The sequence below is a fragment of the Brevibacillus thermoruber 423 genome, assembly GCF_000454065.1.
Lineage (GTDB): Bacteria > Bacillota > Bacilli > Brevibacillales > Brevibacillaceae > Brevibacillus > Brevibacillus thermoruber.
Genome location: NZ_ATNE01000001.1, coordinates 2,501 through 60,171, shown reverse-complemented (window position 1 = coordinate 60,171; position 57,671 = coordinate 2,501). Strand labels below are relative to the sequence as shown.

56 protein-coding genes and 1 pseudogene (2 of these 57 running past the window's edge) are annotated in these 57,671 nt (G+C 60.4%); 53 read left to right on the top strand and 4 right to left on the bottom strand.

Annotated features, from left to right (window positions below; translation table 11 throughout):
- The 18 genes from M516_RS0100295 to M516_RS0100210 all read left to right on the top strand — a co-directional run.
- Nucleotides 1-672 carry the 3' portion of an ABC transporter substrate-binding protein gene (locus M516_RS0100295; RefSeq protein ID WP_029097327.1) on the top strand. The gene continues 339 nt to the left of window position 1, outside the view, so 672 of the gene's 1,011 nt are visible here — the last part of the coding sequence; its start codon lies off the left edge, out of view; the stop codon is at nt 670-672.
- Between the two features lie 66 nt (nt 673-738).
- Nucleotides 739-1,821 carry a FecCD family ABC transporter permease gene (locus tag M516_RS0100290; protein WP_029097326.1) on the top strand — a complete coding sequence of 361 codons (1,083 nt, stop codon included), beginning with the start codon at nt 739-741 and terminating at the stop codon, nt 1,819-1,821.
- Entirely contained in the window at nt 1,818-2,621 is an 804-nt protein-coding gene (locus tag M516_RS22425; RefSeq protein WP_051188046.1) for a heme ABC transporter ATP-binding protein, read from the top strand. The genes M516_RS0100290 and M516_RS22425 overlap by 4 nt, the downstream gene beginning before the upstream one ends.
- A gap of 115 nt (nt 2,622-2,736) precedes the next feature.
- Nucleotides 2,737-3,285, top strand: coding sequence for a sigma-70 family RNA polymerase sigma factor (locus M516_RS0100280; protein ID WP_029097325.1), 549 nt, complete (start codon nt 2,737-2,739; stop codon nt 3,283-3,285).
- Nucleotides 3,255-4,268, top strand: a complete 1,014-nt coding sequence (locus tag M516_RS0100275) for a hypothetical protein (protein ID WP_029097324.1) — start codon at nt 3,255-3,257, stop codon at nt 4,266-4,268. Before M516_RS0100280 ends, M516_RS0100275 begins: the two co-directional genes overlap by 31 nt.
- 263 nt (nt 4,269-4,531) lie before the next feature.
- Nucleotides 4,532-6,349, top strand: a complete 1,818-nt coding sequence (gene lepA / locus M516_RS0100270) for a translation elongation factor 4 (RefSeq protein ID WP_029097323.1) — start codon at nt 4,532-4,534, stop codon at nt 6,347-6,349.
- 58 nt (nt 6,350-6,407) lie between these two features.
- Nucleotides 6,408-7,550 (top strand): radical SAM family heme chaperone HemW, encoded by a 1,143-nt coding sequence (gene hemW, locus M516_RS0100265; RefSeq protein WP_029097322.1) that lies wholly within the window; start codon nt 6,408-6,410, stop codon nt 7,548-7,550.
- 122 nt (nt 7,551-7,672) lie between these two features.
- Nucleotides 7,673-8,701 carry a heat-inducible transcriptional repressor HrcA gene (gene hrcA / locus M516_RS0100260; RefSeq protein WP_029097321.1) on the top strand — a complete coding sequence of 343 codons (1,029 nt, stop codon included), beginning with the start codon at nt 7,673-7,675 and terminating at the stop codon, nt 8,699-8,701.
- Nucleotides 8,702-8,762: 61 nt separating this feature from the next.
- Nucleotides 8,763-9,341, top strand: coding sequence for a nucleotide exchange factor GrpE (gene grpE / locus M516_RS0100255; RefSeq protein WP_029097320.1), 579 nt, complete (start codon nt 8,763-8,765; stop codon nt 9,339-9,341).
- A gap of 50 nt (nt 9,342-9,391) precedes the next feature.
- Nucleotides 9,392-11,230: a molecular chaperone DnaK gene (gene dnaK, locus M516_RS0100250; RefSeq protein WP_029097319.1), complete on the top strand. Its 1,839-nt coding sequence runs from the start codon at nt 9,392-9,394 to the stop codon at nt 11,228-11,230.
- A gap of 108 nt (nt 11,231-11,338) precedes the next feature.
- Nucleotides 11,339-12,469, top strand: a complete 1,131-nt coding sequence (dnaJ, locus tag M516_RS0100245) for a molecular chaperone DnaJ (protein ID WP_029097318.1) — start codon at nt 11,339-11,341, stop codon at nt 12,467-12,469.
- A gap of 64 nt (nt 12,470-12,533) precedes the next feature.
- On the top strand, nt 12,534-13,475 hold the full coding sequence (gene prmA / locus M516_RS0100240; RefSeq protein ID WP_029097317.1) for a 50S ribosomal protein L11 methyltransferase: 942 nt from the start codon (nt 12,534-12,536) through the stop codon (nt 13,473-13,475).
- An 18-nt stretch (nt 13,476-13,493) separates the two neighbouring features.
- Complete coding sequence (locus M516_RS0100235) at nt 13,494-14,237, top strand: 16S rRNA (uracil(1498)-N(3))-methyltransferase (RefSeq protein ID WP_029097316.1); 744 nt, start codon at nt 13,494-13,496, stop codon at nt 14,235-14,237.
- A gap of 48 nt (nt 14,238-14,285) precedes the next feature.
- Nucleotides 14,286-15,644 carry a tRNA (N(6)-L-threonylcarbamoyladenosine(37)-C(2))-methylthiotransferase MtaB gene (gene mtaB / locus M516_RS0100230; protein WP_029097315.1) on the top strand — a complete coding sequence of 453 codons (1,359 nt, stop codon included), beginning with the start codon at nt 14,286-14,288 and terminating at the stop codon, nt 15,642-15,644.
- Entirely contained in the window at nt 15,641-16,069 is a 429-nt protein-coding gene (locus M516_RS0100225) for an NUDIX hydrolase (protein WP_029097314.1), read from the top strand. The genes mtaB and M516_RS0100225 overlap by 4 nt, the downstream gene beginning before the upstream one ends.
- A gap of 4 nt (nt 16,070-16,073) precedes the next feature.
- The gene (gene deoC / locus M516_RS0100220; RefSeq protein WP_029097313.1) at nt 16,074-16,739 is read left to right on the top strand and encodes a deoxyribose-phosphate aldolase; all 666 of its coding nucleotides are present in this window, start codon (nt 16,074-16,076) and stop codon (nt 16,737-16,739) included.
- 175 nt (nt 16,740-16,914) lie between these two features.
- Nucleotides 16,915-17,307, top strand: coding sequence for a CidA/LrgA family protein (locus tag M516_RS0100215; RefSeq protein ID WP_029097312.1), 393 nt, complete (start codon nt 16,915-16,917; stop codon nt 17,305-17,307).
- Entirely contained in the window at nt 17,300-17,965 is a 666-nt protein-coding gene (locus tag M516_RS0100210) for an LrgB family protein (RefSeq protein WP_029097311.1), read from the top strand. Before M516_RS0100215 ends, M516_RS0100210 begins: the two co-directional genes overlap by 8 nt.
- 6 nt (nt 17,966-17,971) lie before the next feature.
- Here M516_RS0100210 and M516_RS0100205 read toward each other — a convergent pair whose 3' ends face one another.
- Entirely contained in the window at nt 17,972-18,910 is a 939-nt protein-coding gene (locus M516_RS0100205; protein ID WP_029097310.1) for a Na/Pi cotransporter family protein, read from the bottom strand.
- 153 nt (nt 18,911-19,063) lie between these two features.
- On the opposite strand from M516_RS0100205, the gene M516_RS0100200 reads away from it, so the two are divergent.
- A complete protein-coding gene (locus tag M516_RS0100200) occupies nt 19,064-20,359 on the top strand; it encodes a class I SAM-dependent rRNA methyltransferase (protein WP_029097309.1) in 1,296 nt (431 codons plus the stop codon).
- A 237-nt stretch (nt 20,360-20,596) separates the two neighbouring features.
- Complete coding sequence (locus M516_RS0100195; protein WP_420796310.1) at nt 20,597-22,090, top strand: alpha/beta hydrolase; 1,494 nt, start codon at nt 20,597-20,599, stop codon at nt 22,088-22,090.
- 85 nt (nt 22,091-22,175) lie between these two features.
- Here M516_RS0100195 and M516_RS0100190 read toward each other — a convergent pair whose 3' ends face one another.
- Nucleotides 22,176-22,667: a hypothetical protein gene (locus M516_RS0100190; protein WP_029097307.1), complete on the bottom strand. Its 492-nt coding sequence runs from the start codon at nt 22,665-22,667 to the stop codon at nt 22,176-22,178.
- Nucleotides 22,668-22,898: 231 nt separating this feature from the next.
- Here M516_RS0100190 and M516_RS0100185 point away from each other — a divergent pair, with 231 nt between their 5' ends.
- The 3 genes and pseudogenes from M516_RS0100185 to M516_RS0100175 all read left to right on the top strand — a co-directional run bounded on the left by M516_RS0100185 (nt 22,899) and on the right by M516_RS0100175 (nt 26,761).
- Nucleotides 22,899-24,017 (top strand): D-alanine--D-alanine ligase, encoded by a 1,119-nt coding sequence (locus M516_RS0100185; protein WP_029097306.1) that lies wholly within the window; start codon nt 22,899-22,901, stop codon nt 24,015-24,017.
- Between the two features lie 255 nt (nt 24,018-24,272).
- Nucleotides 24,273-25,240: pseudogene (locus M516_RS22420) on the top strand (NAD(P)/FAD-dependent oxidoreductase).
- A gap of 99 nt (nt 25,241-25,339) precedes the next feature.
- Nucleotides 25,340-26,761, top strand: a complete 1,422-nt coding sequence (locus M516_RS0100175) for an MBL fold metallo-hydrolase (RefSeq protein ID WP_029097305.1) — start codon at nt 25,340-25,342, stop codon at nt 26,759-26,761.
- A gap of 64 nt (nt 26,762-26,825) precedes the next feature.
- On the opposite strand, the gene M516_RS0100170 is transcribed toward M516_RS0100175, so the two are convergent.
- Nucleotides 26,826-28,205 carry a UDP-N-acetylmuramoyl-tripeptide--D-alanyl-D-alanine ligase gene (locus M516_RS0100170; protein WP_029097304.1) on the bottom strand — a complete coding sequence of 460 codons (1,380 nt, stop codon included), beginning with the start codon at nt 28,203-28,205 and terminating at the stop codon, nt 26,826-26,828.
- Between the two features lie 242 nt (nt 28,206-28,447).
- Between M516_RS0100170 and M516_RS0100165 the strand changes: the two genes are divergently transcribed.
- The 30 genes from M516_RS0100165 to M516_RS0100020 all read left to right on the top strand — a co-directional run bounded on the left by M516_RS0100165 (nt 28,448) and on the right by M516_RS0100020 (nt 57,291).
- Nucleotides 28,448-28,771 carry a histidine triad nucleotide-binding protein gene (locus M516_RS0100165; RefSeq protein ID WP_029097303.1) on the top strand — a complete coding sequence of 108 codons (324 nt, stop codon included), beginning with the start codon at nt 28,448-28,450 and terminating at the stop codon, nt 28,769-28,771.
- A 105-nt stretch (nt 28,772-28,876) separates the two neighbouring features.
- The gene (rpsU, locus tag M516_RS0100160) at nt 28,877-29,050 is read left to right on the top strand and encodes a 30S ribosomal protein S21 (protein WP_029097302.1); all 174 of its coding nucleotides are present in this window, start codon (nt 28,877-28,879) and stop codon (nt 29,048-29,050) included.
- Between the two features lie 17 nt (nt 29,051-29,067).
- A complete protein-coding gene (locus M516_RS0100155) occupies nt 29,068-29,514 on the top strand; it encodes a GatB/YqeY domain-containing protein (RefSeq protein ID WP_029097301.1) in 447 nt (148 codons plus the stop codon).
- Nucleotides 29,515-29,677: 163 nt separating this feature from the next.
- Nucleotides 29,678-31,021 (top strand): NfeD family protein, encoded by a 1,344-nt coding sequence (locus M516_RS0100150; protein WP_029097300.1) that lies wholly within the window; start codon nt 29,678-29,680, stop codon nt 31,019-31,021.
- A gap of 7 nt (nt 31,022-31,028) precedes the next feature.
- Nucleotides 31,029-32,036: a flotillin-like protein FloA gene (gene floA, locus M516_RS0100145; protein WP_029097299.1), complete on the top strand. Its 1,008-nt coding sequence runs from the start codon at nt 31,029-31,031 to the stop codon at nt 32,034-32,036.
- A 13-nt stretch (nt 32,037-32,049) separates the two neighbouring features.
- The gene (locus tag M516_RS0100140) at nt 32,050-32,556 is read left to right on the top strand and encodes a hypothetical protein (protein ID WP_029097298.1); all 507 of its coding nucleotides are present in this window, start codon (nt 32,050-32,052) and stop codon (nt 32,554-32,556) included.
- 223 nt (nt 32,557-32,779) lie between these two features.
- Entirely contained in the window at nt 32,780-32,977 is a 198-nt protein-coding gene (locus M516_RS22415) for a sigma-70 RNA polymerase sigma factor region 4 domain-containing protein (protein WP_035288527.1), read from the top strand.
- 166 nt (nt 32,978-33,143) lie between these two features.
- Nucleotides 33,144-33,431 carry a sporulation protein YqfC gene (gene yqfC / locus M516_RS0100130; RefSeq protein ID WP_029097297.1) on the top strand — a complete coding sequence of 96 codons (288 nt, stop codon included), beginning with the start codon at nt 33,144-33,146 and terminating at the stop codon, nt 33,429-33,431.
- Between the two features lie 40 nt (nt 33,432-33,471).
- Nucleotides 33,472-34,686 carry a sporulation protein YqfD gene (yqfD, locus tag M516_RS0100125; RefSeq protein ID WP_029097296.1) on the top strand — a complete coding sequence of 405 codons (1,215 nt, stop codon included), beginning with the start codon at nt 33,472-33,474 and terminating at the stop codon, nt 34,684-34,686.
- Nucleotides 34,687-34,724: 38 nt separating this feature from the next.
- Nucleotides 34,725-35,699 (top strand): PhoH family protein, encoded by a 975-nt coding sequence (locus M516_RS0100120; protein ID WP_029097295.1) that lies wholly within the window; start codon nt 34,725-34,727, stop codon nt 35,697-35,699.
- A 16-nt stretch (nt 35,700-35,715) separates the two neighbouring features.
- Nucleotides 35,716-36,195, top strand: a complete 480-nt coding sequence (ybeY, locus tag M516_RS0100115; protein ID WP_029097294.1) for an rRNA maturation RNase YbeY — start codon at nt 35,716-35,718, stop codon at nt 36,193-36,195.
- A 10-nt stretch (nt 36,196-36,205) separates the two neighbouring features.
- Nucleotides 36,206-36,589: a diacylglycerol kinase gene (locus M516_RS0100110; RefSeq protein ID WP_029097293.1), complete on the top strand. Its 384-nt coding sequence runs from the start codon at nt 36,206-36,208 to the stop codon at nt 36,587-36,589.
- A gap of 115 nt (nt 36,590-36,704) precedes the next feature.
- A complete protein-coding gene (locus tag M516_RS0100105; RefSeq protein ID WP_029097292.1) occupies nt 36,705-37,103 on the top strand; it encodes a cytidine deaminase in 399 nt (132 codons plus the stop codon).
- Nucleotides 37,096-38,010, top strand: coding sequence for a GTPase Era (era, locus tag M516_RS0100100; protein WP_029097291.1), 915 nt, complete (start codon nt 37,096-37,098; stop codon nt 38,008-38,010). Before M516_RS0100105 ends, era begins: the two co-directional genes overlap by 8 nt.
- Before the next feature lie 91 nt (nt 38,011-38,101).
- Nucleotides 38,102-38,254, top strand: a complete 153-nt coding sequence (locus M516_RS24515) for a YqzL family protein (RefSeq protein ID WP_081656408.1) — start codon at nt 38,102-38,104, stop codon at nt 38,252-38,254.
- Nucleotides 38,245-38,997: a DNA repair protein RecO gene (gene recO, locus M516_RS0100090; protein ID WP_029097290.1), complete on the top strand. Its 753-nt coding sequence runs from the start codon at nt 38,245-38,247 to the stop codon at nt 38,995-38,997. Before M516_RS24515 ends, recO begins: the two co-directional genes overlap by 10 nt.
- Nucleotides 38,998-39,692: 695 nt before the next feature.
- Nucleotides 39,693-40,640: a glycine--tRNA ligase subunit alpha gene (glyQ, locus tag M516_RS22410; RefSeq protein WP_051188045.1), complete on the top strand. Its 948-nt coding sequence runs from the start codon at nt 39,693-39,695 to the stop codon at nt 40,638-40,640.
- Nucleotides 40,633-42,705, top strand: a complete 2,073-nt coding sequence (gene glyS, locus M516_RS0100080; RefSeq protein WP_029097289.1) for a glycine--tRNA ligase subunit beta — start codon at nt 40,633-40,635, stop codon at nt 42,703-42,705. Before glyQ ends, glyS begins: the two co-directional genes overlap by 8 nt.
- A 120-nt stretch (nt 42,706-42,825) precedes the next feature.
- Complete coding sequence (gene ccpN / locus M516_RS0100075) at nt 42,826-43,473, top strand: transcriptional regulator CcpN (RefSeq protein ID WP_029097288.1); 648 nt, start codon at nt 42,826-42,828, stop codon at nt 43,471-43,473.
- 17 nt (nt 43,474-43,490) lie between these two features.
- Nucleotides 43,491-44,321: a pyruvate, water dikinase regulatory protein gene (locus tag M516_RS0100070; RefSeq protein WP_029097287.1), complete on the top strand. Its 831-nt coding sequence runs from the start codon at nt 43,491-43,493 to the stop codon at nt 44,319-44,321.
- 194 nt (nt 44,322-44,515) lie between these two features.
- Nucleotides 44,516-46,396: a DNA primase gene (gene dnaG / locus M516_RS0100065; RefSeq protein ID WP_029097286.1), complete on the top strand. Its 1,881-nt coding sequence runs from the start codon at nt 44,516-44,518 to the stop codon at nt 46,394-46,396.
- A gap of 34 nt (nt 46,397-46,430) precedes the next feature.
- Entirely contained in the window at nt 46,431-47,555 is a 1,125-nt protein-coding gene (gene rpoD, locus M516_RS0100060; protein ID WP_029097285.1) for an RNA polymerase sigma factor RpoD, read from the top strand.
- Between the two features lie 132 nt (nt 47,556-47,687).
- Nucleotides 47,688-48,593 (top strand): DUF2339 domain-containing protein, encoded by a 906-nt coding sequence (locus tag M516_RS0100055; protein WP_029097284.1) that lies wholly within the window; start codon nt 47,688-47,690, stop codon nt 48,591-48,593.
- A 67-nt stretch (nt 48,594-48,660) separates the two neighbouring features.
- Entirely contained in the window at nt 48,661-48,825 is a 165-nt protein-coding gene (locus tag M516_RS25360; RefSeq protein WP_162836746.1) for a hypothetical protein, read from the top strand.
- 170 nt (nt 48,826-48,995) lie between these two features.
- Nucleotides 48,996-50,135, top strand: a complete 1,140-nt coding sequence (locus M516_RS0100045; RefSeq protein ID WP_029097283.1) for an acyl-CoA dehydrogenase — start codon at nt 48,996-48,998, stop codon at nt 50,133-50,135.
- A gap of 116 nt (nt 50,136-50,251) precedes the next feature.
- A complete protein-coding gene (locus M516_RS0100040; protein ID WP_029097282.1) occupies nt 50,252-50,989 on the top strand; it encodes a tRNA (adenine(22)-N(1))-methyltransferase in 738 nt (245 codons plus the stop codon).
- Nucleotides 50,965-52,080 (top strand): Nif3-like dinuclear metal center hexameric protein, encoded by a 1,116-nt coding sequence (locus M516_RS0100035; RefSeq protein WP_029097281.1) that lies wholly within the window; start codon nt 50,965-50,967, stop codon nt 52,078-52,080. Before M516_RS0100040 ends, M516_RS0100035 begins: the two co-directional genes overlap by 25 nt.
- 112 nt (nt 52,081-52,192) lie before the next feature.
- A complete protein-coding gene (locus M516_RS0100030; protein ID WP_029097280.1) occupies nt 52,193-54,193 on the top strand; it encodes an S-layer homology domain-containing protein in 2,001 nt (666 codons plus the stop codon).
- Nucleotides 54,190-55,701 (top strand): S41 family peptidase, encoded by a 1,512-nt coding sequence (locus M516_RS0100025; protein WP_029097279.1) that lies wholly within the window; start codon nt 54,190-54,192, stop codon nt 55,699-55,701. Before M516_RS0100030 ends, M516_RS0100025 begins: the two co-directional genes overlap by 4 nt.
- 108 nt (nt 55,702-55,809) lie before the next feature.
- Nucleotides 55,810-57,291, top strand: a complete 1,482-nt coding sequence (locus tag M516_RS0100020; RefSeq protein WP_029097278.1) for an alkaline phosphatase family protein — start codon at nt 55,810-55,812, stop codon at nt 57,289-57,291.
- Here the strand turns inward: M516_RS0100020 and M516_RS0100015 are convergent.
- On the bottom strand, nt 57,248-57,671 hold the 3' portion of the coding sequence (locus M516_RS0100015) for an endonuclease/exonuclease/phosphatase family protein (protein WP_029097277.1). 254 nt of this gene lie beyond the right edge of the window; 424 of the gene's 678 nt are visible here — the last part of the coding sequence; its start codon lies beyond the right edge, outside the window; the stop codon is at nt 57,248-57,250. The genes M516_RS0100020 and M516_RS0100015 overlap by 44 nt on opposite strands.

Below are 57,671 nucleotides of genomic sequence, written 5' to 3'. Positions count from 1 at the left end.
AAGACATACCCGTCCAAGGAGGTGCTGTTGGCGGCGGAACCGGATTTCGTCTACGCCGGATGGAAAAGCGCCTTCACCGACAAAGCGGTGGGCACGGTGGAAGAGCTGGAGAAGCTGGGGATCAAGGCGTATCTGCATCAGTCCTCCAACATGACGTCGCCCACACTGGAAGACGTGTACACGGACATCCGCAACATCGGCCGCATTTTCCGCGTGGAAGCAAAGGCGGACGAGCTGATCGCCCGGATGAACGAACGGATGGAGCAGATCGCCAAGCGGATCGGACAGCCGGAAAAACCGCTGCGCGTGTTTGTCTACGACAGCGGGGAGGATCAGCCGTTGACGGCCGCCAACAACTACATGACCCGCTTGATCGCGATGGCGGGCGGCAAAAACATCTTCGACGACATCCCCAAGGGCTGGGCCACCGTCAACTGGGAAGAGGTTGTCAACCGGCAGCCGGACGTGATCGTCATCGTCGACTACGGCGACAAGACCGTCGAGCAAAAACGGGAGCTGCTGCTGTCGAAAAAAGAGCTGGCCGACCTGCCGGCCATTCGAAACCAGAAGCTGATCGTCCTCCCTCTCTCCGCGGCGGCAGAGGGGGTCCGGGCGCCAATGGCCCTGGAGGCGCTCGCCAAAGGATTCTATCCGGAGAAGTTTCAAGACTAAGGCCGTGCGGGCGGGACGGAGCCGTCCTCTCCCGCCGCCTCACCACATTCGATAGGAGGGATTGGTTTGCGGAAAGCAGCGTTTTTCATCGGGGAGAGAGGCCGGGGGTGGTTCTGCGCGGTTCTCGTCGGTCTGACGGCTCTCCTGCTGGCGTCCGTTACGTTTGCCGTCACGCTGGGCTCGGTTGACATCCATCCCCGTACGGTCTGGGGAATTGCCCTGTCCAGGCTGCCGTTTTTCGGCGAATGGGTACAGCCCGACTGGTCAAAGGCGGCAGAGACGATCATTTGGGAGATTCGGCTCCCCCGCGTCCTGCTTGGCGCCCTCGTCGGGGCCGGCCTCTCCGTAGTCGGGGCGGCCATCCAGGCGCTCGTCCGCAATTCCCTTGCCGATCCCTACATCCTGGGCGTCTCCTCGGGGGCGTCTGTCGGGGCCGCGTCGGTCATGCTGTTTGGCGCGTTCGGGCTGTATGGCCAGTACGCCCTGTCCGTCGGCGCGTTTACCGGATCGCTTGGCGCCCTCCTGCTGGTCTTTTTCCTCTCCCGGCTCGGCGGGCAAAACGCCACCGTTCGCCTGCTGATGGCGGGCATCGCCGTGTCTGCCGTCTTGTCCGCCGCGACCAGCCTGCTCGTCTTTTCCTCTCCCCAAGAACACGGCATTCAGGCCGTGCTGTTCTGGATGACGGGCAGCCTGGCCGGCGCCAAATGGGAGTTTCTCGCCCTCCCGGCTGCTGCCGTGACCGCCGGGCTTGCGTTTCTTCTGACCCGCTACCGGTCGTTGAACGCCATGCTGATGGGCGAGGAGACCGCCCGCACGCTGGGGGTGCATGTGGAACGGTTCCGCAAGGGGCTGCTCGTGATTACCGCGCTTTTGACCGGCGTGATGGTGGCCATCAGCGGCGCAATCGGATTCGTCGGGCTGATGATGCCTCACATCGTGCGGATCGTCGTCGGCTCCGACCATCGGCGGGTGCTGCCCGTCTGCGCCCTGCTGGGAGCGGTATTTCTCGTCTGGGCCGACGTGATCGCCAGACTGGCGTTCGCGCCGCAGGAACTTCCCATCGGGATCGTCACGGCCCTGTGCGGCGGACCGTTCTTTCTCTGGCTGATGCGCCGCAGTTCCTATTCGTTTGGAGGTGATGGACGGTGAACGTGACGGCCCAAGACCTTTCCGTGACGCTCGACAAAAAAGCAGTGCTCCACGATGTCGGCCTGCAGGTCCGGACAGGGGAGCTCGTCGGCCTGATCGGCCCGAACGGGAGCGGAAAGTCGACGCTGTTGAAGAGCATTTACCGCGTGTTGAAGCCGGACGCCGGGCTGATCTCGCTGGACGGCGATGATCTCTACCGGCTGTCGCCGCAGCAGGCGGCCCGGCGGATGGCCGTGGTGCGCCAGGAGTCTTCGATGGAAGTCGACTTCACCGTGGCCGAAATCGTCATGATGGGACGATTCCCGCACAAGCGGTGTTGGGAGGCGGATACCTCCGAGGATCAACGAATCTGTGAGGAGGCGCTGTCCCGGGTGGGGATGCAGGCGTTTGCGCAGAGAAGCTACCTGTCGCTGTCCGGCGGGGAAAAACAGCGGGTGCTGATCGCCAGGGCACTGGCGCAGCAGGCGAAGCTGCTCGTCCTGGACGAGCCGACGAACCATCTGGACATTCGCTGTCAACTGCACATGCTGGATTTGTTGAAAACGCTGCGGGTCACCGTCCTCGCCGCGCTGCACGACCTGAACCTGGCCGCGATGTACTGCGACCGTCTTTACGTGATCCGGGAGGGACGGATCGTCACCTCCGGCACGCCGGAGAAGGTCTTCACCCCGGAGCTGATCCGCGAAGTCTTCGGCGTGGAAGCGGACGTGATGATCCACCCCCGGACGGGTAAGCCGCACATTTTCTTCATGTCGGAGCGGACGGCGGACGGGCGGCAGTCAGGCAGCCGTCTGGCATAGGTGACGTAAGACGTACTTCCGCGCACCTGGACCCGTTTTTCGCCATAAACGTTGTAACATTTCGTCGGCCGGCCGCATCTAAACAGGTGAACGCACACGAAGGGAGGCGCGCCGCGTGGAGAAACTGCAGCCGACGGCGGAAGCGGTGCTGGAACAGATCATGCGGGAATACGGGACGCGCGTGCTTCGCCTGGTCACCTTGATGGTGAAAGACCGCAGCCTGGCGGAAGACATCACGCAGGACGTCTTTTTGAAAGCGTACCGTCACCTGCCCCGTTTTCGCGGCGAGAGCAGCATCCGCACCTGGCTCTACCGGATCGCCGTGAACGAGTGCAAAGGGTGCCTGCGCTCCTGGGCGTTTCGCAACCTGCTGCCTTGTTCCTGGATCAGCCGGGAGAGCGACGTGTCCGCGGAGCGGCAGGTCATGGAGCGGGCGCAACGGGACGAGCTGGTTCGCCTGGTGCTGGAGCTGCCGCCGCTGTACCGCCAGGTGATCGCGCTGCACTACTACGCCGATCTGTCCATCGCGGAAACGGCCGAAGTGCTTGGCGTGACGGAGGGAACGGTCCGGACACGGCTGCACCGCGCCCGGCAGCAGTTGAGACAGCGGATGGCGTCAAGGGAGGAATGGGAATGGAACGGGACCAATGGCTGCGAGAGCTGAAGGAGCGGGCCGACGAAACGGTGTGCAAGGACGTGACGTTTACCCCCGGAATGGAAGAAGCCGTGCGAAAGCGCATCAGACAGCGGTCGCAGCGGCAGAGGCGCGGACCGCTTCTGGCGTCGGCGTCCGCCGCGGTGACGCTGCTGGCCCTGTGGATGTGGTGGCCCGATGCGCTGCAGCCCAAGCAGCCGACCGCCCCCGGCCCCGCGCCGGAGACAACCGTACCCCCGCTGTTCGGCCTCGTCTCCTCTCCTCCCGTGCTGTGGAACCCGTCGCCGCAGACGGAGACGGTCCATGACGGCAAACCGTTCCGCTACGTCGGCGAGAAGCCGGTGCGCATCATCACGGATGAGCTGTACGAAGGACAGATGCAAAACGTGTTCTGGCTGCTGAATGGTCCGTTTGCCCCGGAAGTGAATCTGGTCGGGTGGAGCACCGAGGGGGAGCGCGTGGAGCTGGGCAGCTACCGGGTGGCGGGACCGCAGTATGACGCGGACGGCCATTTTCCTTCCGGAATCGTTTTGCCGCATGCGGGTATCTGGAAGCTGCAGGTCGTCTCCGGCGGCAAGCATTTCGGACAGGTGTTCGTCGAGGTGAAGGAGGGCGTGTCGCCGGCCAACCGGGAACTGGTCACGCCGCTGATTACCCGCTACCTGCAGAGCGTCCGGGGCGATCTGGACTGGCTCGGCGGTGAGCGGGACGTCAAACTGGACGTGATCGGCGTGGAAGCCCCCAATGCGGAGAACCGGCGCGTGTACGCATGGGTGCAGATTACCGGCAGGGGCGGGGACCATCAGCAGCCCGCGCTCAGCGCCCCGATGGTCTTTGACATCGCGTACAGGGTCTCTCGCGGCGGCAGCGCCGGGTACCAGGTCACAAGCCACCGCATGCCGGAGGACGGCAGCCGTTACCAGAGCAGTCTCGAGTCGATGTTTCCGCCGCAGATCGTGCAGAAACTGAAAAGGTACGGCTCTGCACACTGACAGGGCCGTACCCGGCTGCTCCCCTAATTCCCCCGCCGCCCTCTCCTCCAGAAGGGGTGCGCCCCGTCATGCCCCTTCCATCTCCCATCTTCCTTCTCCTTCCGCTCCGCCGCGCTGCAGAAGCGCGCGGCATTTCGTCATGTCCGCTCCGTTCCTGCTTATTGCTCCGCTATCCCGCCTTTGTTATAATTGACGTTAGTGTATTTTTTCGGAACGCGATCTGAAAGCGACTTTTGGATGGCGTGGGAGGGAACAAACAACAGATGGATCGCCGTGAAAGACAGAAACGAATTCGCAACTTTTCCATTATCGCCCATATCGACCACGGAAAGTCAACCCTGGCGGACCGCATTCTGGAGCTGACCGGGGCGCTTTCGGCCCGTGAAATGGAAGACCAGTTTCTGGACACGATGGAGCTGGAAAAGGAGCGCGGCATCACGATCAAGCTGAACGCCGTGCGGTTGAATTATAAAGCGGATGACGGAGAGGAGTACATCCTGCATCTGATCGACACCCCCGGGCACGTCGACTTCACGTACGAAGTGTCCCGCAGCCTCGCAGCCTGTGAAGGGGCGCTCCTGGTGGTGGACGCCGCCCAGGGTATCGAGGCGCAGACGCTGGCCAACGTCTACCTGGCGCTGGACAACAATCTGGAGATCATCCCGGTCATCAACAAGATCGACCTGCCCAGCGCGGAGCCGGAGCGCGTCAAGCAGGAGGTGGAGGACGTCATCGGGCTGGACGCCAGCGACGCCTGCCTCACCTCGGCCAAAGCGGGCATCGGCATCAAGGACGTGCTGGAGGCGGTGGTGAAAAAGGTGCCGGCGCCAGAGGGCGACCCGGACGCGCCGCTGCAGGCGCTGATCTTCGACTCCTACTTTGACCCGTACCGGGGCGTGATCGCGTCCGTGCGGATTGTCAACGGTACGCTGAAAAAAGGCATGAAAATCAAGATGATGGCCACCGGCAAAACGTTTGAAGTGACGGAAGTGGGCACCTCCACGCCCCGCCAGACGCCGGTTGACGAACTGTCCGTCGGTGACGTGGGCTACGTCGCCGCCTCGATCAAGACGGTGGGCGACACCCGCGTCGGGGATACGATCACCGATGCTAACCGGCCGGCCGCCGAGCCGCTGCCGGGTTACCGCAAGATCAATCCGATGGTGTTTTGCGGTCTCTACCCGATCGACACCAGTGAGTACAACGACCTGCGCGAGGCGCTGGAAAAGCTGCAGTTGAACGACGCGTCGCTGCAGTTCGAACCGGAGACCTCGCAGGCGCTCGGCTTCGGCTTCCGCTGCGGCTTCCTCGGGCTTTTGCACATGGAGATCATCCAGGAGCGGATCGAGCGCGAGTTTAACATCAACCTGATTACCACCGCGCCGAGCGTCGTCTACCGCATCACCAAGACGAACGGCGAAGTGATCGAGATCGACAACCCGTCGAAAATGCCGGAGGCACAAAAAATCGAGCAGATCGAGGAGCCGTACGTCACCGCGACGATCATGGTGCCCAAGGATTACGTCGGCGACGTGATGCAGCTCTGCCAGGGCAAGCGCGGCGACTTCCTCGACATGCAGTACATGGGGGAAAACCGCGTCCAGCTCAAGTACGACATGCCGCTCTCCGAGATCGTCTACGACTTCTTCGACCTGTTGAAGTCGGGCACCAAGGGGTACGCTTCCTTTGACTATGAACTGGCCGGCTACAAGCCGTCCAAGCTGGTGAAAATGGACATCCTGCTCAACGGCGAAGTGGTCGACGCGCTGTCGTTCATCGTCCACCGCGACAGCGCTTACCAGCGCGGACGCGTCATCTGCGAAAAGCTGAAAGAACTGATTCCGCGCCAGCAGTTTGAAGTGCCGATTCAGGCCGCCATCGGCCACAAGGTGATCGCGCGCGAGACGATCAGCGCGCTCAGGAAAAACGTGTTGGCCAAGTGTTACGGCGGCGACATCTCCCGGAAGCGCAAGCTCCTGGAAAAACAAAAAGAAGGGAAAAAGCGCATGAAAGCCGTTGGCTCCGTCGAGGTGCCGCAAGAAGCGTTTATGGCTGTGCTGCGCATGGACGACAAGAAGTAGGCCTGACCGCGCGTCAGGTCTTTTCCATTCCACTACCGCAAAAAGGAGGGGAGCGGATATGCCGCAGTCGGTGTACATCCACATTCCCTTTTGCACCAACAAATGCTACTACTGTGACTTCAATTCGTTCGTCACCAACAACCCGCAGGTGATCTGGGACTACCTGGAGGCACTGGACAAGGAGATGGAGCGGACCTTTGCCCAGTGGCCGCCGGAGAAGGTCAAAACCATTTTCGTCGGCGGAGGTACGCCGACGTTTCTCGACCGCGACCAGATGAAGGTCTTTCTGGAAGCCGTGCGGAAGCATACGGAACGCTTCTGGACCGACGATCTGGAATTTACGATGGAGGCCAATCCCGGCACCACCGACGTGGAAAAGCTCAGGCTGATGCGCGGGCTGGGCGTCAACCGGCTCAGCTTCGGCGTGCAGTCGTTCGACAACGCGCTCTTGAAGCGGCTGGGCCGGATTCACGACGTGGACGACGTCTACCGCAGCATCGACAACGCGGTGGCCGTCGGCTTTTCCAACCTGACCATCGACCTGATGTTCGGGCTGCCGGACCAGACGGAAGAGATCTTCCGCCGCACGCTGGAAAAGGCGTTTGAACTGCCGACCACGCACTTTTCCGCCTACAGCCTGAAGGTGGAAGAAAACACGCTGTTCCACACGCTGTACCAGAAAGACCAGCTCCCGCTGCCCTCGGAGGAGGACGAGCTGGCGATGTACCTGATGTTGATCGAGGAAATGGAGGGACACGGCTACCGCCAGTACGAGATCAGCAACTTTGCCAAACCCGGCTATGAAAGCCGGCACAACTGCACCTATTGGCTCAACGATGAATATTATGGGTTGGGCGCGGGGGCGCACGGCTATGTAAACGGCGAACGGCACGTCAACGCCGGGCCGCTGGCCGTCTACATGCGCATGTGCCAGGAAGGGCTGCCCCGGGTGGAGCAGTTTGCCGTCTCCCGCGAGGACGCCATGGAGGAACAGATGATACTGGGGCTGCGGCTGCGCGACGGGGTGAACCTCGCCCGGTTTGCGGAGCGCTTTGGCGTCACGGCGGAGCAGGTGTTCGGACCGGTGATCGACGAAGAGGTGGCAAAAGGGATGCTGGAACGGGCGGACGGCCACGTGCGGCTGACCAAACGGGCCCTTCCGTTGGGAAACGAAGTGTTCGCCCGCTTCCTGCGCGACTAGCGGCAGGCTTGAGGGGACAGGGTGCTGGGAAAACATTGACAAAACCTTCGCATATTGATACCTTAGTAGATAGATTTAGCACTCGATGCGGTTGAGTGCTAACAACAGGGGGCGAAGACAGCATGTTATCGGAACGCCAACGACTGATTCTCAATGCGATTGTCGATAATTACATTCATTCCGCCGAACCCGTTGGCTCACGCACCATCTCCAAACGGGAGGACATCGGCTTCAGCTCCGCGACCATCCGCAACGAGATGGCCGATTTGGAAGAGCTGGGGTACCTGGAACAGCCGCATACATCGGCAGGGCGCGTGCCCTCCACGAAAGGGTACCGCTTCTACGTCGACAACCTGATAAAACCGCACATGTTGAGCGATCTGGAGTTGAGCAAACTGAAACAGCTGTTTGCCGAGCGGATTCATCACTTTGAGCAGGTGATCGATTACACCGCTCAAATTCTCTCGCACGTGACCAACTACACGGCCATCGTGCTGGGTCCGGAGATTTTCGAACAACGGCTGAAACACATTCAGATCGTTCCCCTGAATGAAACACAGGCGGTGGCCATCGTGGTCACGAACACCGGCCGCGTGGAAAACAAGCTGATTGACCTGCCGCAGGGCGTTCGCCCGCAGGAGATCGAGAAGCTGGTCAACCTGCTGAACAGCAAGCTGACCGACGTGCCGCTGTGGCAGCTTCGCCAGCGCCTGTATCAGGAAGTGGCGGGCGAGATGCGGCGCCATGTGGAGCAGTACGAAGAGATGCTGCAGATTCTGGAAGAGTCCCTCCAGCGGCAGGAAGGCGAACGCGTCTACCTCCGCGGTGCGACCAAGATCATGGATCAGCCGGAGTTCCGCGACGTGGACAAAGTGAAGGACATCCTGGAACTGCTGGAACAAAACGATCAACTGGTCCACTTGTTCGGACCTCCGACCGAGGGCATCACCGTGCGCATCGGACAGGAAAACCAGCTTGACGCGATGAAGGAATGCAGCATCATCACCACCTCGTATTACATCGGCGGCAAGCCGGTCGGGACGGTGGGGATTCTGGGGCCGACGCGGATGGAGTACAGCCGGGTGATCACCGTGCTCAACTATCTGGCGGAAGGTCTGTCGCGTATGCTGACATCGCAGTTTGAGAAATAGTAATGGAGTGAAAGGCTGACCCGGTGCAGCGGCAGCGGACAGTCTGGGGAGGTATCGAACGTTGAACGATGACAAACTGACGCAAGACCAGGCACAGGAAAAGGAAGCGGAAGCTGCAGCAGCCGAGCAGCAGGAGCAGCAGGAAACCGCCGGCCAGCAGCAGCAGGAGCCGGCGGCGGAGATCGACTGGCAGCAGGAAGCGGAACGCTGGAAGGCGCAGGCGGAAGAAAACCAGAACCGCATGCTGCGCGCCTTGGCCGACATGGAAAACCTCAGACGGCGGACGCGCAAGGAGCAGGAGGATCTGGCCAAGTACGCCTCGCTCAAGATCATCACGGAGCTTCTGCCCGTGCTCGACAACTTCGAACGGGCGCTGGCTGCCGACAAGGATTCGATGACCGTCGAATCCCTGCTCGAAGGCGTCAACATGGTGTACCGCCAGATGGTGCAGATCTTTGAACGGGAAGGCTTGACGCCGATCCAGGCGGCCGGCCAACCCTTTGATCCCAACGTGCACCAGGCGGTGATGCAGGCCGAAGACCCCGCGTACGAATCGGGCGTGGTCGTGGAAGAGCTGCAAAAGGGCTACCTCTTCAAGGATCGCGTCATCCGGCCTGCGATGGTCAAGGTAAACGCCTGACCGTTCTTATATGATTCCAGTTCGACAGAAGTGTAAGGAGGATATCCAGTATGAGTCGCGTTATCGGTATTGACTTGGGAACCACAAACTCTTGCGTAGCCGTAATGGAAGGCGGCGAACCGGTCGTCATCGCCAACGCGGAGGGCAACCGCACCACTCCGTCTGTCGTCGCGTTCAAAAACGGCGAGCGCATCGTCGGGGAAGCGGCCAAACGCCAAGCCATCACCAACCCGGACAACACTGTGATTTCCATTAAACGCCACATGGGGACCAACTACAAAGTAACCCTGGAAGGCAAGGAGTACACGCCGCAGGAAATTTCCGCGATGATTCTGCAAAAGCTGAAAGCCGACGCGGAAGCGTACCTGGGCGAACCGGTCACCAAAGCGGTGATTACCGTTCCGGCTTACTTTAACGACAGCCAGCGTCAAGCGACCAAGGACGCCGGCAAAATCGCCGGCCTGGAAGTGCTCCGCATCGTCAACGAGCCGACGGCGGCGGCGCTGGCGTACGGCATCGAAAAAACGGAAGACCAGACCGTGCTCGTCTACGACCTGGGCGGCGGTACCTTCGACGTCTCCATTCTGGAGCTGTCCGACGGTTTCTTTGAAGTAAAAGCCACTTCCGGCGACAACCGCCTGGGCGGTGACGACTTTGACCAGGTGATCATCGACTACCTGGTGAGCGAGTTTAAAAAGGAACACGGCATCGACCTGTCCCAGGACCGCATGGCGCTGCAGCGTTTGAAAGACGCCGCGGAAAAAGCGAAAAAAGACCTCTCCGGCGTGCTGACCACGACCATCTCGCTGCCGTTCATCACCGCGGACGCGACCGGTCCGAAGCACCTGGAGGTAAACCTGACCCGCGCCAAGTTTGAAGAGCTGTCCGCGCACCTGGTTGAGCGCACCATGGGGCCGACCCGCCAAGCGCTTGAAGATGCGGGACTGACGCCAAACGACATCGACCGCGTCATCCTCGTCGGCGGTTCCACGCGGATTCCGGCCGTACAGGAAGCGATCAAGAAATTTATCGGCAAAGAGCCGCACAAAGGGGTTAACCCGGACGAAGTGGTGGCGCTGGGCGCAGCCGTTCAGGCGGGCGTGCTGACCGGCGACGTGAAAGACGTCGTGCTGCTCGACGTAACCCCGCTGTCTCTGGGTATCGAAACGCTGGGCGGCGTGTTCACCAAGCTGATCGAGCGCAACACGACGATTCCGACCAGCAAGTCGCAGATCTTCTCCACGGCGGCCGACAACCAAACCTCCGTGGAAATCCACGTGCTGCAGGGCGAACGTCCGATGGCGGCCGACAACAAGACGCTGGGCCGCTTCACGCTGTCCGACATCCCGCCGGCACCGCGCGGCGTTCCGCAAATCGAGGTAACGTTTGACATCGACGCCAACGGGATCGTGAACGTCCGCGCCAAAGACCTCGGCACCGGCAAGGAGCAGCGCATCACCATCACCTCCAACTCCGGCCTGACGGACGAAGAGATCGAGCGCATGGTGAAAGAGGCGGAACTGAACGCCGAGGCGGACAGAAAGCGCAAGGAAGAAGTGGAGCTCCGCAACGAAGCGGATCAGCTCGTCTTCACGACCGAAAAGACCTTGAAAGAGGTGGAAGGCAAGGTCGACAAGGCGGAGATCGACAAGGCCAACGAAGCCAAGGACAAACTGAAAAAGGCGCTGGAAGGCGGCAAGATCGACGAGATCAAGACTGCCAAGGACGAACTGTCCCAGGTCATCCAACAAATCTCCGTGAAACTGTACGAACAGGCCGCGCAGGCCGCTCAGGCGGCACAAAACGCGGCTGGCCAAGGCGCATCCAGCGAGACGAAAAAGGACAACGTCGTCGATGCTGACTACGAGGTTGTCGACGACAAGAAGTAATCGAGCGTGAACGAAAAAAGTCAAAGTCACGGAATGCTGACTTTGACTTTTTTTCAAGTCAGTCACATGCTATGATAACAGTTGACTGTCATGGGAGTGATCGAGCAGATGAAACGGGATTACTACGAGGTGCTGGGTGTCTCCAGGGGAGCGGACGCCGACGAGATCAAGAAGGCGTACCGCAAGCTGGCGCGCCAGTACCACCCCGATGTCAACAAGGCGCCGGATGCGGAGGAGAAGTTCAAGGAAGTAAAAGAAGCGTACGACGTCCTCTCCGACCCGCAAAAGCGCGCCCAGTACGACCGCTTCGGCCATCAAGACCCCAACCAGGGCTTTGGCGGCGGGTTCGGCGGGTTTGACACGTCCAACATGGGCGGCTTCGGGGACATTTTTGACATGTTCTTTGGCGGCGGCAGACGGGCCAACCCGAATGCGCCGAGAAAAGGGGCGGATCTGCAGTTCGGGCTGTCCATTGAATTTACGGAAGCCGTCTTCGGCAAGGAGACCGACGTGGAGATTCCCAAGGAGGCGGAGTGCGACACCTGCCACGGCACGGGAGCGAAGCCGGGTTCCGGCGTGGAGACGTGCAAAACGTGCGGCGGCACCGGCCAGCAGGAAGTGGTGGCCAACACCCCGTTTGGCCGCATCGTGAACCGTCGCGTCTGCCCGACGTGCGAAGGCAAGGGCAAGGTGGTCAAGGAGAAGTGTACGTCCTGCCGCGGTACCGGCCGGATGAAGGTGCGCCGCAAAATTCACCTCAACATTCCGGCGGGCGTGGACGACGGTGCGCAGCTTCGCGTCGCGGGCGAAGGCGAACCGGGCGTAAACGGCGGCCCTCCCGGCGACCTGTACGTCGTGCTGCGGGTGAAGCCGCACGAGTTTTTTGAAAGGGAAGGCAATGATATCTACTGTGAAGTCCCGCTCACCTTTGCCCAGGCGGCGCTCGGGGACGAAATCGAAGTGCCGACGGTCGACGGTCGGGTCAAATTGAAGATTCCTGCCGGTACGCAGACGGAGACGTTCTTCCGGCTGCGCGGCAAAGGGGTGCCGTACCTGCGCGGAAGCGGCCGCGGCGACCAGCATGTGAAGGTGCGCGTCGTCACGCCGACCAAGCTGAACGAGCGGCAAAAGGAACTGCTTCGCGAATTCGCCTCCCTGTCCGGTGAGTCGGTAGGCGGGTACGGCGTGGAAGACGAGGGCTTTTTTGAAAAAATGAAGCGGGCGTTCCGCGGCGAGTAGCCGGGAATCGCGCCTGTCAGCGAGACTTTGGCAGGAAAAGAGCAGATTGGGGAGTTGGTAGTTCATGAAATGGTCGGAAATCAGTATCCACACGACAGCGGAGGCCGTGGAAGCGGTGTCCAACCTGCTATACGAGATGGGGGCCAACGGTGTCGTCATTGAAGACCCCGAGGTGCTGCATCGCGATTGGGATACGCCGTTTGGTGAAATCTACCAGCTCTCCCCGGATGATTTTCCGGCCGAGGGCGTATTCGTCAAGGCGTATCTGCCGATGGATTCGAGCCAGCTCGTCGACGTGCTGGATGAGCTGAAGGAGCAGCTCAGCCACCTGACCGATTACGGTCTCGACATCGGCAAAGGCACGATCGCCGTCAACGACGTGCACGAAGACGAGTGGGCCCACGCCTGGAAAAAGTATTACAAACCGGTCAGCGTGTCGGAGCGGATGACGATCAAACCGGTCTGGGAAGAATACGAGCCGAAACGGCCGGACGAGATCATCATCGAGATGGACCCGGGCATGGCCTTTGGCACCGGCACCCATCCGACGACGATCCTCTGCCTGCGCGCGTTGGAAAAGTACCTGCAGCCGGGCGACCGCGTCTACGACGTGGGGACGGGAACGGCCATCCTCAGCATCGCCGCCGTCAAGCTGGGCGCCGCGCACGTGCTGGCGATGGATCTGGACGAGGTGGCGGTCCGTTCCGCGCAGGCCAATACCGAACTGAACGGCGTCCACGAGCGGATCACCGTCCGGCAGAACAACCTGCTGGACGGAGTGGACGAGCAGGTCGACGTGGTGGTGGCCAACATTCTCGCGGAAGTGATCGTCCGCTTTACGGACGACGTGTACCGCGTGCTGAAACCGGGCGGGGTGTTCATCGCGTCCGGGATCATCGCCGCACGGGAAGCGGATGTGAAAGCGGCGATGGAGAAGTCGGGCCTTGCACTTGTGGAAACCATTTTCATCGATGACTGGGTAGCCATTGTGGCAAAAAAACGGTAGAATAGTGAGGTTGGCGAGATGCAAAGATACTTTGTCGAGCCACACCTCTTTTCCGAACAAGAGGTAACGATTGTCGGCGACGACGTTCATCATATCGTAAACGTGATGCGGGCCAAACCCGGCGAGGAAATCGTCGTGTGCGACGGGGCGGGCCGTTCGGCTGTCGCCCGGCTCGTCTCCCTGTCTGCGAAGGAAGTGACGGCCAGGATCGTCCGATTCCTGGACGAGCAGACGGAACTGCCGATTCGCATTACCATCGGCCAGGGACTGCCAAAGGGCGAGAAAATGGAGTGGATCCTGCAAAAGGGGACGGAAATGGGGGCGCATGCCTTTTTTCCGTTTACCTCCGAACGCACCATCGTCAAGCTGGACGCCAAAAAAGAGGCAAAGAAGCTGGAGCGCTGGCGCAAGATCGTCAAAGAGGCGGCGGAACAATCCCACCGAGCGGTGCTGCCGGAGATTCTGCCGCCTGCGTCATTTCGTCAAGCGATCGCGTCAGCCGCCGGTTACGCGCAGCGTGTGATCGCCTACGAAAAGGAAGGCGGCTCCACGCTTCATCAGGTGTTTGCCGCCATGAAGCCGGGAGAGTCGCTCTTCGTCCTGATCGGGCCGGAAGGGGGCTTTTCTCCGGACGAGGTGGCCCAGGCAGAGTCGATGGGCTTTCAGTCCGTTTCGCTCGGTCCGCGCATCCTGCGCACGGAGACGGCCAGCCAGTACGTGCTGGCCGCCGCATCCTACCAGTTTGAACGCCTGGACCCGTAGAGCGTTTCGATGCGCCAAACGGTCTACTTACAGAAAGGAGGAAGCGCCATGTCTACGGTTGCTTTCCATACATTGGGCTGCAAAGTGAACAGTTATGAGACGGAAGCGATCTGGCAGCTGTTCAAGGCCAACGGCTACGAGCGGGTGGACTTCGAACAGGACGGCGCCGACGTCTACGTCATCAATACGTGCACGGTGACCAACACCGGAGACAAGAAGAGCCGTCAGGTCATTCGCCGGGCCATTCGCCGCAATCCTGACGCGATTGTCGCCGTGACCGGTTGCTACGCGCAAACCTCCCCCGGAGAAATCGCGCAAATCCCGGGTGTGGATATCATCGTCGGTACCCAGGGCCGCGAGAAGCTGATCGAATACGTGGAGCAAATCCGCCGGGAGCGCCAACCGATCAACGCGGTCACCAACATCATGAAGGCGCGCGAGTTTGAAGAACTGGAGGTACCGTCGTTTACGGACCGCACACGTGCGTCCCTGAAGATCCAGGAGGGCTGCAACAACTTCTGCACCTTCTGCATCATCCCGTGGGCACGCGGCCTGATGCGCTCCCGCAAACCGGAGAGCGTTCTCGAGCAGGCACGGAAACTGGTCGATGCCGGGTATCTGGAGATCGTGCTGACCGGTATCCACACCGGCGGCTACGGCGAGGATCTGGAGAATTACAACCTGGCCAAGCTGCTCGTGGACCTGCATCAGGTGGAGGGACTGAAGCGGATTCGCATCAGCTCCATCGAAGCCAGCCAGATTACCGACGAAGTGATTGACGTGATCAACAACTCGGACCGCGTCTGCCGCCATCTGCACGTGCCGCTGCAGGCGGGCGACGACGAGGTGCTGAAGCGGATGCGCCGCAAGTACACCACGGCGGAATTCTACGAGAAGATGGTGAAAGTGCGCGAAGCTCTGCCAGGCGTGGCCCTGACCACCGACGTGATCGTCGGCTTCCCGGGCGAAACGGAAGAGCAGTTCCAAAACACCTACGATTTCATCAAAAAAGTGGGGTTTGCCGAACTGCACGTGTTCCCGTACTCCATGCGCACCGGTACCCCGGCCGCCCGCATGCCGGATCAGATTCCGGAAGACGTGAAACACGAGCGGGTCGCCCGGCTGCTGGAGCTGAACCAGCAGTTGACCCTGGCGTACGCCCAGCAGTTCGTCGGCGACGTGCTGGAAGTGATTCCCGAACGTCCGTACAAGGAAGACCCGTCCAGCGGCATGCTGATGGGGTATTCCGACAACTACCTGAACGTGGTTTTCCCAGGGGATGAGTCGATGATCGGCAAAATCTGCAAGGTCCGGCTGGACGAACCCGGCTCCGAATACTGCAAAGGCACGTTTGTCCGCGTGCTGGACAATGTGCGTCCTGTGCTGCTTGAGGGACGGGCGATATGAAAGAGGTATCGGCGGGAGGCGTCGTCTACCGCTTTCACGACCAGGATTTGCTGATTTTGCTGATTGAAGACCGTTACGGCAAGGTGACGCTGGCCAAGGGAAAACAGGAACGGGGCGAGACCATCGAGGAAACGGCACTCCGGGAAGTGCTGGAAGAGACGGGAATCCGCGGGGTGTTGGGAGAAAAGCTGGACACCATTTATTACGACTACCATCACCCGGTAACCGGAGAAGTGGTCAACAAGGAAGTCCACTATTTTCTGGTGGAGGCATACACCACGGAAATTACCGTGCAGGTGGAGGAGATCAACGACGTCCACTGGCACACGCCGCTGGAAGCGTGGGCTCTCCAGCAGGAACGGGGTTACCGCAACAATGACAACGTCCTGCGCAAGGCGTTGCAACATTTCGGGATCGAGGTGTAAAAGAATGAACCTGAACAAGTACATTGACCATACCCTGCTGAAGCCGGAAACGACGGCGGCGATGATCGACAAGCTGTGCGCAGAAGCAAAAGAACACAACTTTGCCTCCGTCTGCGTCAACCCGTTCTGGGTGAAGCGCTGCGCCGAGCTGCTGAAAGGCACCGACGTAAAGGTGTGCACCGTCATCGGGTTCCCGCTGGGAGCCAGCACCCCGGCGGTAAAAGCGGCGGAAACCCGCGACGCGATTGCCAACGGCGCAACGGAAGTGGACATGGTGCTCAACATCGGCGCGCTGAAATCCGGCGATCTGGACCTGGTGAAAGCGGATGTGAAAGCCGTCAAAGAAGCGGCCGGCAGCGTTCTGGTCAAAGTGATTCTGGAAACGGGCCTGTTGACGGACGAAGAAAAAGTGACCGCCTGCAAGCTGTGTGTGGAAGCAGGCGCCGATTACGTCAAAACCTCCACCGGCTTCGGACATGGCGGTGCCACCGTGGAAGATGTCGCCCTGATGCGCAAAACGGTGGGGCCGAACGTTGGCGTAAAAGCCTCCGGCGGTGTGCGCGACCGCGCCGCGGCCCTGGCCATGATCGAAGCGGGAGCGAGCCGCATCGGCACCAGCTCCGGCGTCGCGATCGTGACGGGCGCAAACGAGGGCGGAAGCGGTTACTGACACGTAGGAAAGCCTGACCGTATGAGTGGTCGGGCTTTTTTCTGCAGGTGGGTCAGACCGCTGCCCTGCAGCGTTTGACGAGGCTGCCTGAAGAGCGCACCAGGTCAGGAAAGACCCGCCTGGCTGATCCGGGCGTGACCATACGGAGAAAGACCGGGAGAGAGGAGCGCATCGCATGAAAACCATCAAGGGCATGTTGATTCTGCTTGCCTTTTTTGGAGCGGGTACGCTGGCCAACAAATGGCTTCACGTCCCGCTGCCGGGCAACTTGCTGGGCATGCTGCTGCTGACGCTGGGGCTGTGCACGGGAATGGTCAAGATGGATTGGGTCGAGTGTGCCAGCAATCTGCTGCTCCGGCACATGATGCTGTTTTTTGTACCGATTCTGGTAGGGGTGGCGTCGTATCTCAAGTGGATCGCCGGCGACCCGTGGCCGATCGTCTTGTCGCTCGTGCTGGGACCGCTCGTGGTGATGCTGGTGTCGGGCCGGGTCGTCCAGTGGTATCTGAACCGGCACAAGCAAAAAGCGGAGCATCGCCCGCTGGAAGGGAGGGCGCTCGATGCTTGACCAACTGCTCGCTGTCGCGGTGACGCTGGTGGGATACAAGGCGGCGGTACTGGTGGTAGACCGCTTTCCCCGCCTGCAGCCGCTGGTCGTGGCGACGATCTGTGTCTGGCTCGTCTGGTGGCTGATCGGTGGCGACTGGGAAGCGTACCGCGCCGGCGGGGAATGGATCTCGTTCTGGCTGGGACCGGCCACTGTCGCGCTGGCCGTTCCCCTCGCCAAGCAGGTGAAGGAATTTGTCCATATCTGGCGCGGCGTCCTGCTGGGCGTGGCGGCGGGCTGCGCCGTCGCGATCCTGACGGTCCGGCTGGTGGGATGGCTGCTGGGCACGGATCAGACGCTGGTGAACAGCATGATGGCCAAATCGGTGACCACGCCGATCGCCGTGGAACTGACCCGCAGCATCGGCGGCATTCCGGCGCTGGGGGCCTTGTTTACCGTCTTGACGGGAATCGTCGGCATCACCATCGCCCGTCCGCTCCTTCCCTGGGCCGGGATCAGGGACGATTGGGCGATCGGGATCGCCGTCGGCACCAGCTCCCATGCGGTCGGCACGGCCAACCTGAACCGCGTGTCGCCGGTGCAGACGGCGGCGTCCAGCGTGGCGATGATTCTGGCCGGTGTGGTGACGTCGCTGTACCTGATTCCGTTTTCGCTGTAGACGGGGTTACCGGCGCCGCTTTCGGTCCGGCACCAGCCACTGGACGGCGGCGGCGATCTGCCGGGTAAACGGCAGGGCGGCCAGGGAACACCCCACATTGAAAAGGGTCTGGGCGTGGGCGATCTGCATCGACGGGCTGTCCGTTAAAAAGCTGCTGACCAGGGCAAGCTGTGGAAGAAACGGCAGAAATGCAAGAGCGCCGGCCAGGTTGAACAGCGTGTGGCACCAGGCGACCTGGCGGGAGGCCGCATTGGTTCCGATGCTGGCGATGATGGCGGTAAAGCAGGTGCCGATGTTGGCCCCGAGCACGATCGCCAGCGCGGTCTCCATCGAGAGCACCTGGTGGCTCATCAGTCCCATGGTGATGGCGGTCGTCGCCGAACTGCTGTGGATGAGCGCGGTAAACACCAATCCGGTGATCAGGCCGATCCAGACGGAATGGCGGCTTTCCAGAAACAGCGAACGAAACGCGTCCGACTGTTCCAGCGGTTTGGCCATCACCTGCAGGGTGTCGATCCCGAGAAAGATCAGGCCGAACCCGGCCACCACCAGCCCGATGCAGCGGGTCAGACGGCGCGGCATCAGCCACAAGGCGACGCCGACCAGGAGCATGGGCACGGCGAACGACTCCAGCCGAAGCGCCATCAGTTCGGTCGTGACCGTCGTCCCCACGTTGGTGCCGAGAATGATCCCCACCGTCCGGGAAAAGCTGATCATGCCCGCATGTGTGAGCCCGATGGTGAGCACGGTGACGGCGCTGGAGCTCTGCAGCACAAAGGTGGTCAAAAGTCCCACCCAAAAGCTGTGGACCGGCGTGCGCGTGAAGCGTCCCAGCCAGTCCGCCATTTTCTTTCCGGCGAGGTTTTGAAAACCGGTGCGCATGGCATACATACCCAACAGAAAAAAACTGAGTCCACACGTAAAGGGAGCGAGGATGGCAAACACGGAGCGATCCTCCTTACCAACAATGAGAACGCCCCCGCGCGGCCTTCGCGAGCGCCGCCCGAGCGGGTAAACCCCGCCGGCAGCCGGGAGGGTTCGAATTACTATACGCTATGCCTGTACCAAGACGAGCATGACAAGGAGGAACCGACAACATTGGCACGAGTGATTCTGCACAAGCACCGAAAAAAGCGGCTGGAAGCGGGCCATCCGTGGATTTTTCAGTCGGAAGTAAAAGAGATTCAGGGAGAGTTCGAGCCGGGCGACATCGTCGAGGTGACCAACCACCAGGGACACTTCCTCGCCAAAGGCTACATCAATCCCGCTTCGCAAATCATCGTGCGGGTCCTGACCTACAACCCGGACGAAGCGATCGACTACGCCTTTTTCCTCCGCCGCATCCGCGAAGCCGCCGCGTTTCGCACCCGGTTCGTCGACAATCCGCGGGCCTGCCGCGTCGTGTACGGAGAGGCGGACTTCCTGCCCGGACTGATCGTGGACCGGTACGAAGACGTGCTGGTGGCGCAAATTCTCTCGCTCGGGATGGACGTGCGGCGCGACTGGATTCGGGACGCGCTGGTGGAAGTGTTTCAGCCGCAGGGCATCTACCTGCGCAACGACGTCCCCGTGCGCGAGCTGGAGGGGCTGGAGCAGGGCAAGGAAGCGCTGTACGGCGAATGTCCGCGGGAAGTGACGATTGAGGAAAACGGCCTGAAATACATCGTGGATATCGTCGAAGGGCAAAAAACCGGCTTCTTCTACGACCAGCGGGAAAACCGGGCGGCCATCGCTCCGCTGATGAAAGGCTGGGGAGAAAAGCACGGCATCACCCTGAAAGCGGTGGACGTCGACGGCGAGCAGAAGATCGTCCCCGTAGACCAGCGAGGCAAGGTGATCAAAAATCCGTTCTGGGACGGCGCAGAGGTGCTGGAGTGCTTCACCCATACCGGGTCGTTTACGCTGAACGCCTGCAAGCACGGCGCGAAAAAGGTGACGGCGCTTGACATCTCCGAGCACGCCATCGAGACGGCCAAGCGAAACATCACGCTGAACGGCTTTTTGCACCGCGTCGAATTCGTCGTCGCCAACGCGTTTGACTACCTGCGCGAGTGCGTCGACGCCGGCCGCCTGTGGGACGTGGTCATCCTCGATCCGCCGGCGTTTGCCAAATCGCGCGCGGCGGTGAAGAGCGCCTGCCGCGGCTACAAGGACATCAACCTGAACGGGATGAAGCTGGTGCGGTCCGGCGGGTATCTGGTGACGGCCTCCTGCTCCTACCACATGTCTCCCGAGCTTTTCCTGGAGACGATCCAGGACGCGGCGATGGATGCCCGCAAGATCCTGCGGCTGATCGAGTGGCGGGGGGCAGGCAAGGACCACCCGCAGATCAGCGGGGCGGACGAGTCCCATTACCTCAAGTTTGCCATTTTTGAAGTAAGGGATCGGCGGTAAACATCCGCTGCCAGGCGCGGCGGACAAAAAACGAGCGGCATGTCGCAGCAGCGCGGCATGCCGCCTTTTTGCGCCGTTCTTCCGTCGGGCAGCAGGGGAAACATGCTTCTCTGGCTGCTGCGGAACGGGTCATCCGCATACAGTAATGGCAGTTGCTGGAACGAATCGGCACTGGTAAAATGAAAGCGCTTCCCAGAAAGAAAGGGAAGGAAGAAGAGGAGGGATTGAGAGATGAGCATGTCATGGTCGCGTCTTGTGCTTGCGGCGGCGCTGATGGTTCCGCTGGTCCCGGCCGGCCTGTCATCCGCCGGAGCGGCCTCGGAACCTGTCGTACCGGGCGCGCATGGCGTGACGGTCACCCGCTTTGACGGCCAGGCGGGAAACTGGCTGACCACGCGCAACCCGCAGCAGTACGCGGCGGCTGTCCAATTCGGCAATCTGGGGCTGGTCCCGGCCGCGTGGGGCGGTTGGGAAACGATGTACGATCCGGCCGAAGTGACGGGCACACAGGTAAACGGCGCGTTTGACGACGCGCAATTCGTCATTCGCGTGCCGGATGAGTGGAACGGCAAGCTGGTCGTGTCCGGCATCCCGGCCACTCGCAACGAGACGGCCACCGATCTGTTGTTCAGCGATTACGTGCTGGAAAAAGGCTACGCCTTTGCGGCCATTGACAAAGGGACGCAGGGAGAAAGCGATCCCGCCGACCCGCTGGCCAAAGCAAAAAACGCCCTGGCGTCGGAGGAAGACTCGGTGGCCGAGTGGCATGTCCGCTTCCGGCAGATGACAAAGGCGGCGCAAGCGTACCTGGCGGCGCATCATCGAGACCGGCTGATCGATCCCTCCGACAGTGCCCCCGCCGCCCGGCTGGTCTCGAAACAGCATCCGATCCCCACGTACGCCATCGGCATTTCCAACGGCGGGTACGTGGTCCGGTACGCCTTGGAACACGATGATCCGAATCAGACCAAAGAGCCGCGGCTGTACGACGGCGGCGTCGATTGGGAAGGGGTGCTGTGGCGCGCCGACAGGCCCAACCTGATTACCACGCTGACCGACGTCGTCAACCACGCGGAAGCGGCCATCTACGGCCAGGGCAACGAGCGGGAGCGCGCCCGCGCGGCCCTGTACCGGGCCGGTGTGCCCAAAGGCTCGGAGAAGCTGTGGGCCTATTACGACCAGATCTACTGGTTCCTTTCCCTCAACATCTACCGGGACGAGTTTGACCCGCACGCGCCGAAGCGCTTGCAGTGGCCGGACTACCTGCGGTTCAACGCCGACGGCACCCGCGACCGTTCGCTGGACGGCATCTTCCGCACCTACGATTTCACCAAGCGGCCGAAAAAGGTGAAAGAAGCGGTGGAGGCAATCGAGAATACGGGCAGGATTGACGTGCCGCTGATCTCCGTGTTCGGCACCTGGGACGCCCTGATCTTCCCCGAGGTACATGGGAACGCCTACCGGCGGTTGATCAAAGCGGCGGGACGGGAAAACCTGCACCGGCTCTACCTGGTGGAAAAGGGCAATCATGTCGACGGCCTGGTCTGGAGCGCATCGGACCCGGACAAGGAACTGCAGCCGCTGTTACCGTACGTCCATCAATGTTTTGACCTGCTTGTCCGCTGGGTGGAAGAGGGCAGGCAGCCGCCCGACAGCGGGACGATTTCTGCACCGCGCGATCCCCTGCGGGTGAAGGACATCCGGACGGGGGAAGAGATCGACCCGTACTGACACGCTGAGCGGACATATGCGTCCGCTTCTTTTTTTGTATCGACAAAAAAACGGCCCGCTGCCCGGCGGGTCGAAAACGCTGCGTTCAGGCAAACTGTTTGTCGGACAGGACGCGGCGTACCAGTTCCAGGGCTCGTTTAATGCCTAACTCTTTGCCGAGCAGCACCTGCCCTTCAGCCGAACTGGCCGCCCTGACCTGGCCCAATGCGTCCAGTTCGTGCGACAGCAGGTGTTCGAGGATGTAGAGGCGCACCTGACCGATCTCCCGTTCGCTCTGCCGGTCCCGTTCCTGGTACTTGACCAGCGCCAGACTTTCTTCCACGTACTTGTCGATGTCGTTTTCCAAAAAGTGAGAAGCTGTGCAGATGATGTCGCGGTACTCGTCCGTTTGGGAGGGGATGGCGCGCAGTGCGTGTCCGAGGTGGGCGAGCAGAAACTTGTGGAGCACGACGCTGTTGTGCGTGTAGGCGTTGTGCAACAGGGAGTACTCGCCCAGAAACGTCCCGGTCTCCTTGTCGTAGCGGTGCAGGAGCGTGTAGGACGAACAGTACGTACAGAAGAGCAGATAGTCTCTCATGGACATTCCCCCTGCGTCGAAAAAAATCTTCTGTGACGTTTTTCATAGGATATGTGGGTCGGCGGCTGCTTGTGATTCTCCTGTCCCCTTGTATTTGCGAAAGGGATTGTGTATGCTGAATGGGGTATTGCGCCCGGCGGCACACGAAAGGCGGGCGTTTGCATACCATGGGAGAGCAGGAGACGCGGGATCGCGCTTTTGCGCAGGCAAGGCGAAAGGAGCTTGGAGTTCATGGGGAACAAAATACGGCTGGGGATCATTTACGGAGGAAAGTCCTCGGAACATGAGGTTTCGCTGCGCACCGCCCTGTCGATCATGAAGGCGGTCGATTTCGATAAATACGACATTACGCCCATCTACGTGAAGCTGGATGGTAGCTGGGTGAAAGGGGAGAGCCTCAGGGGCCGTCTGCCGGAGGGCATCAACGAGCTCCGCCTGACAGACGGGACGGCACCCGCCGGCGGAGAGACGAGAACGGAACTGGTCGCCGCCAGCCGGACCTCGCCGGTCTTTGGCATCGCCCAGGAAGTGGACGTGATTTTTCCGGTCGTGCACGGCCCCAACGGCGAGGACGGCACGATTCAGGGCCTGCTGGAACTGGCCAACCTGCCTTACGTCGGAGCCGGCGTCATGGCATCGGCGGTGGGCATGGACAAATGGATGATGAAAAACGTGTTCGCCCAGGCGGGACTGCCGCAGGTGAACTACGTGGGCGTGCTCCGTTCGCAGTGGGAACGCGACCAGGAGGGAATCATCGCGCGCATCGAGCGGGAGTTGGGCTACCCGTGCTTCGTCAAGCCGGCCAACATGGGGTCCAGTGTCGGGGTCAGCAAGGCAAAAGACCGGCAGCAGTTGATCGACGCGATGACGCTGGCCGCCAGATTTGACCGCCGGCTGATCGTGGAGCAGTTCGTCAAGGCGCGCGAGCTGGAAATCGGCCTGCTCGGCAACGAGGAACCGATCACGTCGGTCGTGGGCGAGATCGTGGCCGCCAAGGAGTTTTACGATTACGAGGCCAAGTACAAAGGCGCCGGCACGGAACTGCAGATCCCGGCCCGGATTCCGGCCCACGTGGCGGAGCAGATGGCCGAAATGGCCAAAATCGCGTACCGCGCCCTGGACGCGTCGGGCCTGTCGCGGGCGGACTTTTTCTGGGACGAGGAAAACGACCGTCTGTACATCAACGAAGTGAACACGATGCCCGGCTTTACGCCGTACAGCATGTACCCGCTGCTGTTCCAGGAAGCGGGCATCAGCTACAGCGAGCTGATTGACCGGCTGGTCCAGCTTGCCCTGGAGCGCCACGCGGATAAACAGCGGAACGTGGTGGACGCGGAAGAATTGGAATAAGGGTTCGTCTGGAGGGAGTGCCCCGGGGCACTCCCGTTTTCATTTCTGGGCAAGGAGCCTCCGCTTTAGCGGGGGCTCTTTTTGGCAGGGAAGCCTTCGCAAACGCTGCCGGCCGGATGCTGCCACAGCCACAGCTCGGCCGATTTTGCCCTGCCTTTCACAAAAAATGGAATAAAAAGGGGGTTATCCGCGATAACAGTGGGAGTGAGGGGCAGAAGCAGGTGACGTTCCCTGTCACGCGGGAGGAGGATGACCATGTCCGGCACAGGACGTTATCGCGTCGTCATCGTCGGAGCCGGTTCGGCGGGCATTACCGTCGCGGCGAGGCTGCTTCGGGCCGAGAAGTCCCTGCGCGGCAGCCTGGCCGTGCTCGACCCGGCCGACAAGCACTATTACCAGCCGCTGTGGACGCTCGTGGGCGGAGGGGTGGCAAAAAAAGAAGCCACCGAACGGGAGATGCGCACCCTCATTCCCCGGGGAGCGGCGCCATTTTTACCCATCCCAACACCCCCGTCAAATGCGGCGGCGCTCCGCAGAAGATCATGTATCTCGCCGACGACTGCTTTCGCCGATCCGGGGGGCGGGACCAGGCGGAGATCGTCTTTGCTTCCGCCAATGCCGCCATTTTTCAGGTGAAAAAGTACGCGGACACCCTGGAAACCGTAATCGCCCGCAAACAAATCACAACCGCCTACCGGCGAAACCTGCTCGAAATCCGGCCGCTGACCAGGGAAGCGGTCTTCGAGCATCTGGATACGGGCGAACGGGAAGTGATGCGCTACGACATGCTGCACGTCACCCCGCCGATGGGGCCGCCGGCGTTTCTCAGGGAAAGTCCGCTGGCCGACGCAGACGGATGGGCGGATGTCGACAAGCACACCCTGCAGCACAAGCGGTATCCCAACGTGTTTGCCCTGGGCGACTGCAGCAACCTCCCCACTTCCAAGACCGGGGCGGCGATCCGCAAGCAGGCGCCGGTCGCGGTGCAAAATCTGCTCGCCCTGATGCGGGGTGCACCGCTTGCCGCCCGGTACGACGGGTACACGTCCTGCCCCTTGGTCACCGGCTACAACAAGCTGGTGCTCGCCGAGTACGACTACACCCTGACCCCGAGGGAAACGTTTCCGTTTGACCAGGCCAAGGAGAGATGGAGCATGTACGTGTTGAAAAAAGACCTGCTGCCCGTCATGTACTGGAACGGCATGCTGAAGGGGAGGATGTGACTCGCGGACGTGGACACGAGCCGGATTTGATGCCGGCAAAGAGAAGCGAGACAAGGGTGAAGGAAAGAATTCGCCCTGCTGCGGGAAGGAGTGGTTTGCATGCTGCTTCGCTACTTGTACGACGAGAGGCTGGCCCACGCCTCATACCTGGTGGGCTGCCAAAAAACGGGGGAAGCGATCGTGATCGATCCGGGGCGCGACGTCACGCCATGCCTTCGGGCAGCCCGAGCGGAAGGACTGCGGGTGGTGGCCGCGGCGGAAACGCACATTCACGCCGACTACGTGTCCGGTGCGAGGGAATGGGGTGTCCGCCACGGCGTCAAGCTGTACCTTTCCGGCGAGGGAGACGAGTACGGGAAGTACCACTACGTTGATCAGGTCGACCATCAACTGCTTGCGGACGGCGACCGTTTTTCGGTGGGCCATCTGCTGTTTACCGTCATGCACACGCCCGGACACACCCCGGAGAGCATCTCGTTCCTGCTGACGGACAGGGGGGGGAAGGCAGACAAACCGATGGGCATGTTTACGGGAGATTTTGTCTTTGTCGGGGATGTGGGCCGGCCCGACCTGTTGGAAAAGGCGGTGGGACTGAGCGGAACGGCGGAACAGGGAGCGCGGGCGATGTATCGCTCCCTGCAGCGCTTCAAGGCGCTGCCCGACTATCTGCAGGTGTGGCCCTCCCACGGCGCCGGGAGTGCATGCGGAAAAGCGCTGGGCGCCGTGCCGTCGTCCACGGTCGGCTATGAAAAGCTGTACAACTGGGCGCTTCAATGCGACGACGAGGAGGCGTTTGTCCGGGCGCTGTTGGACGGCCAGCCGGAGCCGCCTCCCTACTTTGCCGTCATGAAACGGGTAAACAGGGAAGGGCCCGCCCTGTTGGACCAACTGCCCGAACCGCGCGCGGTAGCGGCGGAGGAACTGCCCGTTTTGCTCGCCGGCGGAGCCCGCGTGCTGGACACAAGGCCGTCCCAATCGTTTGCCGGTGGACACATCCGGGGAACGCTCAACATCCCGTACAACAAGTCATTTACCACCTGGGCGGGCTGGCTGGTGGACGAAACGCGTCCGCTCTACCTGATCGCTGCTCCGGAGGATCTGTCCGGCATCCTGAGCGCCCTGCGCTCCATCGGCATCGACAACGTGGCCGGCTGGACCGACGTTCGCCAGGTGCGGGAGCGGGCCGAGCTGGACCGGTATCCAGAGGCGGCCCCTGCTGCGATCGCCGATGAGGTGATGAAGAGGGAGGTACTGGTGCTGGACGTGCGCAATCAGGACGAATGGGACGACGGTCACATTCCCGGGGCCCTGCACATCATGCTGGGAACCCTGCCGCGCCGCCTCGCCGAGATTCCCGCGGAGAAGCCGATTCTCGTGCAGTGCCGCTCCGGCGCCCGCTCGGCGATCGCCGCCAGCATCCTCAAGGCCCACGGCTTTTCGCACGTCATCAACCTGAGCGGCGGTTATCTGCAGTGGAAAAAAGAGGGAAGGCCGCTCGTCCGGCCCAATCCGGGGAACTAGAAAAAAGGAGCCTCCTGAAGCGAGGCTCCCTTGCTGTTTTTCGAGATTCGTTTCCCAATCGCGGTCACGCGTGATCTTCCAGCGCCTGAAGCAGCGTCCACAGCTCCATGCCTTGCGACGCCTTGAACAGAAAGGCGTGACCGGCGTCGCGAAGCGGGAGGAGCGTTTCGACCGCTTCCGCCTTGGTCGGGAAGTAGCGCTTTTCCCCCTCGTACGCGTCGTACAGGTGGCGCGCCTGGTCGCCGACGGCCACGAGCAGTTCGATGCGGTCGCGGTAGCGGTTGGCAAACGCCCCCACCTGGGCGTGCATGGCCGGGCTGTTCTCGCCGAGCTCAAACATGTCGCCCAGGACCAGCACTTTTTTGCGCTCGGGGAACAGCTCCGCAAACGTGGAGATGGCCGCTTCCATCGACGAAGGGCTGGCGTTGTAGGCGTCGTTGATGTAGAGCGCGCCGTGGGCGGACGCGATCCGTTCGAAGCGCATGGCCGACAGGCGCACCGTCGCCAGCGCGCGGACGATCTCCTCCGTTGTCATGTCGAACCGGCGGGCGATCGCCACCGCAGGCAGCGCGTTCAGGACGTTGTGCGTGCCGAACAGCGGCAGGAACGCCTCGAAGCGCTCCCCGTCCCGGAAGCGGACGTCGAAACGCGTCCCGTCGTCTTCGGACCGGATGTTCTCCGCCCAGATGTCGGCCGGTGCGCTGACGGAGTAGTACATGATGCGGCCCGGATAAAGCGGTGCCACCTTGCGCAGGTATTCGCTGTCCCCGTTCAGCAGCACAAGCCCGTCCGGATCGGTGTGGGGCAGCAGTTCCGCCTTGGCGAGCGCGATTTTCTCCCGCGAGCCGAAAAACTCCATGTGGGCTTCGCCGATGTAGGTAATCACGCTGATCTGCGGCTTGACCAGCGAGGCGAGCAGGTCGATTTCGCCGGCGTGGTTCATGCCCAGCTCCAGCACGGCCGCCTGGTGGTGCTCCTCCACCTGCAGCAGGGAGTAGGGAACGCCCAGGTGGTTGTTGAGGTTTTTGTAGGTTTTGTAGATGGCAAACCGGCTTTCCAGCAGGTGGGCGACGATGTCTTTTGTGGTCGTTTTGCCGTTGCTGCCGGTGATGGCCACAAAGGGTATGGAAAAGGGCTTGCGGTACGCCGCCGCCAGCTTTTGAAACGCGCGCAGCGTGTCGTTCACCAGAATCAGGCCAAATCCGGCCGGCAGGCTGTCCGGCACCTTTTGTTCGTTGGAGATGATCGCCGCCCGAGCGCCTTTTTCCGCCGCCTGCAGGAGAAAGTCGTGCCCGTCCCGCGCTCCGGCGATCGCCACGAACAAGGCGCCCGGCGAAAGCTGCCGCGTGTCGAAGTGAACGGATGTCACGGGCAGGCCGGGATCGCCCGCCAGCAGCAGTCCTTCCGCCATGACTGCCGCTTGTCCCAGTGGAATCTCTCTCATATGCCCAGTCCCCTTTTCATCGATTCGTTTTCGATCGTGGAAACCACGAAGTCATGCTATCACTCCTGTCCGGCCGCGGCAAGGAAAAAATGGCGGTTCGCCATTGCAAACAGCCAAAGCGGTCGGCTATCATGGAACTATCATGCGGACAGGCTGCGGCTGCCGCCAGCCGGGCGGCCAGGGCCGCGTCACTTATACATACAGGATGAACGCCTGCAATATGTTGAAAACGGAGGATAGCGATGGAAAAAAGCATTTTTACCAAGATCATGGACAAAGAGATTCCGGCCCGCTTCGAATACGAGGACGAGCACGTCATCGTCATCCACGACATCGCCCCGAAAGCGCCGATTCACCTGCTGATCATCCCGCGCAAGCCGATTCCCACGCTGATGGACGTGCAGGAAGAGGATCTGCCGCTGATCGGCCACATTCACCGCGTGGCGCAAAAGCTGGCCGAAAAGCTGAATGTGAAGGGCTTCCGGCTGATCAACAACTGCGGCAAGGAAGGCGGCCAAGAGGTATTCCACATCCACTACCACTTCCTGGCCGGCTTCCAAGAATAAGTTGGAAAGAAAGGTTGACCTGCCTTGCTTTTCTGTCCTATAATGAAGTGTGACAGTCTGTTGGTAACAGGCGTCCCACGGTTTTAGCGGAGGGAGGGAAGACAGATGGCAGAAGTTCGAGTCAAGAAAAACGAGTCTTTGGAACAGGCACTTCGTCGCTTCAAGCGTGAGAGCGCCAAAGCAGGGGTTATGGCGGAACTGAGAAAACGCCGCCACTTCGAAAAACCCAGCGTTCGCCGCAAGAAAAAATCCGAAGCAGCTCGCAAGCGCAAGTACTAATTGACGGAGGGCTCATCATGAGTGTAATGGAGCGACTCGATCAAGATATGAAGCAAGCGATGAAGGACAAAGCTGCGCTGAAACTCTCTGTTATTCGCATGGTGAAAGCTGCGTTAAAGAACGAAGAGATTAGTAAAGGTAGACTGTTGTCTGAAGACGAAGAGCTGACCATCTTGACTCGCGAGTTAAAACAGCGCCGTGAATCCCTCCAAGAATTTGAAAAGGCGGGTCGTGACGACCTCGCCGCCAAAACACGAGAGGAAATCGATGTGCTCTCCGCGTATCTGCCCGCTCAATTGAGCGAGGACGAACTGCGCGGCATTGTACGGGACGCGATCGCCGCCACCGGAGCCTCCTCCAAAAAGGAGATGGGCAAGGTGATGGGGGCGATCATGCCGAAAGTAAAAGGAAGAGCCGACGGTGCCCTCGTGCAAAAGATTGTATCTGAGGAATTGCCATCGTAATGAGGAACAACCTCATATAGATACGAACCGAAAGACTCAGTCCCACGCGGCTGGGTTTTTCTTTTTGGCGCGAAACATGAAAAATCATGAAACGGCCGCGAACCTGACCCGTATACCTTAGTAGCCATTCGCTGAGGCTGTATAAGGAAAGGAGGTGGACGCGATGAGTGTGTCACGGATCGCTTCCCGTCCCTTGCGCCTGCTGCTGGCGTTCCTCTGCGTGGCCGCAGGGCTCGCTGGTCTGCTGGCGGGAAGTCCGGCTGCTGCCAAGCCGTATCACAAAGCGGTCTGGATTCCCGTGGAGCACGAGATCGAGCGGGGGCTGGAAAGCTTTCTGCAGCGGGCCTTCGCCGAAGCGGAGAGCAGGGGCGCGGACCTGATCGTGCTGCACATCAACACCCCCGGCGGAGAAATCAATGCGGCCGACTCCATCGGCCAACTGGTCAGACAGTCTCCGATCCACGTGGTGGCCTATATCGACAACCAGGCGTTTTCGGCCGGCACCTACATCGCCCTGAACGCAAACGAAATCGTCATGACCCCGGGCAGCAGCATCGGTGCGGCGACGCCGATTGACCTGGCAGGCAACGCCGCCGACGCGAAAATCATCTCCGGGTGGTCAAACAAGATGGTGGCGGCAGCCAAGCTGAACAACCGCAATCCCGACGTGGCCCGGGCCATGGTGGAAATCGACCGGGAGTTTCCGGGGCTGAAGCCGAAAGGCACCGTTCTTTCCCTGGACGCCGAGCGGGCCAAGCAGTTGGGCTACGCCGACCAGGTGGTGGCCAACAAGGAACAGCTTCTCGCGTATCTGGGCGTCAAGGCGGATGAGCTGGAAACGATTGAACCGACAGTCGGCGAGCGGGTGGCCCGTTTCGTCACCAGTCCGGTCGTGATGAGTATTCTGTTGATCATCGGCCTGGTGGGCATCGTCGTCGAGCTGTTCGCGCCCGGGTTTGGCGTGGCCGGCACGATTTCGTTGTGCGCCTTTGGCCTGTACTTCTTCGGCCATTACGTGGCGGGCTTCGCCAATTGGCTGCACATCGGCCTGTTTGTCTTGGGCATCCTGCTGATGATTTTGGAGATCTTCGTTCCCGGCGCGATCGTCGGCGCGCTTGGTTTCGTCAGCATCGTCACCGGCCTGGTCATGGCTGCCTACGACACACAGCAGGGGCTTGCGTCGCTGGGAATCGCCGTCCTGGTCACGGTCATCGTCGCCTTCGTGCTGATCAAAAAATTCGGCATCAAAGGGCTGGTCAGCCGGTTTGTGCTGGGCGACGTGCAGCGCAATGAAGAGGGCTACGTGGCGCCCAAGGACCAGCGGGACCTGCTGGGTAAGGCGGGCATCGCCCTGACGCCGCTTCGCCCGGCCGGCGTGGTCAAGATCGAGGGGCGGCGCATCGATGCCGTCAGCGGGGGCGGATTTATTGCCGCCGGCACCCCCATCGTCGTGGTGCAGGTGGAAGGCACCCGCGTCGTCGTGCAGGAACAAGAACAAAAGGAGTAGATGATTCATGCTGGAAAGCGGATTGATTCCCCTTATTTTTATGGTGGCAGTGGCGATCGTCGCCCTGTCGATCTTTTTCTCGTTCGTCCCGGTGATGCTCTGGATTTCCGCGCTGGCCTCCGGTGTGCGCATCGGCATCATCACGCTGGTGGCCATGCGGCTGCGCCGCGTGATTCCCTCGCGCATCGTCAACCCGCTGATCAAGGCGAGAAAAGCGGGGCTGGAGCTTGACACGAACCAGTTGGAAAGCCACTACCTGGCAGGCGGCAACGTAGACCGCGTCGTCGATGCGCTGGTGGCCGCACAGCGGGCTGACATTCCGCTGGGCTTCGAGCGGGCCGCCGCGATTGACCTGGCGGGCCGCGACGTGCTGGAAGCGGTGCAGATGAGCGTAAACCCGAAAGTGATTGAAACCCCGGTCGTCGCCGCCATGGCCAAGGACGGGATCGAAGTGAAGGCGAAGGCGAAGGTGACGGTTCGCGCCAACATCGATCGACTGGTGGGGGGCGCCGGCGAGGAAACGATCATCGCCCGTGTCGGCGAAGGGATCGTGACGACGATCGGTTCGTCCGACTCCCACAAAGACGTGCTGGAAAATCCGGACCGCATCTCGCAAACCGTGCTGAACAAAGGGCTGGACGCCGGTACGGCGTTTGAAATCCTCTCCATTGACATCGCCGATGTGGACGTGGGCAAAAACATCGGGGCGCAGCTCCAAACCGACCAGGCGGAAGCGGACAAACGCATCGCCCAGGCGAAAGCGGAGGAGCGCCGCGCGATGGCGGTCGCCCAGGAACAGGAAATGAAGGCGCGCGTCGTGGAGATGAAGGCCAAGGTCGTGGAAGCCGAGGCGCAGGTGCCGCTTGCGCTGGCCGAAGCCCTGAGAAGCGGCAAAATGGGCGTAATGGATTACTACAACCTGCAAAACATCTCCGCCGATACGCAAATGCGCCAGGCATTCGGCGCCACCGGCGACAAGCAAAAGTCCGACTTGCCTGACCAAGACCACGAGTAAGAGGCGAGAGCCGATGGACGATCTTTTTGACGTGTTGGTTGAACTGTTGGGATGGGTTCTGCCTCTCCTCGGCAAGTTCTGGGTTCTGATCCTGGGGTACCTGGGCTACCTGCTGTTTGGCAAACAAGCCAGACGAGGGCGAAAAATGACCCAGGGAAAACAGCAGCTCCCACCGCTCACCCCGGTGGACGGCGGCGGCACCGTGCGTCCCATGGATACGCGGCCGGAACGGCGCATGGTGGTGCGGCAGGAACCCCAGCCTGCGCCAATGGAAGAACGCACCGCAGAACCGGAATGGCTGGAAGAGGAGAGGCGCGCGCCGCTGGCGAAAGCGGAGGCGGCACCAGCCGCCCAAGCCGCCCAAGCTGTTGGGCCCAGCGCGGCGGGCCATCCGTCCCGGGGAGAAGGAGCACCGGACACGCCGACTGTTCTCGATCCCCGGGAAGGAATGAAGTGGGCGATCATTTTCGGTCCGCCCCGGGCCAAAAGCCGGCCCCTTCCCTTCCGCCGCAGCCTTTGACGCTTGCGCGAAACAGACAGGCGAACATTCCCGTTCGCCTGTTTTTTTTGCAAAGACGAAGCCCGCTGTCCTCTTGCTCTCCACGATGGGGGAGCCGTCCCTGGCTTGTCAACGCTTTTTGTCGAAAGAAATCGAACATCTGGTCTTGTGCCCCAAGTCCCAGTTGACTATTCTTGATCTAGAGACATACTCTGGACATGAATGGTGAGGGGTAGAGCGGCGAATGGACCGACAGGCACTGGAGAGGATGAGCAAGTTTCGCCAAAAGGTGATCCGGCTTGTCATCTATGAAAGAAAATCGATCTATGAAACGGCGATCGCCTGCGGATGTACGGCAGAAAAAGTAAAGCGCGTGATCAAGAAGTGGAAGGCCCTTCAACGGTACGGAACGCCTTCTCCCACCGACGAACAGAAGACCTGACGGGACGAGCCCCGACGCTTGCGGAAGCGAGTGTCGGGGCGATTTTCTCTGCATGATTTTCTCCCCCCGCCGCATACGGTTATAGAAGAAGGGCGCACCGGGCACCCGGACTGGCTTGGAGGGGATGCATTCCGGCGCAGCAGCGCCAGTAAAGGGGGGCTTGCTCATGAAGCGATGGGGCCGCCGTCTGCGCCATCTGGCCGTGGGAGTGCTGGATCTGCCGCAAGATGTGGTGCTGGAAGTCCCGCGCATCACGATGATCGGCCATCTGCAAATGTATATCGAAAACCACCGCGGAGTTCTCCACTTTAGTGAAAAAGAGCTCCGCTTGCTGTTGACCAACGGGCAGCTGCTCATCACCGGGGAACAACTGGTGATCCGGGCGATCTTGCCGGAGGAAGTCCTGTTGGAGGGGCGCATCGGCGGCGTCAGGTTTCTGGAGAAACCGCAGTAGACGTTCCGGCGACAATACCTGGGAAAGTGGGGACGGGCACATGCGCAATGGATTGCAGGAATGGGTGGACGGCTATATCACGATCACCGTCCGGGGAAAGCGCTTTGAGCGAATGCTGAACATGGCGGTACGGGAAGGCATCCGGATCTGGAACATCCGCAGAGTGGGGCAGGAGGTGGGCCGCTGCGACATCCTGATCCGCGATTATTTCCGCCTGCGGCCGTTTTTAAAAGAGACAGGCTGTCGCCCCCACGTGGAACGGCGGGGCGGGCTGCCTTTCTGGCTGGTCCGGCTGCGCCGGCGGGCCGGTCTCGTCATCGGCGCGTCTTTGTTTTTGGTCGGATTGTACATGCTCTCCTCGTTCGTCTGGGAGGTGGAGGTGCGGGGAGTCAAGCAGATGCGCCCGGAGGCGGTGAGCATGGCGGCGGCACAGCTCGGGATTAAAGAAGGGGTGTGGAAGGCCAAACTAAAAGAATCGCACGTGCTGCAGCGGGAACTGCTGAACTTGCTGCCGGAGGCGTCCAGGGTCATTGTCGACATTCAGGGCACCAAGGCGATCATCCAGGTGGTAGAGAAAGAAGAGCCGGAAAAGCCGGTCCCGCCCAGTCCGCGCCACCTGGTCGCCAAAAAGCGGGCGGTTGTGCACACGATTTTGCCGGAAGCGGGCAGAAGCATGGTGAAAGTCAACCAGTTTGTGGAAAAAGGGCAGCTGCTGATCTCCGGCATTATCGGCAACGAGACCCGGCAAAAGGCGGTCGCCGCCCGCGGCACGGTAAAGGGGGAGGTGTGGTACGTCAGCAACATTTCGATTCCGCTCACCCAGGTGCACTACCGCTTGACCGGCGAACGGCAGCAGAAGCAGTACCTGCTCGTCGGCCCCTACGCCGTGCAGGTGTGGCCGTTCAAGGAGCAGCCGTTTGCGCAGGCCGAGTCGTCCGAGGAGCGCTTCCAGCCGTCGTATGCGGGCTTTACGAGTCCGATCGGCTGGAAGACGGTCACGCAGGCGGAGGTGCAGCCGGTCCGGCGGGAATTGAGCATGGACGAAGCGCTGGCGGCCGCCAAGCAGGCGGCCCGGGAGGACGTGCTGCGGCAGGCGGGCAAGGATGCCGTGATTCAGGACGAAAAAGTTTTGCACGCGAAGAGAGAGAATGGTAAAGTTTATTTGAGTATTCATTTTTCCGTACTTGAGGACATTGCCGTCGAGCAGCCGATTCTGGGCCTGCCCCCGGCTCCCAATGCAAACGGCAATCCGTAACGCATTGCTGACAACCGCTGCAAGGAGATGGAAGCCTGTTGCACGTACAAGAAGAGGTAAAAATTCCGTTTGCTGACGCATCGGAAGCGTTGATGCTGTTCGGCCCCCACGATGCGTACCTCAAATTGATCGAGGAAACGACCGCGGCAAAAATCATGACGCGCAGCGGTGAGCTGGTCATCAGCGGCGAAAAGGCCGAGGTGGATAAGCTCTCCCGCTTGTTTGCCGTCCTGCTCCAGTTGATCCGGCGGGACATCGCCCTGTCCGAGCGCGACGTCTCGTACGCGCTGCAGTTGGTGGAACGGGGAGAAGCGGAACAACTGCTGGACGTCTACGACGAGGAAGTGGCCCGCACCCAAAAGGGCAAGCTGATTCGCGCCAAGACGCTGGGACAGCGCCACTACCTGTCCGCCATCAAGCGGCACGACATCGTGTTTGGCATCGGGCCGGCCGGTACCGGCAAAACCTACCTGGCCGTGGTCATGGCGGTCAACGCGCTGAAAAACGGACGGGTCAAGCGCATCGTGCTGACGCGCCCGGCCGTGGAGGCAGGGGAGAGCCTCGGCTTTTTGCCCGGCGACCTGCAGGAAAAAGTGGACCCCTATCTGCGTCCGCTCTACGATGCCTTGTACGACATGCTGGGCACGGAACAGGTGGCGAAAATGATGGAGCGCGGGCTGATTGAAGTGGCCCCGCTGGCATACATGCGCGGGCGAACGCTGGAAGACTGCTTCGTCATCCTGGACGAAGCGCAGAATACCACGCCCGAACAAATGAAGATGTTCCTCACCCGTCTGGGCTTCGGATCCAAGATGGTGATTACCGGCGACGTGACCCAGATCGACCTGCCAAAAGGGAAAAAATCGGGCTTGCGGGAAGCGGAGCGCATTCTGGCCCCGATCCCCGAAGTGGCGTTTATCCGCTTCCAGGAAGCGGACGTGGTGCGCCACAGCCTGGTGCAGAAGATCATCGAAGCGTACGCCAAAGACGAAATCGACCACAGCTACCGGTAAAGGAGATTGGGTACCCGTGCTATCCGTAGAAATTCTTCACGACGAAATCGAACCGATCGACGAATCCCTGCAGGACCTGATCGTCCGCTGCCTGGAAGCGGCTGCCGAGCGGGAAGGCGTGGACGGCGAAGTGGTGGTGACGCTGGTGGACAACGAGCGCATCCACGAGCTGAACCGCCAGTACCGCGGCGTCGACCGTCCCACCGACGTGCTGTCGTTTGCGATGAACGAGTCGGGAGAGGGAGAGTTGGACATTTATATAGACGAGGAAGAGTTGGACGCATTCCCCAACATGCTGGGGGACATTGTCATCTCCGTTCCCAAGGCGAAGGAACAGGCGGCGGAGTACGGACACTCGCTCGAACGGGAACTGGGTTTTCTCGCTGTTCACGGTTTTCTCCATCTGCTCGGGTACGACCACGGCACGGAGGAAGAGGAGAAAGAGATGTTTTCCCGTCAAGAAGTTGTACTGCAGCAGATTGGCTTGACGAGGTAGGCGATTGCGTTTGAAAGAGTGGCGCCGTTTGGTCAGCAGCTTTTCCTATGCCCTGCAAGGCATAGCCCATACCGTGAAGACACAGCGAAACATGCAAATCCACGTCGCCTTCGCCGTGCTGGCGCTGGCGGCGGCGTGGTGGCTGCGCATTCCCCGCGGCGATGTTTTGCTGGTCTTTTTTTCTATCGGTCTGGTGTTGGCGCTCGAGCTGGTCAATACCGCCCTGGAGGCGGCGGTCGATCTGGCCTCCCCCGACTGGCACGCGAAGGCGAAAACGGCCAAGGACGCCTGTGCCGGCGCCGTCCTGGTGGCGGCTGTCCTGTCCGTCGTGATCGGCGTCGCTGTTTTCGGCCCCCCGCTCTGGGGAAAACTCTCCGTGTGGCTAACGGCGTAACAGGAGGGGCGGCCTGATGAGGATCGACGGTACCGCCCGCACGCCGGCGGGCGCCGCGTGTTTGCTTCACCCACACACATGCTGAGATCTGCGAGGGAAACGAGTGATGATGAACATGGATAAGCAAGCCCTGCTGGAGCAGGCGAAAGAAGCGAGAAAGCTGGCGTATGTGCCGTATTCCCACTTTCCCGTGGGGGCGGCTCTCTTGACGGACAGCGGCAAGGTGTATCTCGGCTGCAATATCGAGAACGCGTCCTACCCGCTGTGCAACTGCGCGGAGCGGACCGCGCTGTTTAAGGCGTATTCCGAAGGGGATACCACCTACAAGGCGATCGCCGTGGTGGCTGACACGCCGCATCCGGTTTCTCCCTGCGGCGCGTGCCGGCAGGTGATGGCGGAGCTGTGCCCGCCCGACATGCCGGTCATTCTCGCCAACATGAACGGCGACGTGACGGAAACAACAGTATCCGCCCTGCTTCCAGGGGCGTTCACCAAGGAGGATCTACGTGGATAATCGCACGAAAAAAGGCTTCAAATCCGGGTTTGTCTCCATCGTGGGCAGGCCCAACGTGGGGAAATCCACGCTGTTAAACCACATCGTCGGCCAGAAGATCGCGATCATGTCCAACAAACCGCAGACGACGCGCAACAAGATTACCGCCGTCTACACGACGGAGCAGGGACAGGTCATCTTCCTCGACACGCCGGGGATTCACAAGCCCAAGTCCAAGCTGGGCGACTACATGGTCGCCGTCGCGGAAAACACGCTCAACGAAGTGGACCTGGTGCTGTTTGTCATCGACGCAACGGAAAAGCGGGGGCCGGGCGACGAGTACATCATCGAGCGGCTCAAGCAGGTGAAAACACCTGTCTTTCTGGTGATCAACAAAATTGACAAGGTGCACCCGGAGGAACTGCTGCCGATCATCGACGACTACCGGAAGCTGTACGAGTTCAAGCAGATTATCCCGATCTCCGCTCTGGAGGGGAACAACACCGGTCCGCTGATCCAGGCAATCTTTGACGAGATGGAAGAAGGGCCGATGTACTACCCGCCCGACCAGGTGACCGACCACCCCGAGCGCTTTATCGTGGCCGAACTGATCCGGGAAAAGGTGCTGCATCTGACCCGCGAAGAGGTGCCCCATTCGATCGCCGTGACCGTCGAAGAGATGAAGCGGGGCGAAAACGGTAAGACCCTGTACATCTACGCGGCCATTTACGTCGAGCGGGATTCGCAGAAAGGCATCCTGATCGGCGAGAGAGGGCAGATGCTCAAGGAAATCGGCCGCCGTGCCCGGCTGGACATCGAGCGTCTGATGGGGGACAAGGTGTATCTGGAACTGTGGGTCAAGGTGAAAAAAGACTGGCGCAATCAGGAACGAATGCTGCGCAATTTTGGTTTTTACGACGAAGACTAGCGGTGTCAATTTTTCCATGGCATAGAAAAACGGGCGCAGGTGAATCTAAGAAGGAAGTGGATACAGCCGAAACAAGAAAGGATGATGCTTCATGCTTCGTGACTTTTCTTGGAGTTATTTCGCTTCGACCGGTGACATCCATGCATACCTTCTCTACAGAGAACACCTTCAAACGACTGCCGACGAGGAGGCCGCGTTTGAGTTCGCCCAAAAGGAACCGGGTGAAACGCACGCATGCTTGTAAAGTGGGAAGGGATTGTCATCCGCAGCGTGGACTATGGCGAGTCCAGCAAAGTGGTGACGTTGTTTACGCGGGAGCACGGCAAGGTGGGCATCATGGCCCGCGGCGCGAAAAAGCCGAAAAGCCGCTTGGGGGCCGTCTCCCAACTGTTTACCCATGGATACTATCTGTGCAAGGCAGGACCTGGAAGCGGTATGCCCGACCTGTCCCAGGGAGAGATCGTGGAGTCGTTCCGGGACTTGCGGCAAAACCTGGCGGCCACGGCTTATGCCGCGTACATAGCGGAGCTTTTGGACCGGTTGACGGATGAACGGGAAGCCAATCCTTTTTTGTTTCACATGCTGCTGCTGTTGTTTCGCTATCTGGACGAAGGCAGGGACGCGGAGATTCTCTGCCGGATTTTCGAGACGAAAATGCTGCGGGTGGCGGGCATTGCCCCGCATCTGTCGGGATGCGCCAACTGCGGGGCGGAGCGGGAGCCTTATGCGATCAGCGTGTCGCAGGGGGGACTGCTCTGTCCCGTCTGTCTGCCACAGGATCCGTATGCGATTGCCGTCTCCCCGTCGGTCTGGAAGCTCCTCCGCCTGTTTCAGGTGTTTGACCTGGAGCGGCTGGGCGAGATCGAGGTGAAGCCATCGACGCGCAGCCAGCTCAAACACGTGCTGCGCAGCTTTTTGGACCAGCATCTCGATCTGCGGCTGAAAAGTCGGGCGTTTCTGGATCAGATCGAGAATATCGGTTTGTAGAGAGCACAACACAAGAAGCGTTCCGGATCACGATGAGCAGAGTTGCAACGCGAACTCTGCTTCTATTTTTGGGCATTCGTTTACGCAACATGCGGGGGAAATCGTGTGCAGCTTGCGGTACCCATGTAAACGGCGGCGGAGAGGATTCGGTTACGGGCAGGGTTGAATTTGTCGTGAGCGGGACGTCTAACGGCGGCAGTGCAATCGCGTTGCCAAACGCAAAGGTACCCAACGATCCGCATTGACATCCGTTTTGCTTTTCGCTATGATAAGTACCAAATGTGATACCGACCGTTGCTGTGAAGGAAAGGAGTAGTCGGCCGCTGGCTGAAAGAGAAGGCGTCGCGCCTTCTCGCGTAGCGAACCGGGGAGGGTGGAAGCCCGGTAGTCATGTCGATGAACGGCGTTCCGGAGCAAGGTGAACAGCAAAAGTGGACGAAACGGCGGGCATGCCGATTCGTCAAGTAGGGTGGAACCGCGGGAAATCCTCTCGTCCCTACACTGTGGAAGACACGGTGTAGGTGGCGGGAGGTTTTTTTGCTGAATCAGCGAGGAGTGGCTTTTCGGAGCCGCTTCCTGATTCGGCAGGACCAGCGTCCTTTCCAACAGGAGCCATGGCGCATGGGCGTTCGCAAACACCCAACCGCGCCGCGCTTCGCTTGGAGCTTTGTTACCTTCAGGAGGTGGAACGAACCATGAAAAAGACCTTTCAAGACATCATCTTGACGCTGCAAAACTTTTGGGCAAAACAAAACTGCCTGATTGTGCAGCCGTACGACGTGGAAAAAGGGGCCGGCACGCTCAACCCGATGACGTTTCTCCGCGCGATCGGGCCGGAGCCGTGGAATGTGGCCTACGTGGAGCCGTCCCGCCGTCCCGCTGACGGCCGTTACGGGGAGAACCCCAACCGCTTGTACCAGCACCATCAGTTCCAGGTGATCATGAAACCGTCGCCGGACAACATCCAGGAAATCTACCTGGACAGCCTGCGCGAACTGGGCATTGATCCGCTGGAACACGACATCCGCTTTGTCGAGGACAACTGGGAGCACCCGGGACTCGGCGCCTGGGGCCTGGGCTGGGAAGTGTGGCTGGACGGCATGGAAATCACCCAGTTCACCTACTTCCAACAGGTGGGCGGACTGGAATGCAAACCGGTGGCGGTGGAGATCACCTACGGCCTGGAGCGCCTCGCTTCCTACATCCAGGAGAAGGAAAACGTCTTCGAACTGGAGTGGGTCAACGGCTACACCTACGGCGACGTTTTCCTGCAGCCGGAGTACGAGCATTCCAAATACACGTTTGAGCTGTCCGACGTGGACATGCTGTTCAACCTGTACAACACCTACGAGGCGGAAGCAAAGCGCCTGATGAAAGAGCGCCTGGTGTTTCCGGCCTACGACTACGTGCTGAAGTGCTCCCACACGTTCAACCTGCTGGATGCGCGGGGGGCGATCAGCGTGACGGAGAGGACCGGCTACATCGCCCGCGTCCGCAACCTGTCCCGCGAAGTGGCCCAAACCTATCTGGCGGAGCGCGAACGGCTCGGCTTCCCCTTGCTGAAAAAAGGCCAATCGAGCGAGGAGCCGGCCGCGCACAAAAGCGCGTCCAGCCGTGAGGAAGGAGTGAACGTAGATGAGTAAGCGCGACTTGTTGCTGGAGATCGGTACGGAAGAAATGCCGGCCCGCTTCGTCGCCGGAGCGGCCGCGCAGTTGAAGGAAAAGGTGGAAAAATGGCTGGCGGCGGAACGGATTCCCTACGACGCGGTCGTTTCGTACGAGACCCCGCGCCGCTTTGCCGTTCATGTGAGCGGACTGGCGGAAAAACAGCCGGACCGCAACGACGAAGCGAAAGGGCCCGCCCGCAAAATCGCCCAGGACGAGTCCGGCAACTGGACCAAGGCGGCGCAGGGATTTGCCCGCAGCAACGGCGTCGACGTCGACCAGCTCTACTTCAAGGACGTGAACGGCGTCGAGTACGTGTTTGCCCGCAAGTCGGAAGCCGGGAAAGAGACCAGGGAACTGCTGCCCGCGCTGGCCGATGTGATCGCCGGCATGACGTTCCCGAAAAACATGCGCTGGGGCGCGTATGAGCTGAAGTACGTGCGCCCGATCCGCTGGCTGGTGGCCCTCTTCGGCGAAGACGTGATCGAGATGGAGATCGCCGGCGTAAAGGCGGGACGCGTGACGCGCGGCCACCGCTTCCTCGGCAGTCAGGAGGTGACGCTGACCCAGCCGGGCGAGTACGCGGCCAAGCTGGCGGAACAGTACGTCATCGTCGACCCGGACGAGCGGCGCCGTTCCATCGTCGAGCAGATTCGCCGCATGGAGCGGGAAAACGGCTGGCGCATTCCGATGGACGAGGGCCTGCTGGACGAAGTGGTCCATCTGGTCGAGTATCCGACCGCGCTGTACGGCACGTTTGACGAAGCGTTCCTGTCCATTCCGCGCGAGGTGCTGGTCACCTCCATGCGCGAGCACCAGCGCTATTTCCCGGTGGAGGATGAGAACGGCCACCTGCTCAACCACTTCGTCACCGTCCGCAACGGCGACAGCCGCGCGCTGGACAACGTGGCCAAAGGAAACGAAAAAGTGCTGCGCGCCCGCCTATCCGACGCCCGTTTCTTCTACGAGGAGGATCAAAAGCTGTCCATCGAAAGCTGCCTGAAGCGGCTGGAGACGATCGTCTTCCACGAAGAACTGGGGACGATCGGGGACAAGGTGCGCCGGATTCGCGACCTCGCGGGCCGCATCGCCGGACGGCTGGAGCTGGGCGAAGCGGAAGCTGCCCGCGTGGACCGCATCGCCGAGATTGCCAAGTTTGACCTGGTGACCAACATGGTGGGCGAATTCCCCGAACTGCAGGGCATCATGGGCGAGGATTACGCCCGCAAGGCCGGCGAGAGCGAAGCGGTGGCCCGGGGTGTCTTCGAACACTACCTGCCCCGTTTTGCCGGCGACCAACTGCCGCAGTCTGCCGAAGGAGCGGCTGTCAGCATCGCGGACAAGCTGGACACGATTGTCGGCTGCTTCTCCATCGGCATCGTCCCCACCGGCTCGCAGGACCCGTACGGACTGCGCCGGATGGCGGCGGGGATCGTGGCGATCCTGCTCGACCGCGGCTGGAAGCTGCCGCTGGACCGCCTGTGGGACGCCGCGCTGGACATCTATGCCGCTCAGGGCGTAACCAAGCGCGACAGGGATGAGGTGAAGAAAGACCTGGCCGATTTCTTCGCGCTTCGTCTGAAAAATGCGCTGCAGGAAGAACAGATCCGTTACGATGTGATCGATGCCGTGCTGTCGGCTGACATCGCGCTGGTGCCGGACGTGCTGGCCAAAGCGAAAGCGCTGATGGCGGCGGTGCAGGCGGACGACTTCAAGCTGACCGTGGAACAGTTCAACCGGGCCGGCAACCTGGCGCAGAAAGCGGAGGACGACGCGATCGACGAAGCCGTCTTCACCGAGGACGCAGAGCGCGCCCTGTACAAGGCGTATCTGTCCGTGCGGGAGCAGGTGGAGGGCCTCGACGATCAGGCTGCGGTGCTGTCGACGCTGTCCCAGTTGCGCGAGCCCATCCAATCGTTCTTCGACGCCGTCATGGTCATGGCGGACGATCAGGCCGTCCGCCGCAACCGCCTGGCGCTCTTGCTCGGCATCTCCCGACTGATCGGCGCATATGCCGATTTTTCCAAACTGGTTTTCGCCTGATGACTGGCTCCACACGCCTCCGCCTGCCCGGCGGGGGCGAGCTTTTTTCCCGCGGAAAGAAGGAAAATCCGCGCGAATAGAGTAATACTAGGGATAGGTACCAGACATGAACCGGGGTGATTGGTCATCGAGCTTACCAAACGACAAGAGCAGATCTTACAGATCGTAAAGGATGAGGGACCGATTACCGGCGAGCAGATCGCGGAGCGGCTCAACCTGACCCGGGCTACGCTGCGCCCCGACCTGTCGATCCTTACGATGTCAGGTTATTTAGAAGCCAGACCTCGTGTCGGTTATTTTTATGCAGGCAGACCTGCCGGCTCGGTCATAAGTGAACGGCTTCACAAGCTTCTCGTCAACGACTACAAGGCGATGCCCATCGTTGTTTCCGAATCGGCTTCCGCCTACGACGCGATCGTGACACTGTTTCTGGAAGACGTAGGCACATTGTTCGTCGTCAACCAGAAAGGCTATCTGGCCGGCGTTCTCTCCCGCAAGGACCTGCTGCGCGCTTCGCTCGGCAACAAATCGCTGGAAGACGTGCCGGTCGGGATCATCATGACCCGCATGCCGAACATTGTGACCTGTCAACCGGAGGACACCCTGTATTCGGCCGCCAAAAAGCTGATCGATTTTCAGATCGACTCGCTGCCCGTTGTCCGTCCCGCCGAGGGAGAGGACAGCCGAAATTACGAGCTGGTGGGCAGGGTGACGAAGACGACGATCGCCAAGGCGTTTGTGGAATTGGGCAGCGAATCGAAAGTCTAGGAGGAGAAGCGATACACATGGCTCAACAAGCACAGCTCATCTATGTCGTCTCTGATTCCATCGGCGAAACCGCCGAGCTGGTCGTCCGCGCAGTGGCCAGCCAATTTGACCGTTTCGCGATCGACGTGCACAAGTACCCCTATATAGAAGACAAGGAATCCATCGACGAAATCATCGCTTCGGCCAAGGAATCGAAAGCGATGATCGTTTTTACGTTGGTGGTGCCCGAACTGAAGTCGTACATCGTGGAGCAGGCCGCCCGACACGCCATTCCTGTCGTCGACGTGATGGGGCCGCTGATGAACACCCTGCAGGAGATGCTCCACGAACCGCCGATTGGCAAACCGGGTCTGGTTCGTCGCCTGGACGAGGAGTATTTCCGCAAGGTGGACGCCATCGAGTTTGCCGTCAAGTACGACGACGGCCGCGACCCGCGCGGGCTCCTGCGCGCTGACGTGGTGCTGATCGGCGTCTCCCGCACGTCGAAAACGCCGCTCTCGATGTACCTGGCCAACAAACGGCTGAAGGTGGCCAACGTGCCGCTCGTGCCAGAAGTGGAACCGCCGGAGGAACTGTTCCAACTCCCGCCGGAGCGCTGTATCGGGCTGACCATCAACCCCGAGCAGTTGAACAGCATCCGCACCGAGCGCCTGAAGGCCCTGGGCCTGACTGCGCAGGCTAACTACGCCAATCTGGAACGGATCAACGAAGAACTGGCCTATTCGCAGCGGATCATGAAGCGGATCGGCTGCCCGGTGATTGACGTCTCCAACAAGGCTGTGGAAGAGACGGCCAACATCATCCTGGAAATGATTCGCAAAAACAAGCTGCGCGGCGAAAAGAAGTAGAGCAAAAAAAGGGTTTTGGCGTTTCTTGTAGAAGAAGAGATAGCCGTCCTTCCTCTCGGGATGCGGCGGCGCGGCGTTTATAGTCTGCGGAAATGTGGAAAAGTAGAAAAGGAGTGCATTTCCAAGAAGGAAAATGACGAATTTTGACGAACTAAATATCCTCATTGCGCGATTCTCTAAAAAGGTGGAAAGACATGGCTGGTCCCTATTCAGCTGATTTTGTGAACCGAGTCCGTGCCGCTGTGGACATCGTGGACGTGGTGGGAGAATACGTTCAGCTCCGGAAAAGCGGGCGGGCGTTCCTCGGTCTTTGTCCGTTCCACTCGGAAAAGACACCCTCCTTCAACGTCAACGCGGAACGACAGTTTTTTCATTGCTTTGGCTGTGGGGCAGGCGGAGATGTCTTTTCCTTTTTAATGAAGATGGAGCAGTTGACCTTCCCCGAAGCGCTGCACAAGCTGGCGGAACGCGCGGGGATTGAGCTGCCTTCGACGCACGGCAAGGAGGATGACGATCCGCCGGAGAATCGGGCCAAGCAGGCGATGCTGAAGGCCCACCAGTTGGTCGGCAAACTGTACCACTACGTCCTGACGGAAACGCCCTACGGGAAGGAAGCGATGACGTATCTGTCGAAGCGCGGCCTTTCGCCGCAGACCATTGCGGAATTTCAGATCGGGTTCGCGCCGGATTCGTGGGATTTCGTCACACAGTTTCTGCAAAAGCGCGGCTTTTCCCTGGACCTGATGGTGGAAGCGGGACTCTTGGCCAAAAGTGAAGCGGGCAACATCTTTGACCGCTTTCGCGGACGGATCATGTTCCCCATCCACGATTCGCAGGGCAACATCATCGGCTTTGGCGGCCGGCTGCTGGATACCGCTTCCGCGTCCAGGCAGCAGGCCAAACAGCCCAAGTACCTGAACAGCCCGGAAAGTCCGCTGTTCAACAAGAGCGCCACCTTGTTCAATCTGCACCGGGCCCGTCCTTTCATGCGAAAGCGGAAGCAGGCGCTGCTGTTCGAGGGCTACGTCGATGTCGTCTCGGCATGGCAGGCCGGTTTTCCCCAGGGCATCGCCACACTGGGAACCGCGCTTACCGAGCAGCAGGCGCGGATCATCCGCCGCAACGTGGAACAGGTCGTCCTCTGCTATGACGGAGACGCTGCCGGCCAGGAGGCGACGGCCAAGGCGATTCACGTGCTGCAGGAGGCCGGACTGATCGTGCGGGTGGCTCCGCTGCCGCAGGGAACGGACCCCGACGATTACATCCGCCAGCACGGCCCGGAGGCGTTTTCGCAGCAGGTGCTGCTGCAGGCGATGCCGGTTACCGCGTTTCGCCTGAAACATTTGCGCGCCAGCCACGTAATACAGGATGAGACGGATCAGGCGCAGTTCATCGAGAAGGCGCTCGCGATCGTCAACGAACTGAACAGCCCGGTAGAGCGGGACTTGTATTTGCGGCAGTTGGCGGAAGAATACGCGATTTCGCTTGACACGCTCAAGTGGGAGGCCCGGCGGCTGTACAAACAGCAAAAAAGTAACAGCCACAGGGATAAAGTATCGCCAGCATGGAATAATAGTATAAATAATGGCAAAGTTACGCTCGCAAAAACACTGCCGCCCGCTTACCACACGGCCGAGCGCATGCTGCTGTACTACATGATGCGAAACCGGCACATCGCCGAACGCGTCCAGACGGAGTGCAGCGCCTCTTTTCAGGTGGATGAACACGACGCGCTGGCCGCCTACCTGTACGCCTACTTCGCGGAAGGACATCCGGAAGACCCTGGACAGTTTATCCATTACCTGCAAGATGAATCGTTAAAGCAATTAGCCTCGGGATTGGCGATGATGGAGTGTAGAGAAGACGTATCTGATCAAGAGATCGGGGACTACATCAAGCAAGTGAATCACTACCCGAAGCGCGCCGAGCTGGAGCGTCTGCGCGAGGAACAGCGCAGCCTGCATCTCCAAGCCTCCTCCGCGGACAGCGAGGAAGCGCGCAGAGAACTGGAAATTCAAGCAGCCGTCATAGGGATGAAGATTCTTGAATTGGAAAATGCTTTAAAGGAAGGGTAGCATCCGATCATTCCCGGGGAAGGAGGGATAGTAGATGAACAAACAAAACATCACGTCAGACATGGAAGCAGCGTCCATTGAACAAGTGAAGGAACAGTTGGTCGAGTTGGGTAAAAAGCGCGGCGTGCTGTCGTACAAGGAAATCATGGAACGCCTCTCCGGATTTGAACAAGACTCGGACCAAATGGATGAGTTCTTTGAATATCTGAGCGATCAGGGCATCGAGCTGAACAACGACAGCGATGACGACGACGATGTGGACGATTTGATCATGAAGGATGAGGACACCGAAGAGTTCGACTTCGACGATCTCTCCGTACCGCCCGGAATTAAGATCAACGACCCTGTACGAATGTACCTGAAGGAAATCGGCCGCGTTCCTCTGCTTTCCGCCGAAGAGGAGATCAAACTGGCGCAGCGGATCGAGCAGGGGGATGAGGAGGCAAAGCGGCGTCTGGCGGAAGCCAACCTGCGCCTGGTGGTGTCCATCGCCAAGCGTTACGTCGGCCGCGGCATGCTGTTCCTCGACTTGATTCAGGAAGGAAACATGGGCTTGATCAAAGCCGTTGAGAAATTCGACTACCGCAAGGGATACAAGTTCAGCACCTACGCGACCTGGTGGATCCGCCAGGCCATCACCCGCGCCATCGCCGACCAGGCGCGCACGATCCGCATTCCGGTTCACATGGTGGAGACCATCAACAAGCTGATCCGCGTATCCCGCCAACTGCTGCAGGAACTGGGACGAGAGCCGCTGCCGGAAGAGATCGCGGAAAAAATGGATCTGACGCCGGAAAAAGTGCGGGAGATCATGAAGATCGCACAGGAGCCGGTGTCGCTGGAAACGCCGATCGGGGAAGAAGACGACTCCCATCTGGGCGACTTTATCGAAGACCAGGATGCGCTGGAGCCGTCTGACGCAGCCGCTTACGAACTCTTGAAAGAGCAGTTGGAAGACGTGCTGGACACGCTGACCGATCGCGAAGAAAATGTGCTTCGCCTGCGTTTTGGCTTGGATGACGGGCGGACCCGCACGCTGGAAGAAGTGGGGAAAGTGTTTGGCGTGACCCGCGAGCGGATTCGCCAGATCGAAGCGAAAGCCCTGCGCAAACTTCGCCATCCGAGCCGCAGCAAACGCTTAAAAGATTTCCTCGAATAACCGATATAGGTAGTAAGTGGCCTACGTGAAGCCGGCGTAGGCTTTTCTTTTTCCATCGGGCAAACGATACGCTTCCGGCGGCTGCCGCTGTTTGCCCTCCACCTTAGTACCTGTCGTGAGGAGGGGCTCGCGTTGGACGACCAGCGCAAACGCATCATCATCGCCGAGATCGAAAACTGGCGGCGCAACAACCTGCTGCCTGAACATTACTGCATCTTTTTGTTGAACCTGTACACCGAAGGAGATCGTCCGCCAACTCCCGCTGCGGTGGGCAAAGGAGGAGAGAAGGGAACAGGATCCGGTTCGGCGGCTGCGGGGGGGACGAAAACAACGCGGCCGTACGTGTCTGGGAGCGGCCATCCCGTATCGGGGAAGATGATCCTGGCCTGGCTGTTGGGCGCCTGCCTGATTGCAGGAACGATCTTACTTGCTTTCCATTTTAACCGTTTTACCCCCTTAATGCAAATTGCCATCTTTGCCTGTTTTGCGCTCGCCTTCTATATCCTGGCAGTCGTTTTCCGGCGGTCTGCCACACCTTTGCCCCATCTTTTGCTGGGGTTGTCGTCCCTGGTGATGATTTTCGGCGGGGTCTACATCCTCAACCAATGGGAGGGGCCGCTCTCGCTCCTGCTCGCGTACTTGGCCGTTGTCTGCCTGCTGTGGTGCGCCAGCGCGTTTCTGTTCGGCTATGAGTATCTGCTGTACTGCGGCCTGATCGGCCTCAGCCTGGTGTACGGAGTGGCGACGCTGGAGCGGGTGGGGACCGAGTATGCCTGGTGGCGGGCGGAGCTGTACTGGGTGCCGATTGCCGGCCTGATGACCGGGCTCGGGTTTTTGCTGCACGGCCGTCAGCCGAAATGGGCAGGCGTGCTGGCCGTCTGCGGCATGATCATCTGGTTTGGCGCGGAGATTCAGTCCCTCTACATTCCCCAGGCGCGGCAGGACGTCATCCAGCTTCTGCTGTTCGTCAAGGTCTTCGCGAGTTCCGTGCTGTTTTTTATGACCCGTTCCTACTGGTTTCAGTGGCTCAGGCTGTAGAGCCTGTTTGGCCTGTAGATGAGAAAGGTGTACGATTGGTCTACATGCGACGTGCGAGGTGAAACATGTGGAAAGCAAATGGCGGGTATTGATCTTCATCGTGTTGACCGCCGTGTTCTTCGGCGTCGAGACGTTTGCCAAAGTGGTCAACGTTCCGACCTACAATCTCGGGTACATTCTGGGAATTCTCTCGTTCATGGCGGGGATTGTCATCGGGGCGCGCAGGCGGTAAGCGCGCCTTTTTTCTTTCAGCCAACATCGGCGAAAAACTTTTCTGAAAAAACATACACATCCGACAGTTTGCTGGTGTATAATGGTGATACGATCTGAACAAACGCTCAGTCAGAACGGAAGACACGTTGATGATCTTGTAAAAAAGCGCTTGCAAGGAGGCGGACAACCATGCATTTTGACTTGACGGAAGAACAGCGGATGCTGAAAAGCATGATCCGTTCGTTCGCCGATGAAGTAGTGGCGCCGGGAGCGGATGAGCGGGATCGCACCAAGGCGTTTCCCGTGGATATTTTTCGGCAGTTGGCCGAGCTGAATCTGCTCGGGCTGCCGTTTCCCGAGGAGTACGGCGGTGCAGGGGCGGATACGGTCAGCTTTGCCATCGTCGTCGAAGAGCTGAGCCGTGCGTGCGGTTCGACCGGGATCACCTATTCGGCCCACATCTCGCTGGGCGGGGCGCCGCTCGCCCTGTTTGGTACGGAAGCGCAAAAGGCGAAGTACCTGACGAAAATCTGCTCCGGCGAGAGCCTGGGCGCCTTTGGTCTGACGGAGCCGAACGCCGGGTCGGACGCGGGCGGCACGAAAACGACCGCCGTGCGGGACGGCGGCGAGTGGCTGATCAACGGGTCGAAGTGCTTCATCACCAATGCCTCGTACGCCCAATTTCTCGCGTTGACGGCCGTTACGGAGAAAGAAAAAGGTTCGCGGGGCATCACCGCGTTCATCGTGCCGACGGATGCGCCCGGCTTCACGGTGCTGGCCAACTACGAAAAGCTGGGCCTGCACAGCTCCAACACGACGGAGCTGATTTTGGAAAACGTCCGCGTGCCGGACGAGAACATCCTCGGAAAGCCGGGCGAGGGCTTCAAACAATTCCTGATCACGCTGGACGGCGGGCGCATCGGCATCGGCGCGATGGCTGTGGGTATCGCCCAGGCGGCTTACGACAAGGCGCTGCAGTACGCCCGGCAGCGGACGGCGTTCGGTCAGTCCATTTCCAAGTTTCAAGCCATCCAGCACAAGCTGGCGGACATGGCGATGCAGATCGAATTGGCCCGCAACATGGTGTACAAGGCGGCCTGGCTGAAAGACAACGGCCGCCCGTTCACCAAGGAAGCGGCGATGGCGAAGCTGTACGCGTCGGAAGTGGCGATGGCCGTCACCCATCAGGCGATCCAGATCCACGGCGGCTACGGGTACATGCGCGAATACCAGGTGGAGCGCTTCTTCCGCGACGCCCGTCTGCTGGAAATCGGCGAAGGCACTTCGGAAATCCTGCGAAACGTGATCGCCCGCGAAATCGGCTGTTAGCGGTTGTCGCGCGTGTTCCCCGCCTTGACGAAAGGCGGGGTTTTTTGCGCTTTTTTGCATTGGGCAATCTTGGACAAATAGGGTAGAATAAAGGACATGGAAGGTGAAGAGTAGGTATGACATCATCATTGATCATTTCCAAGCGGCTTGAGACGATTGCCCGCTATTGTCCGCAGGGAGCCCGCGTCGCCGACATCGGTTCGGACCACGCGTTACTGGCTTCTTATTTGCTTGTGCGGGGCATCGCGTCGTTTGTGATCGTCGGAGAGCTGAACGAAGGTCCGTACCAGGCGGCTCTCCGACAAATCCAGACGCTGGCGCTGCGCGACCGTGCGTCGGTGCGCAAGGGGGACGGGCTGTCGGTCCTCCGTCCGGGCGAAGTGGACGCGGTCTGCATCGCCGGCATGGGCGGTCAACTGATTGTCTCGATTCTCGCCGCCGGGGCTGACAAGCTGGAGGGAGTCCGGCGCCTGATCCTGCAGCCCAATGTGGGAGAAGAACTGGTCCGCCGATGGCTGCTGGAAAACGGTTGGCAGTTGGTGGCGGAATCCATTTTGGAAGAAGACGGCATCATCTACGAAATCCTCGTGGCGGAGCGGGGAGAGCCGGCCAAGCCGTACGAAGGGAAGGAGCGCAGCCTGGAGGAACTGCTGCGCATCGGTCCGTTCCTGTGGGAGGAAAAGTCGCCGATCCTCCTGAAAAAGTGGCGGCAGGAGCGGGACAAGTGGCAGCGGGTGCTGTCCCAACTGCAGCAGTCCCGCAAGCCGGAAGCGGCGGAGCGGACCCGGCAGATAGAAGCGGAACTGGAATGGTTAGACGAGGTGATCGCATGTTTGCACACGGACAAACGGTAATCCAATACGTGGAGCGGCTGGCGCCCAAAGCACTGGCGCTGGAAGGGGACAAGATCGGCCTGCACGTCGGGACGCTGCAGAAGCAGGTAAAAAAAGTGATGGTGGCCCTTGACGTGCTGGAAGAGGTCGTTGACGAAGCCATCGCCGAAAAAGTGGACCTGATCGTCGCCCACCACGCGGTGATTTACCGGCCGCTCAAGCACTTGCGCACGGATCTGGCGGCCGGGCGGGTCTATGAGAAGCTTTTGAAGCACGACATCGCCGTCTACACGGCGCACACCAACCTCGACGCGGCCGCCGGCGGACTGAACGACTGGCTGGCCGAAGCGATCGGTCTGGGCGATGTGGAGGTGCTTGACGTTAGCTATCAGGAGGCGTTGAAAAAACTGGTCGTCTACGTCCCGCTTTCCCATCGGGACGCGGTGTTTCAGGCCGTTTCCGAGGCGGGAGCCGGATGGGTCGGCAACTACAGCCACTGTTCGTTCCAGGTGGAGGGAACGGGAACGTTTTTGCCGCGGGAGGGAACCAATCCCCACATCGGCCAGCAGGGAACGCTGGAGCGGGTGGAAGAAGTCCGGCTGGAGACGGTGATGCCCGCTTCCCGTCAGGCGGCCGTGATCAAGGCGATGCTGGCCGCCCATCCGTACGAGGAGGTCGCCTACGACGTGATTCCGCTGGAGGCGTCCGGCACCGGGCTGGGAATCGGCCGAATCGGCAAGCTGCCGCAGCCCGTGACGCTGCGTGAGCTGGCGGAGCGGATCAAGGAGCGTTTCTCGCTTTCGGGCGTTCGCGTCGTCGGCGACCTGGACGCCACCGTGCGCAAAGTGGCGGTGGTTGGCGGGGACGGCAGCTCGTTTGTCTCCAAAGCCGTTTTTCGCGGAGCCGACGTGTTCGTGACGGGCGATATCGGCTATCATACCGCTCACGACGCGCAGGCGGAGGGACTCTTTATCATCGACGCCGGCCACAACATTGAAAAAATCATGAAAGAGAAGCTGGCTTCCTATCTGGCGGAACAGTTGAAAGCAAACGGCTACCAGACGGAAGTGTTCGCATCCTCCGTACACACGGATCCGTTCCAATTTGTGTAAGCAGGCCGCGCGCGCCCGCCGACGTCAGGCGGAAGGCCCGCGTTTGACCGCAGGCGGAGCGCCGGGGCGGTTTGCGGAAGGTGCGTGTGAGCAAAACGTTAGGGGGATTTTTGTGCGAAAGACAATCCAAATCATGGCGTGCGGGCTGCTCGTCTCTGGGCTCTTCGCCCCCGTTACCGCCCGCGCCAGCGAAGGGGTCGTCCCGTATGGGGACATCGGCAAACACTGGGCCAAAGCGGCGATCATCCGCGGGGTGAAGGCCGGATTGTTTACGGCGGGCGCCGGCATCGACCGCTTTTATCCGGAACGGGAGATGACCCGGGCCGAGTTTCTCGCCCTGGTGGATCGGCTGTACGAGCAGGGGCAGCTTCATCTGTACCCGCTCACCTTTTTGTCCGAACACGAGGAGTACGGCCAGGGAGAAGGTTTTGACGAGCCGTATCTGCCATACGCGGACGTGGACCGGCTGACCTGGATGTACGATCCGATCCTGCGCGTCTCCGTTTTGCTGGAGCGCCTGTACGGTCCCGGGGCGATTCAGCAGGTGTTTCCCGGAAAGGAACTGCATCCAGACCAGCCCATCACCCGCGAGGAAGCGGCCAAACTGCTGCAGATGTACGCGATGGGCGCGGACGGGGAGCAGTCCTGGCAGAACATCACCGCAGCGGGGTGGATGGACGGCCGGCCGGAGGAGAAGCTGAAGCGGGGCGAAGCGGCCGTCGTGGCCGACCGACTGCTCGCATCCATGCAGGGGGACCTGCTGCTGCCGCTGCTCGATTACAACGGCCAAAAGTTTCCGACGGTTCCGGAGATTCGGGAACTGTTCCCGCTGTTCGCGACGTACACGAATCAGATGACCAAGGACGAAGAGACGTTTGTCCATGCGGTGGAAGCGATCCGCAGCCACGAAGACAGCGAGCAGACGTTCGCCGACCTGAAGCGGTTGGCCGCGTCCACGTTTGACAACCGGATCGGGGTGCACTACTACCTGAGCTGGGACCCGGGGACCCCGCTTTCGGAAAATCTGGACCAGGCGTTTTCCGCCATCGACGCGTATTTCGCTGACAAGATCATCCTGCCCGACACGCTTCGCCTGCTCTGTGCCAACGTCTATGACATCGCGCTGCAGATGGGGGCGGAAGACCCTGCCGTATACGGGCGTGTCCTGGAGCGTTTGGGCAGCTACGAACCAAAAGTGCGGCAAGGTTCCGAAGAATGGCAATCGCTGGCCGTTTACCTGGCCGCGCTGGAAGCGAAAAGCGGAAAAACGGAAGAGGCGCTGGTCCGTTACCGCTCGTTTGCCGACAAAAAGCCGGAAGCGCTGCTCAACGCGGTGTACTATCTGGTGGAAGCCAACCGCTTGGATGAAGCGGAGACGTGGCTGGCCAGTCCGGACATCTCCGAGGCGACAGAAGCGGTCCAGCAGTTGGCCCGGCTGCTGTCCCAGGAGCTGGCCGTGCTGAAGCAGCAGCCGTCGCTGGTCACGGACCTGGCGCATACGCTCAAACGGATGGACAACAAGGACGGCTACATCGTCCACGGGGAGTCGGTGCTGCGCGGCTTTTTGCTGAAGTACACGCAGGAAGTGGACCAACGCGATCAGATCGGCCACACGTTCGGCATCTTCCAGTCCCCGCAGCAGCTTGTGCTGGACAAGTGGGAGAGCTACACCGACGGCCGCAAGAACGTGCAGTACGAACGCGATTTTGAACGCGGGACCTGGGAAAAAAGCAGCGTCAAAGAGCCGGAGTTCCTCCACGAATGGGTGGACGATATCAGCATCGCGGAACGGGCGCGGACACTGCACGCCCGGTATTACAAGCAGTCGCTCGGCCGTTACGAGGTCATCACCGAGTGGATTCCCGGTCCCGCTTTGGCGGAGCGGGTGAAGCACCGCTCGTTTGGCGCCGGTACGGTGAAGCAGATCCCCGTGTACATGACCAAGTACTACATCGACCGCGACACGGATTTGCTGGTGCAGCGGGTCTGGCGCTACGAGGAGATTTACGACACCCAGGAGTACGTGGCCTATGCGGGCAAGGAAACGTATGCGTTCCCCTATGAGGTGCACGTGCGAATTCCGGACGAAGCGGTGAAGGGGGCGACACGATGAAGCGCATGATCACAGGGCTGCTCGCCGCTGTTCTGACGGCCGTTTCCGTCCCCGTGCAGGCGGAGGAGCAGCCGTTTGCGGAGACGGCGGAAGTGTTTCAGTATGTACTGGACAACCATTTGAGCAAGCCCACCGCCAAGCAGTTGGTACAGGGAGCGCTCAGCCATGTCAGCGAAGAGGCGGGCAGACAAGCACACCTGACGCTGAAGCCTTCGGCGGACGACGACACGCTGCCGGAGATGGAGCAGCGGTTGGCGGAATGGCAGCGTGCCGCACGACTGGATGAAACGGCGCTGAACCGCTGGGCGATTGACGGGATGCTTGCCACACTGGACGACCCGCACACGATGTTTTTCACCCGGGACGACCTGCAGATGTTTGAGGCGGGCGTCGAAAACCAGTTTGTCGGTTTTGGTTTCCGGCTGCGGATGCAGGACGGGCTGCTGGTGATCCGTGACATCGTGCCGCAGTCGCCGGCCGCCGCTTCCGAGCTGAGGAAAGGAGATCAACTGCTGACGGTAGACGGCAAGTCCCTCAAGGGCAAAAGCTTTGAGGAAGCATTCGCCATGCTGCGAGGGGAAGAAAACAGCGAAGCGGTTCTGACCATCTACCGGCCTTCGGAAAAACGGGAAAAACAGGTCCGCCTGAAGCGGGCCGCCGTGACGATGCCCGAGGTGGAAGGAGACCTGTTTGAAGGCGGTGCGATCGGGTACGTCAGTCTGGCCACCTTCGGATCGGAAGCGGCTGTACAGCTTCGTGACAAGCTGGACCAGCTTTCCCGCATCCGGCCCTTGAAAGGGCTGATCCTGGATTTGCGCGACAACAGCGGCGGCTACCTGTCCACCGCCCGCGACGTGGCCAGCCTGTTTATGGAAGAAGGCCTGCTGATGTACACGACCAACCGCAATGGCGTGGAGGTGGAGACCTGGGTACGCAACGGCCGGGACGTCGGGTATCCCGTCCGCATTCTCGTCAACGAAGGGACCGCCTCCGCGTCCGAACTGGTGGCCGGGGCCCTGCGCGACCACGGCATTGCCGTGCTGGTGGGAACCAAAACCTACGGAAAAGGCAGCGCGCAGCAGATCATTCCGCTGTCCAACGGGGATGCCCTGAAGCTGACGCTGCACGAATACTTCACTCCCAAGCGCACTGTGGTCAATCACGTCGGACTGGAACCGGACCTCGCGGTGGAGGACTACGCGGCGCAGGTCGTGGAAGCTCTTCGATCCCTCGACGTACAGGCGTATCGCCTGACGGAAGAGAACGGCGACACGGTGATCAACGGCATCGCGTTTCCCACTGTCGATCCCCTGTTCAAACGGGAAAACGGCCAGTGGCTGGTGCGGGCGGCCGTACTCTCCCGGCTGCTCGGCGACTCCGCCGTCGGGGAGCAGGATTACGTGCCGATCGCTCCGTATCTGCAGCGGTACAAAACGCTCGTGCTGCAGCAAAACAACGACCAGCCGGTGCTCGTCTACACGGCGGCAAAACCGGCCGCGTCCCGCTGAATCGAGGCCCCTGCCGAAGAAGGTAGGGGCTTTTCCTCTGCATAGAGCACCTGAAAAGACAAACACTAACATGTGCGACAAACACTAACGGACAAGGAAGGCAGACGGATGAAAAAAGTACTCCTCTTCCTCATCGACTCCATGATGTCGGACGTGCTGGAGCGATGTATAGCGATGGGTAAAGCGCCCGGTTTGAAGTTTTTCATGGAGCGGGGACAGTACATTCCGGACTGCGTGACGGTGTTTCCGACCATGACCGCCTCGATCGACTGTTCGCTTGTCACGGGCGTATACCCCGATCAGCACAAGGTGCCGGGTCTGATCTGGTACGATCCGGAGACGAACCGGATGGTCAACTATATAAACGGAACCGCTTCGGTTGGGAAACTCGGCTTCGAGCACTGTGCGGAAAACGTGCTGTTCGACTTGAACGAACGCCACCTCAGCCGGGACGTAAAAACGATACACGAGGTGCTGGAGGAAAACGGGCTGGTCTCGGGCTCGATCAACGTGATCGCCCACCGCGGGCACAAGCGCCACAAGGTCCAAATGCCGCCCGTGCTGGATGCCGTCACCCGCTTCAGCATGCGCGAAAAAGCGAGCGGCCCCACGATCATGAGCCTGGGCACGCTGGTTCGGCCCGCCCTCTTTCGCCCGATTGTGTGGAATTGGGCGCAGTCTGCCGCCAAGGGGTACGGCATAAACGACACGTACGCCATTGACGTCCTGATCGAAGTGATCAACAGCGGCAAGCAGCCGGATTTTACCCTGATCTATCTCCCGGAGAACGACCACAAGCTGCACGTCTCGCCGCACAAGGCGGTTCAGCATCTGGCCGAAGTGGATGAGCAGTTGGTACGCTTTCTGAACAACTACAGTTCCTGGGAACAGGTCCTGGAGCGAAATGTGTGCATCTTTATCAGCGACCACGGCCAGACGCTGATCGGTGAAAGCAAAGAGCACAACATCGATCTGGATGCCATGCTTTCCGGGTTTTCCGTCCACCGGCTGGGTACGGACGTGACCGATGCGTATGACGTCGTCATCTGCAACAACGAGCGGATGACGTACCTCTACCCGCTGAAGGCGGAGAAACTGGTACGCTTGGCAGACGCCGTGTCCCAGGACCCGCGGATTGATCTGATCGCCTGGCGGGAGGGGGATCGCGTGGTGGTCCGCCGCGGCGCTTCCGACCGGCTTCTGCGGTTCTGGAAGGGGGGACCTCTTCGCGATCCGTACGGCAACGAATGGGGGACGGAAGGAGATTTGGGCGTGCTGGAAGTGGAACGGGAGGGGCGAGACATCCGTTTCGGGACGTATCCGGACGCGTTCTCCCGCCTGTACGGTTCCTTGTTTTCGCAGCGGGGGCCGGTTCTTGTACTGTCGGCTGCCGAAGGCTATGAATTTTTGTCAGAGGCTTCGCCGACGCACCTGGGCGGCGGCAGTCACGGTTCCCTGCACAAGCAGGACTCCCTGATTCCACTGCTGGTAGCGGGGGCATCCCGGCCGTTTTCGGTACCTGCGCGTTTGATCGACGTAAAGGACTTTATTTTGCAGGAACTGGGTGTAACAGTTCCAGCTCCGCTATGATCGGGACGTGATCGGACCATTTTACGGGCGCAACGGCGTAGTGCTTGATTCGCCAATGGCTGGACGCAAACAGATAGTCAATGCGGCGGCGAAAAGCCGGCAGCGTGGCGAGATGGTCCTGCCCGGTGGCGAGAGCGCAGTCGGTGAGCATCGGGGCAAACGAGACGTTCAGCGCGTTGAAATCCCCCATCAGCAGCAGGGGGGTGTTTTTTTTCGCGGCCTTGTCCGTGAGCAGCTTCATCTGCTCCAGCCGGCTTGCTTGATTGAGGCTGCAGTGGGTCACCCAGAACGACACGCGGGTGCCCGAGCAGAAGAGGGATGCTTGCAGGACACAGCGCTTTTCTTTTCGGGCAGGCAGGTCCAACCGGCCGACATGCTCG

What these genes read in the sequence shown, in the direction of transcription:
- M516_RS0100165 (WP_029097303.1), top strand. Translation starts at nt 28,448, where the DNA reads ATGGAAAAAAGCATTTTTACCAAGATCATGGACAAAGAGATTCCGGCC.
- M516_RS0100235 (WP_029097316.1), top strand. Translation starts at nt 13,494, where the DNA reads ATGCAAAGATACTTTGTCGAGCCACACCTCTTTTCCGAACAAGAGGTA.
- glyQ (WP_051188045.1), top strand. Translation starts at nt 39,693, where the DNA reads ATGAAAAAGACCTTTCAAGACATCATCTTGACGCTGCAAAACTTTTGG.
- M516_RS0100140 (WP_029097298.1), top strand. Translation starts at nt 32,050, where the DNA reads ATGGACGATCTTTTTGACGTGTTGGTTGAACTGTTGGGATGGGTTCTG.
- rpsU (WP_029097302.1), top strand. Translation starts at nt 28,877, where the DNA reads ATGGCAGAAGTTCGAGTCAAGAAAAACGAGTCTTTGGAACAGGCACTT.
- floA (WP_029097299.1), top strand. Translation starts at nt 31,029, where the DNA reads ATGCTGGAAAGCGGATTGATTCCCCTTATTTTTATGGTGGCAGTGGCG.
- dnaK (WP_029097319.1), top strand. Translation starts at nt 9,392, where the DNA reads ATGAGTCGCGTTATCGGTATTGACTTGGGAACCACAAACTCTTGCGTA.
- M516_RS0100170 (WP_029097304.1), bottom strand. Translation starts at nt 28,205, where the DNA reads ATGAGAGAGATTCCACTGGGACAAGCGGCAGTCATGGCGGAAGGACTG.
- M516_RS0100210 (WP_029097311.1), top strand. Translation starts at nt 17,300, where the DNA reads ATGCTTGACCAACTGCTCGCTGTCGCGGTGACGCTGGTGGGATACAAG.
- M516_RS0100025 (WP_029097279.1), top strand. Translation starts at nt 54,190, where the DNA reads ATGAAGCGCATGATCACAGGGCTGCTCGCCGCTGTTCTGACGGCCGTT.
- M516_RS0100105 (WP_029097292.1), top strand. Translation starts at nt 36,705, where the DNA reads ATGGATAAGCAAGCCCTGCTGGAGCAGGCGAAAGAAGCGAGAAAGCTG.
- M516_RS0100040 (WP_029097282.1), top strand. Translation starts at nt 50,252, where the DNA reads ATGACATCATCATTGATCATTTCCAAGCGGCTTGAGACGATTGCCCGC.
- M516_RS0100190 (WP_029097307.1), bottom strand. Translation starts at nt 22,667, where the DNA reads ATGAGAGACTATCTGCTCTTCTGTACGTACTGTTCGTCCTACACGCTC.
- M516_RS0100215 (WP_029097312.1), top strand. Translation starts at nt 16,915, where the DNA reads ATGAAAACCATCAAGGGCATGTTGATTCTGCTTGCCTTTTTTGGAGCG.
- M516_RS0100275 (WP_029097324.1), top strand. Translation starts at nt 3,255, where the DNA reads ATGGAACGGGACCAATGGCTGCGAGAGCTGAAGGAGCGGGCCGACGAA.
- recO (WP_029097290.1), top strand. Translation starts at nt 38,245, where the DNA reads ATGCTTGTAAAGTGGGAAGGGATTGTCATCCGCAGCGTGGACTATGGC.
- glyS (WP_029097289.1), top strand. Translation starts at nt 40,633, where the DNA reads ATGAGTAAGCGCGACTTGTTGCTGGAGATCGGTACGGAAGAAATGCCG.
- rpoD (WP_029097285.1), top strand. Translation starts at nt 46,431, where the DNA reads ATGAACAAACAAAACATCACGTCAGACATGGAAGCAGCGTCCATTGAA.
- M516_RS0100195 (WP_420796310.1), top strand. Translation starts at nt 20,597, where the DNA reads ATGTCATGGTCGCGTCTTGTGCTTGCGGCGGCGCTGATGGTTCCGCTG.
- M516_RS0100175 (WP_029097305.1), top strand. Translation starts at nt 25,340, where the DNA reads ATGCTGCTTCGCTACTTGTACGACGAGAGGCTGGCCCACGCCTCATAC.
- M516_RS0100045 (WP_029097283.1), top strand. Translation starts at nt 48,996, where the DNA reads ATGCATTTTGACTTGACGGAAGAACAGCGGATGCTGAAAAGCATGATC.
- M516_RS24515 (WP_081656408.1), top strand. Translation starts at nt 38,102, where the DNA reads ATGCTTCGTGACTTTTCTTGGAGTTATTTCGCTTCGACCGGTGACATC.
- M516_RS0100150 (WP_029097300.1), top strand. Translation starts at nt 29,678, where the DNA reads ATGAGTGTGTCACGGATCGCTTCCCGTCCCTTGCGCCTGCTGCTGGCG.
- M516_RS22415 (WP_035288527.1), top strand. Translation starts at nt 32,780, where the DNA reads ATGGACCGACAGGCACTGGAGAGGATGAGCAAGTTTCGCCAAAAGGTG.
- M516_RS0100225 (WP_029097314.1), top strand. Translation starts at nt 15,641, where the DNA reads ATGAAAGAGGTATCGGCGGGAGGCGTCGTCTACCGCTTTCACGACCAG.
- yqfC (WP_029097297.1), top strand. Translation starts at nt 33,144, where the DNA reads ATGAAGCGATGGGGCCGCCGTCTGCGCCATCTGGCCGTGGGAGTGCTG.
- M516_RS0100155 (WP_029097301.1), top strand. Translation starts at nt 29,068, where the DNA reads ATGAGTGTAATGGAGCGACTCGATCAAGATATGAAGCAAGCGATGAAG.
- M516_RS0100185 (WP_029097306.1), top strand. Translation starts at nt 22,899, where the DNA reads ATGGGGAACAAAATACGGCTGGGGATCATTTACGGAGGAAAGTCCTCG.
- M516_RS0100070 (WP_029097287.1), top strand. Translation starts at nt 43,491, where the DNA reads ATGGCTCAACAAGCACAGCTCATCTATGTCGTCTCTGATTCCATCGGC.
- hrcA (WP_029097321.1), top strand. Translation starts at nt 7,673, where the DNA reads ATGTTATCGGAACGCCAACGACTGATTCTCAATGCGATTGTCGATAAT.
- M516_RS0100035 (WP_029097281.1), top strand. Translation starts at nt 50,965, where the DNA reads ATGTTTGCACACGGACAAACGGTAATCCAATACGTGGAGCGGCTGGCG.
- hemW (WP_029097322.1), top strand. Translation starts at nt 6,408, where the DNA reads ATGCCGCAGTCGGTGTACATCCACATTCCCTTTTGCACCAACAAATGC.
- deoC (WP_029097313.1), top strand. Translation starts at nt 16,074, where the DNA reads ATGAACCTGAACAAGTACATTGACCATACCCTGCTGAAGCCGGAAACG.
- lepA (WP_029097323.1), top strand. Translation starts at nt 4,532, where the DNA reads ATGGATCGCCGTGAAAGACAGAAACGAATTCGCAACTTTTCCATTATC.
- M516_RS0100020 (WP_029097278.1), top strand. Translation starts at nt 55,810, where the DNA reads ATGAAAAAAGTACTCCTCTTCCTCATCGACTCCATGATGTCGGACGTG.
- dnaJ (WP_029097318.1), top strand. Translation starts at nt 11,339, where the DNA reads ATGAAACGGGATTACTACGAGGTGCTGGGTGTCTCCAGGGGAGCGGAC.
- yqfD (WP_029097296.1), top strand. Translation starts at nt 33,472, where the DNA reads ATGCGCAATGGATTGCAGGAATGGGTGGACGGCTATATCACGATCACC.
- mtaB (WP_029097315.1), top strand. Translation starts at nt 14,286, where the DNA reads ATGTCTACGGTTGCTTTCCATACATTGGGCTGCAAAGTGAACAGTTAT.
- prmA (WP_029097317.1), top strand. Translation starts at nt 12,534, where the DNA reads ATGAAATGGTCGGAAATCAGTATCCACACGACAGCGGAGGCCGTGGAA.
- dnaG (WP_029097286.1), top strand. Translation starts at nt 44,516, where the DNA reads ATGGCTGGTCCCTATTCAGCTGATTTTGTGAACCGAGTCCGTGCCGCT.